Below are 57,458 nucleotides of genomic sequence, written 5' to 3' on the forward strand. Positions count from 1 at the left end.
TGCCGCTGCCGGAGTCGGCGGAGAACCCGGCCCCGGAGCCGGAGCCGGTTGCCGACCGCCAGGCCGAGATGCTCCAGGAGATCATCGGGCTGCTCGACACCTCCGGCGACGACAGCCGCGTGGTGGACGCCGATCGCGTCTCCAGGCTGCAGGGGGTCACCCTGCGAACCGCCAGGCGCACGTTGCGCGGCCTCGTGGACGCCGGCCTCGCCTGGCCGATGCCACCGGCGCGGGTGCAGAAGGCGGGCCGCCCGCCGGTGCGCTACCAGCTGCTGGACGAACGCCTCATCACCTGATCGTTCGAACCCCTCCACCATTTAGGACTGCCGCAATATAGATTTCGCACTGTACTTATGAAGCGGGTTCCGGCAGGCTGGACCCGTGACCGCATCCACACGCCTCGCGCCGACCTCGTCCGACTCGCCGACGGCCCCGGGCCCGGCCGTCACCCTCTGGGAGGGCACTGCTCCGGACACCGACCAGCCGAACTTCCCCACCTACGCCAGGGAGTTGCTCGCGCACGCGGGGATCACGCATCACGCCACCGCGGGCGGTGCCGGGCTGACGCCTGGTGGTATCGCGCTGCTCACCACGCCGGTCACGTCGGACGAGGCGGGCGTCCTGTCCGCCTGGGTCGCGGGTGGCGGTTACCTGCTCGTCACCGGTGACCTCGGGCCGGTTGCCCGACTGGCCGGGGTGGTCCCGGGCGAATTCGTGCCGACGGCCCAGGTGACCGTGCGTGACTGCGCGTTCTGGTCCCAGGTGCCTGGCAGGGCGCTGCGCGCGATCGGCGGTCGCGCGCTCGCGCCGGCCGAGGGGACCGACACCCTGGCCACCTGGGCCGACGGCGCCGCGGCGATCACCGTGCGCCACCACGGCGCCGGTGCGGTGGTGGCGTTCGGGGCGGACGTCCTCCAGTCGGTGGTGCGCATCCAGCAGGGCTACCCGGTGCACACCGACGGCACGGCGGCCGCCGACGGCACCACGCCGATCGACGACGGGATCCTGAAGGCCGAGGACGGCGCTGCCCTCGACCTGGACGCCGACCGGGCGATGCCGCCCGGGCAGCCGGACCTGGCCCCGGGCTTCCTGCATGCGTACCCGCCGCCGTCGGCCGTGCCGATGTTCGACCAGCCGCATGCCGACTGGTGGCGCTCCCTGCTGCTGCAGGCGGTGTGGTGGGCCGCGCAGGAGGGCGGCGCCGTGGTTCCCTGGCTCGGGTACTGGCCGGCCGGGATCGCTGCGATCGCGCACATGTCCCACGATTCCGACGGCAACGAGCCCGAGGACGGCCTGGCCGCGCTGGCCGCGTTCGCCGAAGCCGAGGTGGCGGTCACCTGGTGCCAGGTGTTCCCGGGCGGATACGGGCCCGAGATCTATGAGCAGATCACGGACGCCGGGCACGAGCATGCGCTGCACTACAACGCCATGGACGATGCGGACCTCGCGACCTGGGGCTGGCCGCAGATGCGGGCGCAGTACTCCTGGGCGCAGGCCGTCACCGGCCGGGAGGACATCGTCTCGAACAAGAACCACTACACCCGCTGGGAGGGCTGGGACGAGTTCTACACCTGGTGCGAGCGACTCGGAATCAAGATCGACCAGTCGCGCGGACCGAGCAAACAGGGCAATGTGGGGTTCCCGTTCGGCACCGCGCATGTCTCGTTCCCGCTCGCCGCGCCCGGCGCCGAGACCGACTTCCGCGATGTGCTCAACCTGCCGTTGCACACCCAGGACCTTGCCTGGGCCGGCCACGTCGCCACCCGGGACGTGATCCTCGACGCCGTCCAGGCCCAGCACGGCGTGGCCCACTTCCTGTTCCACGGCCCGCATCTGAACGGCAAGCCGCTCACCCGTGCCGCCTGCGTCGAGGTTGCTGCCGAGGCTCGTCGTCGTGGCATGCCGTGGTGGACGGCCGAGCAGATCAACGACTGGGAGCGGACCCGGCGCCGGGTGCGGGTCGAGATCTCACGCGGCGGGAGCGACTGGCTGATGAGCGCCACCACCGACGTCCCGGTCGAGGGTGTGGCGATCCTGCTCCCCACGGGACTGCGGGTGTCCGGCCCGAAGCATTCGGCCGTCGAGGTCACCCGGCACGGCCGTGCCTTCACCGAGCTCGCCGTCGACCTACCGGCGGGGACCAGCACGTGGACGCTCACCCGGTGAAGGGCTCCGGCCTCGAGGTCGGCGTCGACCGCACGGACATCACCCCGCTCGGCGCAGTGCCGCTGGCCGGGTTCGCCGCACGGGAGGGGCAGAAGCCCGCCGGGGAGGTCCTGGCGCCGCTGCACGTGCGCGCGATGGCGATCCGCAGTGGCGGCGAGCCGCCCGTGGTCCTGGTCACCGCCGATCTGCTCTGGTGGGGGGACGACATCGTGGCCTCCCTGCGCTCAGCCTTCAGTGCGCGGTTCGGGCTGTCCCCGGAATCGTTGGTACTGCATGCCACCCACACCCACTCCGGACCGCAGGCCTCGCGGGGAATGGCCCCCTCGCTCGGCGTCCCGGACGACGGCTATCTCGACCGGCTCGAGCAGCAGACCCTGGCCTGTATCGAGCGTGCGCTCATCACGAGCACCCCGGTCCGGGTGGAGACGGCCCGGGTCGGCGCCGGTCTGACCGTCGACCGGCGATGGGCACGGACGGCCGGCGAGATACCCGTATCGCCGATCGACAGCGACCTGACGGTGGTGCGGCTGGTGGGCGAGGACGAGGCAGCCGTTGCGCTGCTGGTGCACTTCGCGTGCCACCCGGTGCTGCACCACGGCAACGCCGTCACCCCGGACGTGGCTGGCACCCTGGCCGACGTGCTCGAGCGGGACACCTCGCCGTTCGTGATGTACCTCCAGGGTTGCTGTGGCGACGTGAACCCGGACCGATACGAGGCCGACGGCGAGTTCGTCAACGGTGGCCAGGCCGACGTGGAGGACTTCGCCCGGCACCTGGCCGAGCTGGCCCGCGGTGCCGTGGCGGATGCGGCCCCGGCCGGGCCAGGGGCCGTGTCGATCAGCCGCCGGTCGGTGGTGCTGCCGCTGCAGGACCGCGCGCCCTGGCAGCGGGTCATCGCGTGGGCCGCCGCCGACGGAGTCCGGGCGGAGTGGGCCAGGATGATGCTGGCCGATCCGGCCAGGTTCGCCCGCGACCCGCGCCTGCAACTGGTCAGGATCGGCCTCACGCGGGACCTCTCCTTGCTCGGGCTCTCCGGTGAGCCGGTGAGCCACTACGGACTGTTCACCCGCGAGCTGAGCGGCGGGCGCTGCCTGCCGATGGGCTACACCGACGGCATGACGACGTACCTGGTCACTCGCCGTCACCTGGCCGAGGGCGGGTATGAACCGTACGAGGCGCCGCTCTACTTCGGCCTGCCGGCGCCGCTGGCGCCCGCTGCCGAGCAGCTGATCCTCGACGAGATCGCGGCCCTGGTGGCGCCCACGGCGCCGGCGCGGCCCGGCCCTGAGCGCGAAGAAGTTACGAGACGGTAACGAGACGTCGACGAAGAATCGTTGACGCGGCGGGGGAGTTACCCATAACGTCAGGGCAGTTCGAGATTTACGGACAGTCCAAATCTCGCAGGACACCGATCAGAGCTGATAACCGTCGACCGAGAGTGAGCACACGATGCGCGCTGGACCCCTGACTCGCCGCCCGATCGGTACGGTGGCCGCTGCCGCCGTCGTCGCGCTGTCCCTCGCAGGTTGCTCGCTCTTCGGCGATTCCGACGGCGATACCGGCGGTGGTGACGGCGACGCGGCCACCGGGGGCAGCATCACAGTCGCAGCCACGAACTTCGCGCACATCGACCCGCAGAGCATCACATTCGGCATGTGGCTCGTGCAGATGGGCCTGCTCGAGGGTCTGGTGCTGCAGACCCCGGACGGCACCGACGTGCGGCCCGGGGTCGCGGACGAGTGGGAGGTGAGCGAGGACGGGACCACCTACACCTTCCACCTACGGGACGGCATCGTCTGGTCCAACGGTGAACCCCTCACCGCCGACGATTTCGAGTGGACCTACGAGCGGCTGCTGGACCCGGAGCGCGGCGCGAGCGGGGTGACCACCGGCGCGTCCTCCTATCAGGTGCCCCTGGGCATCCTGAACGCCGAGGACTACAACACCGGCGTGATCACTGACTTCGACCAGGTGGGCGTCGAGGCGGTGGACGAGCAGACGCTCGAGTTCACCCTCGACGCGCCCAACCCCGGCTTCCTGATGGGCCTGACCTACCCGTCGATGCTCCCGCTGAACCCGGAGGCTGTCGAGGGCGAGGCCGACTGGCAGCAGCCGGAGAACTGGGTCGGCAACGGGCCGTACAACCTGGCGGCCTGGACGGCGAACTCGAGCATGCGGTTCGAGCGGAACCCGGAGTACTGGGACGCGGAGAACGTCGCACTCGACGAGATCAACGTCCAGCTCGTGGAGCAGGGTGCGATCACCACCACCGTGCCGTACGAGAACGGCGAGGTCGACATCCAGGCGATCGGCGAGCCAGCCGAGATCTCGCGCTTCCTCGCCGACCCGGTACTGAGCGAGCAGATGCACGTGCTGGAGAACGCCGGCACGGCCTACATGATCCCGCTGCACAGCACGAACCCCGTGATGGAGGACCCGAGGGTGCGCACGGCGCTGAGCCTCGGCCTGGGGCGCCAGGAGATCGCCGGCATCAGCGAGATGACCGAGCCGGCCTCCACCCTGCTCTCGCCCATCGTGCCCGGCTGGACCGAGGAGATCGCGGCCCACGAGCAGATGTGGGGCGAGGCTGCCGTCGCCGAGGCACAGGAGCTCCTCGCGGACGCCGGGTACCCGGGCGGTGAGGGCTTCCCACCACTGACCCTGCTCGCAGGTTCGGACTTCCCCCAGCTGGACGCCATCATCGACACCTGGGGCACGAACCTCGGGATCGAGGTCACGAAGGACGTCGTCGAGGTAGGCGTCTACGTGGAACGCCGCTACGCGATGCACGACGAGAACTACGTGGGCCTCTGGTACGGCTCCTTCTCCGGGATCAGCACCTGGCCCTACCAGGTGGAACAGTTGTGGTCGCCGGACATGCTGCGCCAGGCCGGGCTCGACGCCGCCGGGTACCAGCAGTTCGTGGACGCCCAGGTTGACGAGACCCTGTCCCCGGGCGACCGCACGGCCGCACTGGAGGAGATCCTCGCCACCAGCACCACCGACGAGGCACAGGAGTTCGCCGAGCTGGTCGCGGCCACCCGGGAGACGGTCGACGAGGCGGAGCAGCAGGAGATCTTCATCGAGGCAGCCAGCGTCCGCGAGGATGCCGAGCTCATCATCCCGGTGACCTGGAGCCATGTGGTGTTCGTGGCGCAGCCCCGGGTACAAGGGCTGGAGATCCGCGCCCAGGCCGATCGCTACTACTTCAAGGACCTCTGGGTCGACGACTCGGCGCAGTGATCGTGGGCTACCTGGAGTATGTCGCCCGCCGCCTGGTGCGGATGGTCCTGTCGCTCGTCGTGGTCTCCGCGCTCGCGTTCACCCTGCTGCAGCTGGCACCGGGCAGTTTCGCGGACATTCAGCGCGCCAATTCCGGCTCCACCGGGATGGCGGGGGCTGGTGCCCAGGAGGTCGCCGGTGAGTTCGCCACCCGGTACGGGGACGAGGTCCCGGCCTGGCAGCAGTACCTCGTGTTCATGAAGGGCGCGCTGACCTGGGATCTGGGTCCCTCGTACAAGTACCCCGCGCAGTCCGTGGAGAGCATCATCGCGCAGGGCTTCCCCGTCTCCGCGGCACTCGCGCTGCTCGCCACAACGCTCGCCCTGGCGATCGCGATCCCGATCGGGGTGTTCGCGGCACTCAAGCAGCGCACCCTCTGGGACTCCGGCTCGATGTTCGTCCTCACCCTGGGGCACGCACTGCCGAACTACCTGACGGCGGTGTTCCTGGTGCTCGTGTTCGCCGGCGCCTGGCACGTGCTCCCCGCCGCCGGCTGGAACGGCCCGGAGAACCTGGTCCTACCGGTGGTGGCTCTTGCCATCGGGCCACTCGCGGTTCTGGCCCGGTACGTGCGCTCGTCGATGCTGGACACACTGGGGGAGGAGTACGTCACCGCCGCGATCGCGAAGGGCGGACGGCCGGGCGTTGTGATCCGCAAGCACGTGCTCCGCAACTCCCTCATCCCGCTGGTGACGGTCACCGGCCCGATGCTGGCCGCGCTGATGACCGGCACCGTGTTCATCGAGACGATGTTCCGGATCCCCGGCCTGGGGTTGTCCTTCACCCAGGCCGCGTCCAGCCGGGACATGCCGCTGCTGATGGGCACCACCCTCTTCTTCGCGATCATCCTCATGGCCACGAACCTGGTGGTCGACCTCCTCTATGGCCTCCTCGACCCGCGCGTCCGCGCAGAAAGTGGGCGAAAGCTACGTGGCCCTCGCATCAGCAGAAGAGACATCCCCGGCGCAGACCCGGATCAAGGCGGCAGGTCCGGGGTCCCGAGCCTGGGCTAGGTTCCGCGCGAACCGGATGGCGTTCATCAGCCTCTGGGTCGTGGCGCTCCTGGTCCTGGTCGCCATCTTCGCGCCGCTCGTCGCGCCGTACGGCACGCAGGAGACCGACTACGGCCACCAACTCGCGCCGATCGGCTCGCCCGGCCACCTCCTCGGCACCGACACCCTCGGCCGGGACATCCTCTCGCGGCTGGTCTTCGGCTTCCGGACGGCGCTGCTCGTCGCATTCGCAGCCGAGGTGATCTCGGTGCTCGTAGCGCTCGTGGTGGGCCTGCTGGCCGGCTACCGGGGTGGCCGGGCGGACGGCATCCTGATGGCGGCCACCGACATCATGTACGCGTTCCCCACGTATCTCTTCGCGGTGCTGTTGGTCACGGTCTTCGGGCGGAGCTTCTGGTCGGTGATGGCGGCGATCGCCGTGGCCGGCTGGGTCACCCAGGCCCGGCTGATCCGGGCCCAGGTGATGACGCTCAAACGACGGGACTACGTCGAAGCCGCCCGCAGCATGGATGCCCAGGGGCCCACCATCGCGATGCGCTACATCCTCCCGAACGCACTCGGTCCGCTGCTGGTCACCACCAGCTTCGCGGTGCCGGCGGCCATCACCACCGAGGCCGGCCTGTCCCTGCTCGGTCTCGGCATCTCCGACATGCCGTCCTGGGGGGCCATGATCAACGAAGGAGTCAGATACGCGAGCTCCGCGCCGCACATGATCATCTCGCCTGCCATCGCGTTCGCGGTGACGCTGCTCGCGTTCACCTGGATAGGCGACGGCATCCGGGATGCGTTCGACATCACCTCGGAGGCCCGCCGGTGAGCCGCTCCACCTCGCCCGTCACGATCGACCCGCAGGCACCGCTGCTCGAGGTGAGCGGTCTGCGCACCGGCTTCCGCCGCGCCGACGGCGGCCAGTTCGTCGCCGTCGACGACGTCACCTTCCGCCTCGAGCAGGGCCAGGCTCTGGCGATCGTCGGCGAGTCCGGCAGCGGCAAGAGCGTGACCATCAGATCCCTGCTGCGGCTGCTGCCCCGCACCGCCAGCATCCTCGGCGGCGAGGCGAGGCTGGCCGGCATCGACCTGATCGGCGCATCCGACCGGACGTTGCGCCGGGTCCGCGGCCGTGAGGTCGGGATGGTGTTCCAGAACGCGATGGAGGCGCTCAACCCGACGATCCCGGTGGGCCGTCAGCTGGCCGAGGCGCTGACCTGGCACGGACTGTGCAGCCGCGGCGAGGCACGTGCGCGGGCCATCACCACGCTCGGCGACGTGGGCATCCCGGAGCCCGAGCGGCGCGCCCGGATGTATCCGTTCCAGCTCTCCGGTGGCATGCGCCAGCGCGCCATGATCGCCATGGCCATCATCGCCGAACCCCGGCTCGTGGTCGCCGACGAGCCGACCACGGCCCTCGACGTCACCGTGCAGGCACAGGTCCTCGACCTGCTCGCCGAGATCAAGGACCGCGGCACCGGGCTGATCATGGTCACCCACGATCTGGGCGTCGCCCGGCGCTTCTGCGACGACGTGCTGGTGATGAACCAGGGCAAGGTCGTCGAGTCCGGCCGGATCGACGCGGTGCTCGACTCCCCGCGCGAGCCCTACACCCGCATGCTCCTCGAAGCCACGCTCGAGGTCGGGGACGTTGCGGCCACACCACCGGAGGCGGTGGAAGCGCCGGTGCGCGAGCCACTCCTGGTCGCCGAGCGCCTCGACAAGACGTTCCGCTCCCGGGGCGGGCAGACCCACGCCGTCCGGGACGTGAGCCTGGCCATCCGGCCCGGCCGGACCCTCGGGCTCGTCGGCGAGAGCGGCAGCGGCAAGTCGACGGTGGCCCGGCTGGTGATGGGCCTGCACGAGCCGGACTCCGGCCGGGTCCTGCTGGACGGGCAGGACGTGCACGGCGAGGAGTCCCGGCTGCAGCGCCGGCGGATGCAGATGGTGTTCCAGAACCCGTACGGGTCGTTGCTGCCGCACTACACGGCCGGGGCGAACATCACCGAGTCGCTGCGCCTCCAGGAGATCGGCACCACGGGTGAGCGCACCGAGCGGGCCGCCGAACTGCTGCGCCTGGTCGGCCTCTCCCCGGATGACGCCCGCCGCTACCCGCAGCAGTTCAGCGGTGGACAGCAGCAGCGCATCGCCATCGCCCGGGCCCTCGCCCCGGAGCCCGACGTGCTCGTCTGCGACGAGCCCACCTCGGCGCTCGACGTCTCCATCCAGGCGCAGATCCTCGATCTGCTGGGTGAGATCCAGGAACGACTCGGGGTGGCCTATTTGCTGATCTCCCATAACCTCGCGGTCGTGGAGCGGATGTCCGACGAGGTGGCAGTGATGAAGGACGGTGCCATCGTCGAGCGCGGGGAGCGGCGGGCCATCTTCGGCGACCCGCAGCACCCCTACACCCATCAGCTCCTGGACGCGATCCTGCCGGTGCGTGGCTCGAGGATGCCGCGGGCCGCGATCGCGTGAGCGTGCACCTTGGTGAGCGCAGCCGCGATGTCGGCAACGTCGCCGGGACCGTAGCGCTCGTTCCAGGCGATCACCAGCAGGCGGGTGTCGATCAGCTCCTCGGTCACGGGGCACAGGCCGGGGTGGTACTCCGGGGTCACGTCTGCCGGTGGGTCCGTGAGCGGGAACCCCGAGGTCCCGTAGGTGCGTCGTTCGGCCAGCACCGGGGTGAGGTAGAGCGGGCGCTGGATGTACCCGCCGGAGGCTGGGATGCCCTCGGCCTGGAGCGCCCTCGCGTACCAGTGCGCGTCGGCGCCGGTGCGGTGGGTGTCCAGGAACACCGGGAACTGCCAGTAACTGTTCCCGTCGGCCGGTGCCGCGCTCAGGCCGTCCAGCCCGTCGACGACGTCCGTGAGCGTCGCGGCGGTTCGACGGCGATCCTCGACGACCCCGGCGAGCCGGGTCAGCTGCACCCTGGCGATGGCGGCCTGCAGTTCGGTCATCCGGTAGTTCAGGCCGAGGAACAGGTGGGTCCGCTCGTCGGTGTCCCGCGGCCAGGCCTTGTCCGCGAACAACCTGGCCCGGCGGGCGAGTGCCTCGTCGGAGGAGATGGTCAGGCCGCCGTCGCCGGCGGTGATGTGCTTCGACTGCTGCAGGCTGAAGCAGCCGAGGTGGCCGACGGTGCCGGCGAGTGCGCCGTCGGTACCGACCCGCGTGAGGTACGCCTGTGCGCAGTCCTCGATCAGCACGATCCCGTGCGCATCGGCCAGGGCGCGCAGTTCGACCACCGGTGCGGGCTGGCCGAACAGGTGCACGGCGATGATCGCGCGGGTGCGGGACGTGATCCGGGCAGCGACCGAGGCCACGTCGAGATTGCCGGTGGCCGGATCGACGTCGGCGAACACCGGGACCGCGTTCTGGGCGAGGATCGGCAGTACGGTCCCGGCGTCGCTGAGTCCTGTGGTGATGATCTCGTCGCCCGGCTCGGGGTCCACGGCCGCCACCGCGAGGTGGATCGCCGCCGTTCCGGAAGACGAGGCGACCGCGTGTGGCACGCCGTAGTACGCCGCGAAGTCGGTCTCCAGGGCCCGGGTCACCTCACCGACCGTCGAGTTGAGCCGGCCGCTGCGCAGCACCGCGAGGACCGCCGACTCCTCCTCGACGCCGAGGGTGCGACCCTCGGCGGACTGCACGGACGGGAACGGTGCGGTGCGTACTGGCGCACCGCCGTCGTGCGCAAGAACGTCGGACATGAGGATCTCCCCTGGTGGATCGTGGATGACGCAACGCCGTCACACTATCGACCGACACCCTTTTTGTCGCTAACCTAATCCTCAATCCGGTATGCCTAAATTGGAGCACGTGATGACCGTTGCTACACCGTCCCTCGCCATCAACGGCGGCCCGGCCGAGCTGGAAGGTCTGCCCGCGCTCCCGACCTGGCCTCGGTTCGGTCCGGAGGAGGAACGAGGACTGCTCGAGGTGCTCCACTCCGGCGCCTGGGGCAGCACCCATGGCGACGTGGTCGCGACGTTCGAGCGGGAATTCGCCCGGAGTCAACAGGCCGAGCACGCGATCGCGCTCAGCAACGGCACCCTCGCGCTGGTCGCGGCGCTACGGGCGGCGGGGGTCGGCCTCGGGGACGAGGTGATCGTCCCGCCCTACACGTTCATCGCCACCGCGGCGGCGGCGTTGTTCGTCGGCGCCATCCCGGTGTTCGCCGACGTGGACGCGGACAGCCATCTGTTGGACCCGGCAGCAGTCGAAGCCGTGGTCACCGAGCGCACGAAGGCCGTCATCCCGGTGCACCTCGCCGGCAACGTCGCGGACATGACGGCGTTCGCCGAGCTCGGGCGGCGACTCGGGCTGACCATCATCGAAGATGCCGCGCAGGCGGCCGGGGCGCAGTGGGAGGGCCGCGGAGTCGGCACGATCGGCGACCTCGGCACGTTCAGCTTCCAGTCCTCCAAGAACCTGAGCGCGGGTGAGGGAGGCATCGTCACGACCAACAACAAGGAGCTCGCCGGCGCCGTGTACTCCCTCGTGAACGTGGGCCGGGTGCCCGGTGGCGGCTGGTACCAGCACGACGCCGTCGGCTACAACCTGCGGCTCACCGAGTTCCAGGGTGCGATCCTGCGAGCGCAGCTGGCCCGCCTGCCGGAGCAGCAGGAACTGCGCGAGCGCAACGCCCTGGCCCTGGCCGAGCAGCTCGCCGGCGTGGACGGGGTTGCCGTTGCGCCGACCGACGAACGGGTCACGGCGCACGGGCGCCACCTGTTCCTGTTCCGGGTGCCCGGCCTCGGCGAGCGGGGCCTGCGTGATGCGGCGGCTGCGGCCCTTGCCGCCGAGGGCATCCCGGCCGCCACCGGGTACGTCCCGCTGCACCGCAACGGTGCCCTGCTGGGCGAGTCCCGTGCCCTGGCGTCGAAGCTGGGCCAGCCGATGCCCGAGGCGGACTGCCCGAACGCGGACCTGGTCAGCAGCGACACGCTCTGGCTGACACAGTCGGTCCTGCTCGGGTCCGAGGAGCAGATCAGCGCCGTCGGGCGTGCGATCGCCAAGGTGGTCGGCCGCGCCGACGACCTGGGCTAGCTCGCCCCCGACGCCCGCTCCCGAGGCGCCACCCGGCGGGTTGCGGGCCGTGCAGCGCTCGCGTCGTTCAGCCGACGGAGAGGGCGTCCAGGGCCAGATCGGTGCCGGTGATCGAGACCTGCACCCCGCCGTCGAGCACGGCGACCTCGGTGATCTCGATGCCCTCCGGCAACTGGTCGAGCGGCACGTCCAGACCGCCGAGGTCGCCGATCAGGTTCCCGGGGATGTCCTCGGCGGACACGGTTGCGCCGGCGATGCTGAAGCTCGTGGGGGTGACGCTGATCGAGTTCCCGTTCGCAACCGGCTCCAGGCCGACCGTGATCGGGAGCCCGAGCAGGTTCGCCGTGGCGACGAGCTCGCCGTCGACCACATCGATCCCGACGCCCTCGGGCACGTCCTCGGAGGAGGCCAGCGCCGCCTGCAGCGTCTCCACGGGCAGGGTCATCCGCAGGTCCAGGTCGTCGACGGTGCGCGGCTCGCCCGTACTCACGCCGAGCAGTCGCACGTCCACGTCCTGGAACGTCATGTCCTGATAGGTGGCCGAGGCGGCGGTGAACCGCACGTCCTCGAGCCGGCCCGCCAGGACCTGCGGCAGGAACAGGAAGCCGCCGATCTCCACCTCGATGTCACCGGAGAGCTCCGGCACCGACGTGGTGATCTCCTCCTCGAGCTGCGCCTCGGTCTGCGCCACCAGGTACCGGTCGACGCCGAACGCGACGCCGAGCAGCACGACCAGCAGCACCAGGGTGCCGAGCAGGATCTTCCATCCGCGGGACATGGTGCCCACGGTAGGCGATCAACCCTGGGAGGCGCCGAGGTGTTCGTCGAGGAACGCGAGGGTGAGCGGCCACGCGGCGGCGGAGGCCCCCGCGTGGTGGAAGGCCGGGTTCGGGTTGTCGAACGCGTGACCGGCGCCCTCGTGCAGGTGGAACTCGGCACGGTCGTTGTCCGCGGTGACGGCGGCGCGGATCTTCTCGACCACGTCGAGCGGGATGTAGGCGTCCTCGGTCCCGAAGTGGTGCAGGCTCGGGTTGCCGACCGCCTGCGCCAGATCGAGCAGGTTCGGCAGCGCGGAGCCGTAGTAGGAGACGAGCGCGTCGACGGGCTCCAGGGCGGCCACGTTGAACGCGAGCCCGCCGCCGTAGCAGAAACCGATCACGCCGACGCCGCCGCTCACCTCCGGAGCCGCGCGCAACGCCGTCAGGGTCGTGCGGGCCTCGGCGAGGGCGTCCGCCCACGGCAGTTGCTGGGCGAGCGCCATGCCCTTGCCGAGCTGGTCCGGGTCATCGTCGTCCACCTCGCCGGCGTCCAGGCGCCAGTACAGCTGCGGCGCGTACACGACGTACCCGGCCCGCGCCAGGTCCGCTGCGCGGTCCCGGATGTATTCGCTGACGCCGAAGATCTCCTGCAGCAGGAGCAGGCCGGGGCCGATGCCCGACGGCGGCAGCCACCTGTGCACAGGCAGGTCACCGGAGCCCGTGGGTACGGTGCGGACCTCATGGGTCGGGTCGGTCATGACGGTCACGGTAGCGGTACCGACCCTCGGGTGGGGGAGGGACATCCCCGGCCCGGGGGATGTGCGCCGCGACGCGGCTCGCGAGCGTGTTTCGCATGACCACCCGGATTCTTCAGACGACCCACGCACCGCCGGCCGTTCGGTGGGCCGCCCGGATCGGTATCGCCTCGCTGCTGCCCTACGCGCTCATCAAGACCTACTGGGCCATGGGCGGTCGAGCCGGACTGAGGGATGGCTTCGATTTGGCCACGGAGTTCCGGCGCAACGGTGCGCCCGAGGCGATCATCTGGCTGGAGCGGCACGGCATCGACTTCACCGCCATCCTCGCTCTCGTGGGATCGGTCCTGCTGGTCGCACTGATCCGGCCCTGGGGGATGCGGCTGCCGCGATGGATGGTGCTCGGGCCGGCTTGGGCGGGCGCGGCGTTCCTCGTCCCGTACGGCACCCTGACGGCGGTCGTCGCACTCGCCGGCTCGAACGATGACCGAACCGCCGCCACCACCGGCTGGCTCACGGCAGCAGCCGTCGCCGCCTTCTGTGGGATCGGAAGCGCGCTCGCCATCTGCGCGCGGTCATATCAGCGGCGTTCGGCACCGCGACATGACTCGGGTCGGTCGTGACCGTCACGGCAGTGGTCCCCCGCGCGGGGGAGAGGTGTCCCCGCACCGGGGGGTGCGCACCGCACCGCGGTTCGCGAGCGTGGTGGCATGAACCTGCAGACCCCTCAGAGATCACGGGCACCACAGGCCCTTCGGACCACCCGGACGGCACGCCGGCTCACTGTCTTCGCCGGCTGGGCCATGGTCGCGATCGCGGTGCTCCACACCCTCGCCATCGCCGTGCACCCGTACTGGGCCGAGTGGTTCGCCGGCGGGCTCCGGGGGTCGGACCCCGACCCCCTCTCGCTGGCCACGTTCTGGGCCCTACCCGGTGGCTTCGTGCCGGTGCTGGCTCTGCTCGGGCTGCTCACCGTCCGGCTGGGACGGCGCGGCGAGCGACTGCCCGGCTACGTCGGCTGGGTGCTGCTGGCCTGGGTCGTGACCGCCATCGCCCTGATCGGTCCGAGCGGCTTCCTCTTCGGGATCGTCCCGGCGGTCGCGCTCATCGCGTCCTCCGTGCTCGGTCGCCGCGACCGCGTGCCGGACCACCACGCCCAGGTGGCGGCGCTCCGATAATCCGTTGTCCGCACCCGCCGGCGGAACCTACCGTGGCGGCCATGGGCAACTACTTCATGATGGTGCGTCGTGTCCGGGAACGGGCAACGACGATGGGGCTGGCACCGACTCCGCAAGACCTGGGCTGAACGGATCCTCGACGGCATCGCCGTCCTCGACACCGACCTCGTCCTGGACCTCGGGTCGGGGACCGGTGCGCTGACGCTGCCGATAGCGGCACGCGGGGCCCGGGTGATCGCCGTCGAACTGCATGCCGGCCGCGTGAACCGGCTCCGCGACGCCGTCGCCGGTCATGACCGGGTGACGGTGGTGGAGGGTGACATGCTGGAGGTGCCGCTGCCCCACCGTCCGTTCCGAGTGGTGGCGAACCCGCCATATGCGGCCGCCGCCGCGTTGGTGCGGCGGCTCACCGAGCGCGACTCGGCACTGCGGCGGGCGGACCTCGTGGTGCCCCGGTGGATGGCGAACCGGTACGCGGCCGCCCCGCCGCGCGGGTTCACCGCCGAGATCGGCGCCCACGTGCCGGCTCGGGCGTTCGACCCGCCACCGCGGGACGACAGCGCCGTGCTGGTGCTACGCCGGGTCAGGTCGCCGCGCCGACGCCGCGGATCGCGGCGCCGTCCCGCGCCGCGCTGACCGGTGTCAGTGTGCGCCGATCACGCAGACGTCCGCCTCCGGGACCTCGGTGCCGGCCGAACGGGCGGTGAGAATCAGCCGCACCTGGGGTTCCGCACCCGGGATCAGGGAGGCTCTGGTGATCGCTGAGCTGGTCGGGATGCGCTGCTCGGCGGTCCAGGTTCGCCCGGATCGGAGGAGGTACGTCTGCACCCCGACGGGCTGGTCCCGCGGCACCATGTAGAGGCGCGTGATCGCCGGGTTGACCTGTTCGAGTTCGAGCAGCCCCAGGTCGCGTCCCAACTCGTGGACCGACCAGTCGCCACCGGACCAGACCGCCGAGTTGATGACCTTCGTGTCCGCGTCCTGGGTGTTGAACACCAGCAACGGGCGACCCGCCACTTCGCCGACCACGTGCGTGTAGCCGATGTCCCGGCTCAGAGGCTTGGCGCGCTCGAGTTCGGAGTGCACCGCCTTGGTGGCCGCCTCCATCGTCTCCCCGTCGATCCAGGTGCCGAGATCGGTCCCGGCGGCGTTGTAGAAGTGCTCGTCGTCCGGGTGGAATGCCGCGTAGTAGAGGTTGCGGTGGTACCGGTCGTGCTCGTGGACCTCGGGCCCACCGCCGGCGAGCGTCCACACCAGGTGGAAGCGTTCCGGTGACCGCCCATGCGCTGACGTGTGCCGGACCTGACCGAGGTAGACCTCGTTCAGATTGTCAGCACGTCCGGCGGATCCGATCGCCCAGGGAGCGTCCGGAGCGCCCCGAACCCAGGTGCGCCCGTTGTCGCGGGAGACCAGGTACAGAACCGGTCGATCATCGGTGAAGGCCTCCTCATCGACGAACTGGGAGGTCTGGCGGTAGAAGAGGTAGATGTCGCCGAAGTCGGACTTGACCGGCATCGGGTAGCTCGAGAAGGCCGCAAGCGGGATCTCGGCGTCGGTCCACGGCCCATCGACGCTGTGCGGGCTGGATCTGGCAACGCGCTGGGTGGAGTTGTGCGCGCCGTGGAAGACCAGCAGCGCGCCGTCGTCGGCCTGGACCATGGCCGGATAATTGTGCGCGTCGGGGAACGGCGACGTACCCACGCGGCGTGGGGCCGACCAGAGCCCGGTGACGTGGGAGTACGCGGCCACGTACGGGTGTGACGCCGCTCCGATCCAGCTGATGAACGTCTGCTGCGACCGGGGATCGTAGACGCCGCCGGCCATCGGTCGCCGGTCGGACTTGGTCGCGGCCGACGGGGCCACCACACGCGCGTCCAGTCGCTCGTGCGGCGTGGTTGCGCGGGCGGCCGGCCGCGACGGTGCGCCGAACGCGGGCGCCGCGAACCGCCCAGGCAGGGCAGCGGCTGCCGTGGCGCCGCTGCCGATGGCGAGGAACTGTCGTCGAGAGATCGGAAATGCCATGACGTGTCCTTTCACGAAGGGAGCCCGGAGGGCCGGCCCGGCAGGCCCTCCGGCAGGCGTCACTGCTGGGCGGCGTAGGCCTCCTCGTACTCGGCGCGGATGTCGTCCCCGCCACCGGATCGCCAGGACGCGACCGTGTCGTCCCACGAGTCCACCGGTTCGCGGCCGAGCAGGATCCCGTTGCGGGCGTCGTTGAGCATCGTCGACAGCTGTCCGCCGACGCGGCCCTGGCTCTCCGAGTACAGGCCCCAGGACGCGGTCAGCGAGCTCGCCGGCACCGCGACGGCCTGGTGGTCGTACACCGCCTGGGCGACGTCGGGCATGCCGGGGAAGTACGTCTCCTTCGGTGCATCGACGAGGTACTCCACCGGGAACGCGCCGTTCGCGGTATAGGCCAGACCGTCCTGGTTCAGCACCGGCTCGGTCCCGTCCAACTCGAACGTCACCCCCTCGATGCCGTAGCTGCGGAAGAGGTGCTCCTCGGTGCCGAAGGGGGCGGCCAGCCAGTCCAGCACCTTCAGCAGCATCCTGATCCGGTCCGGGTCGGCCTGCGCGAGCGACGTGAACGAGTTGTTCGGCATCCCCTGCCACATCGGGGCCGGCTCACCGTCTGGACCGGGCGCGACCTGGAGGCCGAGTCGGTAGGCGTCACCGATGGTGTTCCGCGCGAAGAACCCGGCCACGGCCGTGTAGGTGTCCTCGATCACGGCGGCCGAGCCCTGGCTGAACCAGGCCTTGGCGTCGGCGTTCGCACCGCCCACGCCGTCCGGGTGGACCAGACCCTCTTCGACCAGCTTCCGGCCGAACTCCAGGGCATCCTTCTGCTCGGGGACCTCGAGCGCGTGGGTGAACGATCCGCTGGCGTCCACCATCCACTCGTTCTGGATGCCGAGCATGGCCTGGAGGACCACGAACGGCACCTCGGTGAGGGCCCACACATTGGCCTGGGTGTCGGTCATGTCGCGGCACAGCTGCAGGAACTCGTCGAGGCTGCCGAACGAGGGATCCACGCCGCGGGCCTCGAACAGGTCGTCCCGGGTGAAGATGATCTGGGACCCGGTGATGCCTCGCTGCACGGGCAGCCCGTAGAGCCTGCCGTTGTACACGGTGCCCCGCCAGGAGTCGGTGGGCAGGTTCGCCAGGAACGGGTAGTCGGCGATCGCATCCCCGGCGAGGAACTCGGTGAGGTCCTGGCACTTGGCCTCGAGGAACTGCGGTAGCTGGGACAGCGAATCGTCCACGTTGAAGATGTCGCCCAGGTTGTCGCCCGCCACCGCTGTCGCGAACCGCTGCGGGTAGTCGGCTCCGGGGGTGATGGACAGCTGCAGTTCGGAGCCGACCCGCTCGTTCAGTTCGGCCCAGTAGGGGTTGCGGTCGGCTGTGGGCGGGATCGGGGCGAACGTGCCCATCGATGCCGAGATCGGGCTGCCGTCGCCCGGCTTCTCGGTGGTGGCCGGCTGCGGGTCGGCCGGGTAGGCGAAGAACACGTTCGGGATGCCGCCCTCGCCCGTGATGTCGGGCTGGACGCCCTGGTACGGGATGTAGCTCGGCAACACCGAGGCGGCTGCGGACGCAGCTGCCGAAGGGTCGTCACCGCCACTCGATGAACCTGAGCAGCTTGCCAGGACCGGGGCGGCCGCGAGCGCGGCCAGTCCTCCGAGGCCGCCACGTAGGACGGTGCGACGAGAGATGGAACTGCTCATGGTGCATTCCTTTCGTTTCCGGGGGGTCGGGCCGTCGTTGCACCGGGCAGTCAGCCTTTGACTGCTCCGGTGAGGACGCCCTTGGCGAAGTGCTTCTGGAGGAACGGGTAGACGATCAGGATCGGGACGATCGTGACGACGAGGATGGCCATCTGGACCGAGGCCTGGGGCGGCACCACGTCAACCGTGGCGCCGAGGTCGGAAGCCCCGAGTTCGGCGTTGTTCACGACGTAGGTCCGTAGGACGAGCTGCAGTGGCCACTTGCTGGAGTCGTTCATGTACAGGAGCGCGTTGAAGAACGCGTTCCAGTACCCGACGGCGTAGAACAGGCCGATCACGGCGAGGACGGCCTTGGACAGCGGGAGCATGATCCGGGTGAAGATCGTCAGGTGTCCGGCACCGTCGATCCGGGCGGAGTCCGTCAGCTCGGCCGGGACCCCCATGAAGAAGGCCCGCAGCACGATCACGTTGAAGCCGCTCAGGGCAGTCGGCAGGATCAGCGCCCAGTAGCTGTCCAGGAGCCCGAACTCCTTGACCACCAGGTAGTTCGGGATCATCCCGGGAGAGAACAGCAGGGTCAGCAGGACGAGCATCAGCATCGGCTTCTGCCCGAACGAGCCGTGCCGGGAGAGGGCGTAGGCGAGCATGGTCGAGGCGACCAGGCTCACCGCGGTGCCGACCAGGGTGATCCCGATGCTGACGAGCATCGCCTGCGACACGACTCCGCCGGCGAAGATCGACCGATAGGCGTCCAGGGTGACGCTCGAGGGCAGCAGGACGAACCCGCCCGCCGCGTTGACCTGTTCGCGGCTCGCCACGCTCGTGGACAGGATGCCGACGAACGGGATGATCACGAGGGCGCAGATCACCGTCAGGGCGATGCCCTTCAGGACGCGCGCCGGCATCGGCGGGGCATCCAGGCGACGTGTTGCGCTCATGACTTGTACACCCCTGCCTCGCCGAAGATGTGGGCCACCTTGTTGGCGCCGAGCACGAGGAGCACGCCCACCAGCCCCTTGACGAGGCCGACCGCGGCCGACACGCCCCACTGGCCACCGACGATCCCGTTGTTGTAGACGTAGGTGTCCAGGACCTCGCTCGCTGCGAGCCCGACGGCCTGCTGCTGCAGGATGATCTGCTCGAAACCGACGGTCAGCGAGTCACCGAGGCGCAGGATCAGCAGCAGGATGATGAGGCCGCGGATGCCGGGCAGTGTCACGTGCCAGAGTTGTCGGGTCCGGGAGGCGCCGTCGACGCTGGCCGCTTCGTAGAGCGAGGAGTCGATCTGCGAGAGGGCGGCCAGGAACAGGATCGTCGCCCATCCGGTGTCCTTCCAGATGACCTGGGTGGTCAGCAGTCCCACGAACAGGTCGGAGTTGCCCATCAGCGAGATGGGGTCCAGGCCGTGTGCGCGCAGGGTGTTGTTGAGCAGCCCGCTGCCGCCGACCATCTGCTGGAAGACCGCGACGACGATCACCCAGGACAGGAAGTGCGGCATGTAGAGGATCGACTGCACCACCCGCTTCACGCGCTCGGAGAGGAGGCTGTTCAGGAGCAATGCCAGCGCGATCGGAGCGGGGAAGACGAACAGCACCTGCACCAGGGTCAGGACCAACGTGTTCCGCAGCGCACGCAGGAACGCCGGATCGCCGTTGAAGATGATCTCGAAGTTCTGCCAGCCCACCCAGGGACTCGACCCGAACGGCAGGAACGGGACGTAGTCCTGGAACGCGATGACGTTCCCGACCAGTGGCAGGTAGTGGAACCCGAGGACGAGGGCCAGGCCGGGCAGCGCCATCAGGATCAGGGCACGGTCGCGATGGAAGCGGTGATGCCAGCGGGTGCTGCGCCGTGGTGACCGGCTCGGGGACGGCTCAGGGCCGGCCGGGCCGTTGCGATCGCGTGCCGGCACGGGTCTTGTCACGGTGTGACTCACGCTCTCCTCCTTTGGATGCGGGTCGACGAATGGGTGGGAGGCGCCGCCGGTCAGACCGGTCCGGCGGCGCTCTCGTAGAGCCGGCGGGCGAGCGCGAGGTCCCGTGCGACGACCTCGGCGAGCGGGCCGTCCGGCGCGGTGTACTGGGCGCTCAGGCAGACCGGGCCGGCGTAGTTGCGTGCGCGCAGCTGGGTCATCACGGTCGACCAGTCGGACAAGCCGTCCGCGCCCTCCACGAACCACGAGCGCCACTGCGTGCGGGTCCGGTCGGCGGAGTCATGGCCCGGCTCCGGCGGGAGCTGGCGGTAGACCGCGTTCTTCAGGTTCACGATGTCCAGGCGCGGCGCCGCGATCTCCAGGGTGAGCGTCGGATCGTCGCCGGCGAGCGCGTCGTGTGCTGCGTCCCAGATCAGCGTGAAGTCAGCATGCGGAAGCCCGTCGAGCAGGTCCAGGACCTGCGCGGTGGAGGCCACGTACCGGCCATGGTGGGGCTGGACGCCCACCTTCACGCCGTACTGGCGGGCCCACCGGGCCGACTGCTGCAACTGGGCCCGGAACCGGGCCACGGATGCGATGTAGCCGTCCGCCTCGATCGGTGCCATCACCCGGATGGTCGGCACGCCGGAGGCCTGGCACGCCGCGAACGTCGGTTCGGTCAGGTCGGCGGCGACGCTGATCGGGACGACGCCGGAGTCCTCGAGCTGCGCCACGAACTCGGGCAGGCGCGCCTCGACCCGCTGCGGGGTGACGAAACTGTTCGGCCGCACCGGGATCTCGACCCCGGCGAATCCGATGTCCGAGACGAGGGTGCCGAGCTGCGCCCCGGAGAGGTCGGCCCACGGCTTGGCGAAGACCGACCAGGTGACCCGGTCCCGGGACAGCACGCCCGCCTGGTGATCCGCCGGGGCCACGGCTCCGTGTCCATGCTGTGTCATCGCCATCAGTCCTGCTCTCCGTAGTTCAAGGGCCGTGCCAGCGCCCGGATCCGGTCCTCGTCGACCTCGATGCCCAGCCCCGGACCGTTCGGAACCTGCGCCACGCCGTCGGTGATCTGCAGCCCGTCCACGAACAGCTCGGCGAGCAGTTCCGGACCGTTCAGTTCGGCGGGCAGCGCCAGGTCGACGAGGCTGAACAGGTGCAGGGCGGCCGCGAACCCGATTCCGCAGTCGGTCAGGCCGCTCGCGAGCACCTCGAGTCCGTGCGCCTCGGCCACCGCCACGGTGCGCTGTGCCGCGCGCAGGCCGCCCGACTTGCAGACCTTCACCACGACCAGGTCGGCGAGGTCGAGCGTCGCGCTCCGCGCCAGGTCGGCACTGCTGAAGCTGCCTTCATCGATGGCGATGGGAAGGTCGATCATCTCCCGCACCCGTCTCATCCCGCCCCAGTCCACGCTCGGGACCGGTTGCTCGAGGCAGTACAGGTGTGGCACGTCCTCGATCTGCTCGAGGAGCTGTCGCACGGCCGACGGCCGGTAGGACTGGTTCGCGTCCAGCCAGATGGGCTTGCCGTCGGCGTGGCTGGCGACGGTGCGCACCGCGGCCGCGTCCGCAGCGACATCGCCGGAGATCTTCACCTTGAACGCGTGCATCGCGCTGGACTCGAGCACCCGGTCGCGGATCACGTCGAGCGGGTCCACTCCGATCGCGGAGCAGAGCGGTAGCTCGGTGCGGGTGGCTCCGCCGAGCAGGGCATGCACGGGCAGTCCGAGCACCCGGCCGGCGAGGTCGTGCAGGGCGATGTCCACCGCAGCCCGTGCGAACGGGAAGCCGCTGGAGACCGACGGGCTCAGGAGTGCGCTTGCCCGCCGATGGAACGCCTCGACCTGGGTGGGGTCGGTGCCGATGAGCAGCGGTGCCAGGTACCGGCGGACGATCACCGCCATCGTCTCGATCGTCTCGTGGCTCCAGCTCGGGAGGGCACGCTGTTCGCCCCAGCCCACCTGTCCGTCGTCCGCCGTGATCCTGACGAACAGCACGTCGCCGTCCTGGTGGGCCGAACCGACCGATCCGCTGCCGAGCACGAACCGGTGCTTGAACGGCACCGGAACGGCGAACACCTCCACTGTGGCGATCCGGCTGCTGACGCGCGGCGTCTCGGCGCGGGGAGCCGTCTGCACGGCGCTCACGCGCTGACCGCCAGACGCTGGGGGTCGACGAACGAGGTGCCCCGGGTGCCGTCGCGCAGCCATGCGGTGACGTCCGCCATCACGAACGCGGTCAGGTCCGCGTGCCCTTGGACGGTGTCCCCGGCGACGTGCGGGGTGAGGAGTACGTTCGGGGCGGTCAACAGCTCGGCAGCGAGGGTCGGCGGTTCGACCTCGAACACGTCGAGGGCAGCGAGGATCCGGCCCTGCCGGATCGCCTCGGTGACGGCGGGGCCGTCCAGTGTGGCGGCACGAGCGGAGTTGATCAGGACGGTGCCCGGGCGGATCGCGCCGATGAGGTCGGCGCCGATGAGGCCCTCGGTCTCCGGTGTGCTCGGCACGTGGATGGAGATGACGTCGGCATCCATCACCTCCAGCAGGGACGCCTGGCGCACCCCCAGTGTGGCCGCCCGCTCCGCGGTGAGGTACGGGTCGTACACGCACAGGTCGACGGCGAACGGCCGGAGGAGCCGGATCAGCGCGCGTGCCGTGGAACTCGCGCCGACCAGCCCCACGGTGCGCCCGGTCAGTTCCGAGCCACGCAGTTGCGGCTGCTTCCACCCGCCGGCCCGGACGGCCCGATCGAGCTCGGGCAGTCGGCGCAGCAGGGTCAGGATCGCACCGAGGCAGTACTCACCGACCGAGAGGGCGATCCGCTCCCCGGCCGAGAACACCGCCGTGCCCGCCGCCATCGCGTCGGCGTCGATAAGCCGCTTCACGGACCCGGCCGCGTGTGCCACCACCTTCGGGGCGCCGGCCGCCGTCAGGAGCGCCGTGTCCAGGTGCGGCGTGCCCCAGCTGGTGAGCACCACGTCGGCTCCGCTGACGAGCTCGGCGACCTCGGCAGCGCCGAGCTCAGCGCTACCCCAGCGCACTGCGAAGCTGGTCTCCAGCCAGTCGCGGGTGGCGGGTGCGCACACGTCCTCGGCTCGGGCAGGGGTCATCACGGCAGAAAGGCTGATCACGCAGGTCTCCTTGGGGCTGAACGAGGTGGCGGCTGACTGGAGGTTAAGCGGTGATCGCGATACTCGTCCAAGGCCGTTTTCGCATCGCTTGATACCTTTTGCGCATGATGTATTCGTTGGCTCAACTCCGCGGGTTCGTCGCGGTGGCCGAGCACGGTCATTTCGGCCGCGCGGCGGAGGCTCTGCTGATGAGCCAGCCGCCACTGAGCCGGCAGATCCAGGCGCTGGAGCGTGCGGTCGGGGTGTCCCTGTTCGACCGCGGTCCGCGCGGCGTGCAACTGACCGTGGCCGGGCACGTGTTCCTGCGCGACGCCCGCCGCATCCTCTCCCTTGCCGACGGAGCACCGGAGACGGCGCGGAGGGTGGCGGCGGGCCAGGCCGGCCGGATCCAGGTCGCCTTCATCAGCGCCGCGGCACTGAGCATCCTGGAGCCGCTGCTCACCGAGATCAGTTTCGAGCTCGCGCAGCTGGAGGTCGCCCTCGTCGAACTCAGCGGGACCGAACAGCTCCAGGCGCTCGCCGACGGCCGGATCGACCTCGGCCTGGTGCGGCCGCCGGTGCCCACCGAGGAGCTCGAGGCCCAACCCGTGCATGCCGAGCCGCTGATCGTGGCGCTTCCCGACGGCCATCACCTCGCCCAGGCGGACGGGCCGATCGCCCCGGCGGACCTCATCGACGAGCCGATCCTCGAGTACGCCGAGGACGGCACCAACTACCTGCACGACCTGTGCGTCCGGCTGCTCGGCAGCGAGAACTTCGTCGCCGCGCAACGTGTCTCCCAGCTGTCCACGGCGCTCGCCCTGGTGCGGGCTCGCCGCGGTGTCGCCGTGGTGCCTCGGTCCGCGGCCGCGATGAGTTTCGAGGGCGTGATCTACCGGGACGTGGTGGGCCCGTCGCCACAGGTCTCGCTGCACGCCTGCTGGCGCCGGGACACGATGAACCCCGCACTCATCAACGTGATCGCCTACCTTCGAGCCCGGTTGCAGCCCTGACCCCGACCGGGCCGGCTGTCGGCGGTCCTTGGCATACTCGCACGCATGCTCACGCGCCGGGACCTCGCCCTGCTCCGCCTCCTCGCGCAGCGCCTCGCCGGTCCACGTCTCGCGACGCCGGCGGACGCGGTGCGTCACCTCGGCGCCGCGCAGGCGCAGGACCTTCCGGGTGCCCTCACGTCCATCGCACTGCGGGTCGACGGCGGAACTCGCCAGGCCGTCCAGGTCGCCCTGGCCTCGGGGCAGGTGGTCCGCTCCTGGCCGATGCGTGGGACGCTGCACCTGGTGCCGGCCGAGGATCTCGGCTGGATGCTGGGCATCACCGGCCCGCGCATGATCGCCGGTGCCGCGCGCCGTCGCGCCGAACTGGGCATCACCGAGACCGTTCTGGACCAGGCCCGGGAGGTAGCCCTCGGGGCGCTCGCGGATGAACCCGGGCGGCCCGCGCCGGCCGCTGTCGCCGGCGGTGAGGAGACCACACGTCCCGCCGGGCTGCGCCGGTCGGACCTGTTCGGGCTCTGGGATGCGGCGGGCCTGCTCGTACAGTCGCAGACCGCGGTGCACCTGCTCGGCCAGCTCTGTCAGGAGACCACGCTCGTCCTCGGGCCGCTGTCAGGCACCGAGCAGCTCGTGGTCGGCTACCAGGACTGGATCCCCGAACCGGTGCGTCTCGACCGCGACCAGGGCCTGGCCGAGTGGGCCCGCCGCTACCTGCGCAGCCACGGCCCGGCCACCGACCGGGACCTGGCCCGCTGGGCGTCGCTCAGCCTCACCGACGCCCGCGCCGGGATGGCCGCCGTCCGTGGCGAGTTCACTGCCGTCGACCTCGACGGCGTCGAACATCTCATGGATCCGGCGCTCCCGGACCTGCTCGCCGACCACCGCGCCGACGCGCGCCGGCTCCGGCTGCTGCCCGGGTTCGACGAGTTCGTGCTCGGCTACGCCGACCGCACGTTCACGGTGCCGAAGGAGTTCGAGGATCGGATCGTGCCCGGCGGCAACGGCATGTTCCGGTCCACCGTGGTCAAGGGCGGCCAGGTGATCGCCACCTGGAGGCGCGCCGGCACGGGCGCGAAGGCCCGGATCGACCCGGAGCCGTTCGCCTCACTCGGCCCGCGCGACCTCGCCGCCATCGAACGGCGCTACGCCGAGCTGCCCTGAGCCGCCGAGCGTGCGATTCCCCCGGTGGCCCGCGGCTCGGAACGTGGTGACCGCGCGTTCGCCAGCCATCGGCGCGGCGACGGGGTGGGATCGGTAGGTCCGCATCCCGGTCGATCGTGGGGGCATGAGAAGCCTCCTCGGTCTGGTGCGGACGCTCGCGATCATCGCGGCGGTGTGCGCTGCGGTGTCCTTGATCGCCGGCCCGATGCTCCTGATCGTCGGCAGCAACGACTTCCGGCAGGGCACCACGGACATCGATGGGGATGTGGGTTCCCTGGTGACCCTGCTCACGAACGACTATCTGGGCGGGGGCCGGTGCACCTTCGAGGGTGCCCTGACCCAGGTGGAGACGCTGTCATCGGGCAGTTACGAGATCAACGGGGTGCCGTTCTTCGCGCAGGCCACGCTAGAGGTGACCGGCTCCGGCGGCGGGTCGATCGCCTGCGAACCCGGGCTGCTCTACTACGTCTCGCCGACGCCGTCGTGGCTGGCCGGACCGGTGCGGGCACTGTCCGGGCTTGGCCTGGCCGGCCCGATCGTCACGATCGGGCTCGGCATCGCGGTCGCGTTCGTGACCGGTCTGGTCCGGTCGATGCTCGCCGAACCGAAGCGACGCCGCCCCGGGTCGCGACCGGACTCGCCGACCGGAGGCGACCCCGGTTGGTCCGCCCGACCGGATCTGCCGGAGCCGCCCGGGCTCAGGCCGAGGGAGTACCGAGCGCGGTGAGCCGCCCGGCGAGCAGGTCGACCTCGGTGGCGTTCTCGGTCAGTTCCAGCGCCCGGCGCAGCGCCGCGGCCGCCTCATCGGTCCGGCCCAGCTCGGTCAGGAACTGGGCCCGGGTCGCGTGGAACAGGTGGTAGCCGTCCAGGCCCGCACCGGCCAGGCCGTCCACCTCGGCCAGCGCGGGACCCGGCCCGGCCACCTGCGCGAGGGCGACGGCCCGGTTCAACCGCACCACCGCCGTCGGGCTCATCGAGAGCAGCCGGTCGTAGAGGGCGAGCACCTGGAACCAGTCGGTGTCGGCGTGGGTGGCGGAATCGCTGTGCACCGCGTTGATCGCGGCCTGCACCTGGTAGGGCCCCGGTGCGCCCCGGCGCAGACACGCGCGCACGAGGTCCTGGCCCTCGGCGATCAGATCGGCATCCCAGCGGCCACGATCCTGATCCGCCAACGCCACGAACTGCCCCTCGGGCCCCGTGCGGGCCGTACGCCGGGACTCGGTGAGCAGCATCAGGGCGAGCAGGCCGCGCGCCTCCGGCTCGTCCGGCATCAGCTCGACGAGCACCCGGCCGAGTCTGATCGCCTCCGCGCACAGGTCGGCGCGGATCAGATCCTCGCCCGCGGAGGCGGTGTAGCCCTCGTTGAAGATCAGGTAGACGACCGCGAGCACGGACGTCAGCCGGTCCGGCAGGTCGTGGTCCTCGGGCACCCGGTAGGGGATGTTCGCGGCCGTGATCTTGCGCTTGGCCCGCACGATCCGCTGCGCCATCGTGGCCTCGGGCACCAGGAACGCCCGCGCGATCTCCGGCGTGGTGAGTCCCCCGAGCGTGCGCAGCGTCAACGCGACCCGGGCGGCCGGCGCGATGGCGGGGTGGCAGCACGTGAAGATCATCCGCAGCTGGTCGTCCCTCACCGGACCCACCGGCTCGGGTTCGTCGCGGGCGTGCAGGAGCGCCGCCTCGGCGTACTTGTCATGGCTCTTCGCCTCCCGGCGGAGCCGGTCGATGGCCCGGTTGCGTGCGGTCACCACGATCCACGCCCCGGGGTTCGGTGGCGTCCCATCCTGGGGCCACTTCTCGACGGCGGCGATGAATGCGTCCTGCACCGCATCCTCGGCGAGCGAGAGGTCGCCGAGGATGCGGGTCAGGGTGGCCACGCACCGTCCGTGTTCGGAACGAAAAACCTGTCCGACGGCGGCGGTCGCGTCAGTGCTCATCGACGGCTCGTCGGCGGCTCACTCGGTCGGTACCGCCTGGAACGGACGGACCTCGACGGGGGAGAAGCAGGCCTTCGAGGCCTGGTCGGCGTACGCCAGGGCCGCGTCCAGGTCCGGGGCCTCGATCACCCAGAAGCCGCCGAGCTGTTCCTTGGTCTCCAGGAACGGGCCGTCGGTGACCACGGCGTCGCCCTGGGTGCTGTCGACCTTGGTGGCGGTACTGGACGGCTCGAGGCCGCCGCCGAACACCCAGGCCCCGGCCTGCTGGAGCGAGTCGTTGAAGGCACCCACCTGGGCGTAGGCCTCCTCGAGGCCCTCCGCGGGGATGTCGGCCATCTCCTGGTCGGTGCTCCAGATGGAGAGCAGGTACTGCGTCATGTCGGTTCCTCCTGTTCGGGGTGGGTCCCTCTGACCCGCCTCTCATCCCTGCTACGAACGACGGATGTCCCGATCGACACCCTCGCCCAGATTTCTTTCGGAAGTTTTCTCCGGCCCTCGAGAACCTCAGGTGACGAACGCCTCCCGGGCCGCCCCGAGGTACGCGGCGAGCCGGTCCGCCGCGGCCTCGACCGCCTTCACCTGTTCCGGGGTGAGGCCGGCGGCGAGCTTCAGTTCGATCCGTGCGACACCCCGGCCCGGCGCCCGCTTCCAGGTGCCCGCGTTGAGCCCGTCGACCAGGACCGTGGAGGCGTACGGGTCGATCCACGGGTCTGCGTCCGGCCCACGCGGATGGTCCGGCGCGACCGGAAAACCCAGCGCCGGGTAGGTGAGCGTGACCTCGTCATAGATCGGCAGCAGATGCGCTCGCGGGGCCTCCGGTGCGGTCCGGGCCGGGACCGTGGGGTCGAGCCACAGCGGGGTCCCGTCCACCTCCACCCGCTCCAACCGGTCACCGAGGATCTCGAGTCCGAGCCGCACCTCGGCCTGGGTCAGCTTCGTCCACCGCGTCAGGTCCTTGATCGATGCCGGCCCGTGCCCGGCGTAGAACCGATGCACCAGCCGGGCCACCGCCTCGTCCCGGTCGAGCGGGGTCTCCGGCGGCACGACCTCGTCCACCAGGAGGTACGTGTGCTGGGCGCCCTTCATCGGCCCGCTGACGATCACCCCGTGGAGTTCGTTCATCAGGTGCAGGTCCCCGAGCGCCAGGCCCTTGTGCGGCAGGCCGGCGGCCTCCATGTGCGGGGCGATCTCCCGGCGGGTCAACGCCGTGCGTCCCGCCAGGACCTTCCGGAACACGTCCGCACCCCGAGCCGCCACGTCCTCGTCCAGGCCGAGCCGGGCGAAGTGGCCGCGCATCGACGAGAGCACCTTCGGCGAGGTCAGCCCGAGGATCCAGCGCAGGTCCTGCGGCGCCACGAAGTGCCAGGTGGGGCGCAGGATGTGGGTACGCAGGAACTGACCCTCGTCGAACGCGGCCCGCACCCCGTCATCGGTCCCGCCCCGGGTGCGCATGCCGAGCGACCACATCGCGTTCGGGGCCTCCTGCGACTGCACGCAGGTCAGCAGCCGGACGACGTCCGCGGGCTCAGGAAGGCCGGACGAGGTCAGCCGCTGCGTGGCCATCCGACGGCGCAGCACCCACTCCCGCGTGATCCCCATTGCGGGTAACTATTCCCCATTCCGGCCGGTCGCGGGAGTCCCCCGGCCGTGATCCAGCGGTGCCGGGCCGGCATTGCGTCTCACCTGTCGGACAAACCGGGAGGCTCGCCGCCGGCCCGATCCGGACGGGCCAGGATGGTCGCCGGATCCCGAGCTGCAGTGTGCACCGGGAAACTCGGGGGAGAACCAATGACCAGCGCGGACCGAGGCCTGTGCCTCATCCGGCGGCGCGCCGTGGACCGGTCGCCAGGCCGGCGTGCTCTGTTGCTGACCGAACCCCCAGCGCGTCGCCGCGCCCCACGCCGACCGCTGTCAGCAACGGCCGGCTGTGTCCCGTCACCCATCCGAGAGGCTCTCCATCGTCATGTCCAGCACCAGCACACCCGCCGACCAGCAGGCCAAGCGCCGGCTCCGGTTCCCGTCCTTCAGCGCGCAGATCATCATCGCGCTCGTCCTTGGTGTCGGACTCGGCTGGCTCGCGCTGACCATCGGCCCCGTCGTCGACGCCGAGGGTGAGGAGGCGCCGAACTGGCTCACCGAGACGCTCAGCACGATCGGCTCTTCGTTCGTGACCCTGCTGCGGGCGATCGTGCCGCCGCTGGTGTTCACCGCGATCGTCGCCTCCATCGCGAACCTGCGGAAGGTCACGAACGCGGCGCGCCTGGCCGGGCAGACCCTGCTCTGGTTCGCCATCACCGCGCTCATCTCCGTGGCCATCGGCATCGGCCTCGGCCTGGTGCTGCGGCCGGGCGAGAACACCGCGATCGGCGCCGACGCCGCGGAGGAGCCCGGCCGCACCGGCAGCTGGCTCGACTTCCTCACCGGCCTGATCCCCGGCAACGCGCTCGGCCTCGGCGCCTCGGCCGGTGGCGACGGCTCGATCTCCATCAACTTCAACGTGCTTCAGATCGTGGTCGTCTCCCTCGTGGTCGGGCTCGCGGCGCTGCGCACCGGCAGCAAGGCCGAGCCGTTCCTGACCTTCAACGCCTCGGCGCTCTCGATCATCCAGAAGGTGCTGTGGTGGATCATCCGCCTCGCCCCGCTCGGCACCCTCGGGCTCATCGGCCGCGCCATCGCGACCTACGGCTGGGACCTGCTCGCCCCGCTCGGCACGTTCACCGTGGCGATCTACGTGGGCCTGGCGCTCGTGCTGTTCGTCCTCTACCCGATCCTGCTGCGCGCCAACGGGCTGCCGGTGCTGCGCTACTTCCGCGGCGCCTGGCCGGCGATCCAGCTCGGGTTCGTCTCCCGCTCCTCGATCGGCACCCTGCCGGTCACCGAGCGCGTCACCGAGCGCAACCTCGGCGTGCCTCGCGAGTACGCCTCGTTCGCCGTGCCGCTCGGCGCGACCACGAAGATGGACGGCTGCGCGGCGATCTACCCGGCCGTCGCGGCGATCTTCGTCGCCCAGTTCTACGGGATCGACCTCTCCGTCACGGATTATCTGCTCATCGCGTTCGTCTCCGTGGTCGGCTCGGCCGCGACGGCCGGCCTCACCGGGGCGCTGGTGATGCTCACCCTCACCCTGTCCACGCTCGGGCTGCCGCTCGCCGGCGTCGGTCTGCTCCTCGCGATCGACCCGATCCTGGACATGGGGCGTACCGCGGTGAACGTCGCGGGCCAGGTGCTCGTGCCCACGATCGTGGCCAAGCGGGAGGGCATCCTCGACCTCGACCAGTACCACCGCGCGGACGCCGAGGACCTGTTCACCGAGGACGACGACGCGGCGACCGCCGAGCCGGAGCTCGTCGGGTCCCGCTGACGAGCCGGCGGGGGGGGGGGGGGGGGGGGGGCCCCCGCCCCCCCCACCCCGCCGCCGGAGGGCCCGACGCCCGCCCCCGGCGGCGCGGCCGCGGGGGGGGCCCCCCCCCCGGGGGGGGGGGGGGGGGGGCGGGCCCCCCCCCCCCCCCCACGACCCGGCGTCAGCTTCGACCGGTCGCCATGCGACGGCGGGCGATCAGAGCAGCGGCTCCCAGCAGCACCGACGCGATGGCGGCAAGGGTGAGCCCCGCGACGTCGGGGTCGACGCCTGTCGCGGCCAGTCCTGCCCCGCCGGGACCGGCACCCGGCCCGGTGAGCCCGTCGTCCGCGGCCACGATCTCCAGTTCGGCCCAGCCCATCAGCGCGCCGTTCTCGGCCTGGACCACGATCCGATGCCGACCCACGGTCGCGTCGGCGGGGATGGTCACCCGGAAGGTGTCATCGGCGGCCACGGTCAAGGTGCCGAGCAGCACCGGGTCCGACAGCAGCCACACGTGGACGGTCGCACCTGCTGCCCCCGGGACGGTGAACGTGACCGTCTCACCGGGCTCGGCCGTCGCGGGACCTGTGACGCCGCCGCGGGTGTCGTCGGTGAGCTCGTCCACCGACGGTGCCGTCGGCCCTGTCGGGGCGGTCGGCTCGGGGTCCGTGGGACCGGGCTCGCCCGGGCCGGCCGGCGCACATGTGCCGCCCTCGGCCACCCGCAGGGAGACTCCGTCGTGGGCGGCGTCGGAGATCCACAGGGTGGTCGGCGCCGCGCTCGGATCAACGGCGCACCACGCGAACGCGAGGCCCTCGTTGGTGAACGACGTGTTCATCCCCGTCGGTGCGTGGTGGTCCACCTGCCAGGTGAGCACGCCGTCATCGAAGGCGAACACGGAACTGCGGTTCTCGCACGCCTCGTCGCACAGCCCCCAGAGTTCGTTGCCCCCGGCCCGCCAGTCCAGCCCCATCAGGACCGGCACCGACTCCGTCGCCTGTGCGGTCTGCAGCAGCGTCGTGGCGCCGTCAGCCTCGAGCACCACCAGGTGCACCGCGCCGGTCTGCTCCACGGCCACCGCGAAGATCCCACCGAAGTGCTCGTCGTAGGCGGCCGGGTCGTACGTCGCGCCGGCGGCGTCCCGCACCCCGAGCGAGGTCGCGTCGGCGTCGGAGATCCACTCGATACCCTCCAGGCCTGCGTTCGCGCCGAGGGCTCCGGTGATCGACGTGAGATTCCACTCGTGGGTGGTGCTCGTCGCGCCCTCGTCGCCCAGTTCGACCCGGAGCACCGACGGTCGGCTCGTTCCGCTCGCCGTGTTGTCGCGCTCGGTCGAGAGGAAGATCGCGCCATCGCCGGCCACGGTCAGGCCCTCCGCGTCGGGTTGACCCGCGCCGCCGGGGTAGGACGGCAGCCAGGACCGCGCGATCGTGTAGGACTCGCCGGCCGCGCCGGGGCCAGCGAGTTCGAAGATCTCGGCGTTGTCGTTGTTGACGGCGTAGACGGTGCCGTCGGCGGCGATGTCCAGGCCGGACATGTCCTCACCCCAGGTACCCGGGGCGACCGCGTCACGCACGTCGTTCTCGAACGGCCAGGGGGAGGCGACGACCTCCGGGCCGGGGATCTCCTCGCAGGCGTTGACGAGCTCGAAGGTGCCCTCGGAGGTGTCCCCGAACGGACCGGTCAGGTCCGGGCACCGCCCGATGGTGGCCGTGGCATGGTTCTCCCAGGCCAGGGACGCGACCACGGTTCCGGTCTCGTCCCGCAGGGTGACGCTGTCCTGCCCGCCGAGGCCGAAGTGCGGCTCGGTGAGGATGCCGAGGTACCCGCCGGACTCGATCTCGCCCGCCAGGACGATCGGGGCGTGCGTCGGGTCGCCGTCGACGAGGGTCCAGCCGGTCACGTCCGCCGTCTGCGCCTGGTCGGTGTTGGCCAGTTCCACCCAGTCGCCGCGCGGGTCGCCGTTCGACTCCACCTCGTTGATGACGACGGCGAGGCTGGGATCCCGGGCGACGTTCGCCGACCCGGGGGTTGCGTTGGTGTCCACGAACGTCCCGGTGCCGTCCGGTATGCGGCCCTCGGTGAACGCGTGGTCGGTCCAGGAGTAGGAGTCCACCTGGCCGAGCCCGTCGGCGACGTAGAGCCGGATCTCGTCCGCCTTGCCCAGCCCGAAGCCGGCGTCGGTGACGTTGGTCTCGACCACCAGGAACGCGCCGGGCTCGAGCTCGGTCCCGTCCGCGATCTCCAGCGCGCTCAGGTCGTCGTCGTCACGCAGGATCCAGCCGGACAGGTCGACCGTCCCGGTGCCGGTGTTGACCAGCTCCACCCAGTCCTCGCCGCCGTCGGGGTCGTCGGACATGACCTCGTTGACCGCGATGGTCTCGTCCGCGTCGTAGAACGCCGGCGCCTCGCGCTCGACGTTCGCCGCACCCGGCGTGGGCTCGGTGTCGGTGAACTCCCCGGTGCCGTCGGGCAGGCGGCCCTCGCTGAACGCATGGTCCGTCCAGGCGTAGGAGTCCACCAGCGTGATCCCGTCCGTGGCGAACAGGCGGGCCTCGTCGTTGCTGCCGAGCCCGAAGCCGTCCGGGCCCTCGTCCGGCTCGATGATCAGGAAGGCGCCCGGGGCGATGATGGTCTCGGGCAGCACCACGCCGTGGGCGTTGTCGTTGTCGCGCAGGATCCAGCCGGTCACGGTGACCGGCTCCGACCCGATGTTCGTCAGCTCGACGAAGTCGGGGGCGGAGGTGGCGCTGTTCGAGGACACCTCGTTGATCCGGATGTCGGTCTCGGCGGCCTGCGCGGGTACCGGCGCGGCGATCACGGCGCCGAGACTCAGGCCGAGGACACCGGCGGCGGCGAGGGTGAGCGGGATCGGACGGCGCACGGGGTCTCCTACGGGTCGGGGGCTGGGCCGATCGTGGCGGAAGCCGGCGAACGGGAGGTGAACGCAGGGCGACGACCTCCCGATGACGGACGGAACAGGCCGCCGGGTGGGCGCCGTAGGCTTTGCCGGTGAGCAATCGAACCGCCCGTGTGCGCGCCTCCGAACTCGTCGGCCGGGGTTGGCTGAACACCGGCGGGCGGGAGGTCTCCCTCGCCGACCTGCGCGGCAAGATCGTCATCCTCGACTTCTGGACCTTCTGCTGCATCAACTGCCTGCATGTCCTGGACGAGCTGCGCGAGCTCGAGGAGCGGCACCGGGACACCGTGGTGATCGTCGGCGTGCACTCGCCGAAATTCGTGCACGAGGCGGATCCTGATGCCCTCGTCGCCGCCGTGGAGCGGTACGGCGTGGCCCACCCGGTGCTCGACGATCCCGAGCTCGTGACCTGGTCCGCGTACACCGCGCGCGCCTGGCCGACCCTCGTCCTGATCGACCCGGAGGGCTACATCGTCGCGCAGATGGCGGGGGAGGGGCACGCCCCGAACCTGGAGATCCTCATCGGCGAACTGATCGCCGAGCACGACGCGAAGGGCACCCTGCACCGCGGCGACGGTCCGTACGTGGCGCCCGCGCCGCCGTCGGGCATGTTGCGCTTTCCCGCCAAGGTGATCGAACTGCCGGGCGGCAACCTGCTCGTCGCGGACGCCGGCCATCATAGTTTGGTCGAGCTCGAACCCGACGGCGAGACCCTTCTCCGCAGGATCGGTTCCGGTGAGCGTGGTGCGGCCGACGGCCCCGCGCACCTCGCGCGGTTCAACGAGCCGAACGGCCTGTGCCTGGTCCCCGACGAGCTGCGTTCGCGGCACGGCTTCGACGTCCTCGTCGCCGACACGGTGAACCATCTGCTGCGCGGCGTGCGGCTGGCCGACGGGCACGTCACCACGGTGGCCGGCTCGGGGCGCCCGTACCGCGTCGGTGCCCCGGACAATGCCGACGAGCCCCACGACGGTGTCTCCGGCGCCCGGCTGCCGAACCTCTCCTCGCCCTGGGACGTGGCCTGGGTGCCGCGCATCGGCGGCTTCCTCGTCGCCATGGCCGGCACACACACGCTCTGGGCGTTCGACGAGGAGCAGCAGCACGTCTGGCACGTCGGCGGCACCATGAACGAAGGGCTCGTCAACGGGGAGGTCCGGCAGGCCTGGTTCGCGCAGCCGTCCGGCCTTGCGCCCGATGACGACGGGCGGGTCTGGGTCGCGGACGCGGAGACGTCCGCCCTGCGGCTCGTGCAGTTCAGCGGCGGCTTCGACGCGGACGTGAGCACCGCCGTCGGGCAGGGCCTGTTCGAGTTCGGCCACGTCGACGGGCCGGCGTCCGACGCGCTGCTGCAGCACCCGCTCGACGTGTGCGTCCTGCCTGACTCCTCCGTCGCGATCGCCGACACCTACAACGGCGCGGTGCGCCGCTACGACCCCGCCACCGGGCAGGTCACCACGCTCGCGCGGGACCTCGCCGAGCCGTCCGGGCTGCTCGTGGTCGACGGCGGGGCGCACCTGCTCGTGGTCGAGTCCACCGCGCACCGGCTCACCCGGGTGCCGCTCGGGGACGCCGGCAAGGCGCACGACGGCGGGGCGCACCGCACGCAGCGGCCGGTCGCCGAGGTGGGGCCTCGCCTCGACCTCTCGGTGGTGTTCACCCCCGCGGCCGGCCAGAAGCTCGACGACCGGTTCGGACCGGCGACGCAGGTCAGCGTGTCCGCGACACCCACCTCGCTGCTGCGTGAAGGCGTCGGGATCTCCACGGATCTGACCCGCACGCTCACGCTCGGGCCGGGCGAGGGGGTGCTGCACGTGACCGCCCGGGCCGCGTCCTGCGACGCCGACCCGGCCGTGGAGTTCCCCGCCTGCCACCTGGCCCAGCAGGATTGGGGGATCCCGGTGCGGGTGGGCGCCGACGGGGTCGCGGAGCTGAGCCTGCCGCTGTTCGGCTGAGGCTTGTTCGGCGTGCTCAGCCTTACTCGGCCGCGCGATCTCCGGCCGGGTGCAGCCGGCCGAGCCCGCCGAACACCGCGACGTTCAGGTCGAAGGCCAGCCGGGCCTCGTCGACCAGCCGCTCGCGGTCCGCGACGGTCAGCGGCAGGGCGTCCATCGCCGCCCGGTAGCGCTCCTTGAACGGTGGGATCTTCTCGATCCGCTCGAACGTGTAGAAGGCCAGGCCGTCCTCGGTGAGCCCGTAGTGGCGCTGCATCATCCGCTTGATCACCTGGCCGCCGGAGAGATCGCCGAGGTAGCGGGTGTAGGCGTGCGCGAGGTAGGCCACGACGTCGTCACCGATCTGATCGAGTCGGTCGACATACAGCAGCGTCTCCGGCAGGACCGCGATCGGTTCCCGGTGGTCGGGGCCGATCATGCCGGTGAGGGCAGTCAGGTCCGCGGCCAGAGCGTCGCCGCGGCGAAGCTCGTCGAAGACCAGGCCCGCGCCGACGGGATTCTCGCGGATCCGGTCCCCCGCGGCCTCGAGCGCGGCATAGATCGCGGTGTGTTGCGCCGCCAGGGCGGCGAACGCTCTCACATCGAGGTGGCCGCCCATGAGGTTCTGGACGAAGCCCGTGGACTCGGCGCGTTCGTGCACGTCCCGGGTGGCCGAGCGCAGGAGCAGGCTTGCGGGTTCGTCGAGGTCGACGGCGGTCTGCGTGGGGCTGAGGGTCATGTTCGGGCAACTTTCGCGACGAAGTGTCAGGAAGATACCCTCAAGATAGGTGAGGTTAACCTAAGTTCGCAAGTCCCGGGCCGGCAAGCGCCCAGGCGTTCGTTCGCGGCGCCGACCAGGTCGGAGAACCGGCCCTGAGTCAGAGGCTAGAGCTGGGCGCCCGGTCCGGTCCGGTGCATGCTCATGCGGGTTGGAGGGCGTCCTCGGGCATCCCGACGGCGCGTAGGACGAACGACTCCGTGGCGGTGATCGCCCGCTCCCGTTCGGGTCCGGAGTCCGGGAAGGTGCGCCCGGACAGGCAGGAGTTGATCAGCGGGACGACGGCGGAGACGTCCTGGTCGGGCAGGGTGTCATCGGCGATCCCCGCCTCGAGGATCCGGCCGAGCAGCGACTCGACCTGCTTCACGTGCTCGCGCAGTCGCATCCCGGTCTCGTGCGAGACCACCGAGCGCAGGTCCGGGCCCGGTGCGAGGTGGTAGACGCGCTTGAGGTTGATCTGCTCGCGCACGTAGACCCGCAGTTGTTCCTGAGGGTCGGCCACCTCCGCGAGCGCCGCGGTCAGCTCGGCCACGAAGTGGGAGGTCTCGTGCTCGATGAACGCGATGAGCAGCGATTCCTTGTCCGGGAAGTGGTTGTAGACCGACGTTCGGCCGACGCCGGCGGCCGCCGCGATGTCCGCCAGGCTCACCGAATCGAACCCGGACTCCGCCATGAGCTGCGACAGCGCGGCGAAGAGCTTGTTGCGCACGTGCGCGCGGTGTTCAGCGAGGGTGGATCCGATGATCTTTGGCACGCCCAGCATCATGCCACTTCGTGACACCGGTGCCCAATCGGTCGTGAAAATAGTACGGCGGGCTGGCGGGTGTGCGCTCAGTCCACGCTGTCGAGCCGGGCGACCCCGTCGGTGACCTGCTGGACGGCACGCACGATCGGGACGTCCAGCTCCAGCCAGTCCACCGAGTCGACCTCGGCCAGTCCGAGCCACCGGAGTTCGTCGTGGTCCGCGAGGGGAGCCGGCTCGCCGTCGATGATCCGCGCCAGCCAGACGCGCATCCGGTGCCCGTGCAGGATCGGCCAGTCCGTGCCGTCGGGGCCGGGGATGGCGGCACCGATCGCGACCTCCACGCCGAGCTCCTCGCGCAACTCCCGACGCAGGGCCTCCAGGTCGTCCTCGCCCGGCTCGACCTTCCCGCCGGGGAACTCCCACTGGCCGGCGAGCGACTTCGGTGCGCTTCGCCGGGCCGCGAGGAGGCGGCTGGGGGCATCGAGGTCGTCGAGGATCGCGGCGGCGACCACGAGGGAGCGAGGGGCTGGCGTCATCTGCCCATCGTATCGACTGCGCTATCCACAGACCTTGTGCACAGGTGTGTGTATCGCCGACGTTTACGCAGGTGAAGCTTGTGGAGCCGGCGCGCAACGAGCAAGAAGCGCGTGGGTGACGAGCGGGTGACGAGAGGGTGACGGGCGGGTCGTTCGGAGGTTCCCACCAGCGTCCACGGCGGTCCGGCCGGACCTCGGTGGCCGGCGGTGCCCGATCGCTCGCAGAGTTGGCCCCGCAAGCCCTCTGCGACACCGACTTATCCACAATTTTCTTCCACAGCTGTGTGCACAACCGATGAATCCGCAGGTGAACCTGTGGAGCAACCTGTGGGTCAACTGGGGATAAAAGAAAGGTGGGTGAACCCCTTGCGAACGGTCGATGACCTGACTAGAAATAACCCCATCGAGTTCACCGACTCGGTCGCAGAGGAGGAGCACAAGCTCACCGGATGCGGGTTCGAGATCCAAGGCAACACGCCGGGAGTGATCCCAGGCGAGGTGTCGAGGAAGACGGGCCGGCGCTGGTGTGGCGGAGTTCAACCGAAGCGGTCGGACCGCAGGACGGGTCAACCGTTCGGCGGGGCGGTAGGCGGTACTGGAAAGGCAATGATGTCCTTGCAGGCTCGGACGACGGGGAGACCCGTTATCCACAGCGCAAGGCTCGATTGCACAACCGGCGGCGCCGACTGTGCGGATCCCGGTCAGCCCGGGCCTTAGCAAGTGAGGAATCGGGGAGACCCGAACCCGAACACCGCGGGGCCAGGATGGACCTCGATCCGTACGGAGTGCGGATCCTGGGACGCTGGGGCCGTACGACCCGCGTCGTGGCAGGAGCTTCGGCTCGGCAACGACGCAACCGTGTGACCCTAGGACGCTGGGGACCACACACCCGCATCAGCGGACTTGATGCTCGAAGCAGATCCCGACGATGAACCGGCTCGCGGACTTGGTCCACAAGTCGGGGGTGTGGATGACACCCGCATCGCACGGCCTGCATCGGGTACCTGTACTAGGGAGGCTCACTGCTCAGGCAGGAGTAGCCGGCGGACTCATCCCCAGCCGCTCACCGCCCAGGTACAAGCAAGGCCCCTCGGACGCTTACTCCGAGGGGCCTTTGCTTTGCTCTTCCATGATGCCGGGCCCGTCGCGTGACACGTGCACCGACACACCCATCAGCGGTGAGACGTTCGCCACGAAACCGTGAGGTTCCTGCCGAAAGCCGTAGGGTGGAACCGTGATCGAACTGAAGACCCCCGCCGAGATCGAGGCGATGCGACCGGCCGGCGTATTCGTGGCCGGTGTGCTCACCGCGTTGAAGGATGCGGCCCGCGTCGGTGTGAACCTGTTGGACCTGGACAAGCTGGCCCACGCGATGATCCGCGACGCCGGCGCCGAGTCCTGCTACATCGACTACCACCCCTCCTTCGGGGCCAGCCCGTTCGGCAAGGTCCTGTGCACCTCGGTCAACGACGCCGTGCTGCACGGCCTCCCGCACGACTACACGCTCCGCGACGGCGACCTGTTGTCGGTGGACTTCGCCGTCAGCGTGGACGGCTGGGTCGCCGACTCGGCGCTCAGCGTGGTGGTCGGCACGCCCAAGGACGAGGACCTGCGCCTGATCGAGACCACCGAGCTCGCCCTCGCGGCCGGAATCAAGGCGGCTACGGTCGGCAACCGGCTCGGCGACATCTCCGCGGCCATCGGTGAGGTCGCCACCAGGAACGGTTACGGCGTGAACACCGACTTCGGCGGCCACGGCGTCGGCCGCACCATGCACGGTGAGCCGCACGTGCCGAACGCGGGCCGGGCCGGCCGCGGCATGCCGTTGCGCCCGGGCCTGGTGATCGCCATCGAGCCGTGGTTCATGGCCGGTACCGACGAGATCTACACCGACCCCGACGGTTGGACCCTGCGCTCCAAGGACGGCTCCCGTGGCGCGCACAGCGAGCACACGGTCGCCATCACGGCGGACGGTCCGGTCGTTCTCACCGCCCGCGCCTGAGGGTCACGGCCCGCGCCCGGCACCTGCGCCCGGTTGCCAACGCACGCGCCCGACTGGCCGTACCGCCAACGCAGCCGGGTCACGAGCCCGGGTCGCGGCCCTCAATTCTCTTGCCTGGTCGCCGCCGCGCCGCAACGATGGCGCCAATGAGCATGCATCCCGGCCAGGCGCCCACCGACGAGCACCTGGTCCGCCGTCTGCTCGCGGCCCAGTTCCCCCGGTTGGCCGACCTGGCGATCACAGCTGTCGACCACTACGGCACCGACCACGACATCTATCGCCTCGGCCCTGACCTCGTGGTCCGGCTGCCCCGCACCGACTGGGCCGCGGGGCAGGCCGTCACGGAATCGGTGTGGTTGCCCCGCCTCGCGCCGGTGTTGCCGCTGCGGATCCCCGAGCAGGTCGGCCTCGGGACCCCGGGGGAGGGTTTCGCCTACGCGTGGTCGATCTGCACCTGGCTGCCCGGTTCGTCGAGCGCGGACACCCGCCCCGGCGATCTCGTCCAGGCCGCCCACGAACTCGGCGCCTTCGTGACCGCGCTGCGCCGGGTCGACACGGCCGGCGCCCACCCCCGGGAGCGCGGGTGGCGGGGCGGGCCGTTGTCCGAGTCCGACGACGGTTTCCGGGCCGCCGTCGCGGAGCTCGGGAGCAGGATCGACGGCCGCGCCGCGCTGGCCTCCTGGGCGGAGTCCCTCGCCGCGGACGCCTGGGCGGAGCCGGAGGTCTGGATCCACGGGGACCTGCTCCCGGGCAACCTGATCGTGGTCGACGGCCGCCTGGACGCCGTCATCGACTGGGGCGCCCTCAATGTCGGCGACCCCGCCTGCGACCTGCAACCGGCCTGGAGCGTCTTCTCCGGCGAGAGCCGGCGCGCCTACGCCGACGCCCTCGGCGCGGACGACGCATCCTCGCTGCGCGGGCGCGGCTGGGCACTCGCCCAGGCCGTCATCGCCCTGCCGTACTACTGGGAGACCAACCCGGGCATCGTGCGCCAGTCGGCCCACGCCGTCGGGCAGGTGCTCGCCGACGGCATGCGGCACTGACGCCCGACGGCGGAACTCGCCCGAGCGGCGAGGACTCGCCCGGCCGGGAACGTAAGCAAGAAGGGCCCGGTTCAGCCCGCAAGGCGCGCCGGGAACCCGCCGGTGGCGATCGGGCCCCAGGACTCGATCGTGATCCGGATCAGCGACTTCGCCTGACGGCGCATCGCCTCCCGGTACTCGTCCCAGTCCGGGTGCTCGCCGGAGATGCACCGGAAGTACTCCACCAGCGGCTCCACGGAGTCGGGCGGGTCGATGACCTCGGCGGTTCCGTTGACCTGCACCCACGCGTCCCCGAACGCGTCGGAGAGCACGCACACCGATGCCGCCGGCCGCTTGCGCAGGTTGACCGCCTTCGCCCGGTCCGGGTACGTCGAGATCACGAGCCGGCCGCCGGTGTCCAGGCCGCAGGTCGCCGGCGAGAGTTGCGGGCTGCCGTCGTCGCGGGTGGTGAGCAGGATGCCCTGGTGGCGGGTCCGGACGAAGTCCTCCAGCTCGGTGCGCGAGACGGTGGTGTTCGTGGCGATCTGGGGCACGGGTTCTCCTTGGTCGACGCTTGTTGTCGCAGCGGCCCGCATGGGCCTTCGGGTCCGATCATCCCGCACTCGTCGGTGGCCTACCGTTGTTCCGTCAACGCGGGACCGTGCACCCAGGAGATGCCCTCATGACCACACTGGAGTCCCGGCCCAACACCGCCCTGCTGGTGATCGACATGCAGAACGGCGTCGTGGCCGGGCTGCACCGGCGGGACGAGGTGGTGGCGAACATCGGCACCCTCGTGGAGAGGGCCCGCCGCAGGAGTGTGCCCATAGTGTGGATCCAGGACTCCGGTGTGGATATGCCCCACGGGAGCCAGGCGTGGGAACGCATCCCGGAACTGGTCCACGCGGAGCCGGAGGGCGTCGTCCACAAGCTCTACCAGGACTCGTTCGAGGGCACCGACCTGGACCAGGCCCTCGCTGCCGCTGCCGTCGGACATGTGGTGGTGACCGGAGCCCACACCGATGCGTGCGTCCGCGCCACGATCCACGGCGCTCTCTTCCGCGGCTATGACGTGACGCTCGTCGGGGACGCCCACACCTGCGCAGATCTGAGCACGCACGGCGCGCCGCCGCCGGAACAGGTGATCGCCCACACCAATCTCTACTGGCGGAACCAGCGGGCTCCGGGCCGGATCGCCGCCGTCGCGGACACCGAGGACGTGACGTTCGGGGGCTGACGCGTCCCTGGGTCGGCCCGGGTCAGCGGACGGCGGGGGTCAGTTGCGTCACCGGCGCGACCAGCGACTCGACCTCGGCGACCTGCTCGGCCAGGTCCGCCTTCTCGACCGGCCACAGGTCCACGCCCACCTCGAGCTTCGACCCGGACCCGGGCGTGAACACGATGCCGCGCAATGGGGAGACGTCGCGGTAGTCCCGGCCCCAGCCGAGCACCACGTAGCGGCCGTCGATGAACTGGTCGTTCGTGGGGTCGATGTTCAGCCAGCCACCGCCGGGCAGCCACACCGACGCCCACGCGTGCGAGGCGTCCACCCCGCGCAGCTTCTCCCGTCCGGGAGGCGGCATCGTCTCCAGGTAACCGGACACGTACCGCGCCGCCAGGCCCATCGACCGCACGCAGCCGATGAGCAGGTGCGCGAAGTCCTGGCAGACCCCGGCCCGCCCGGCGAGTACCTCCGGCAGCGTGGTGGACACCGACGTCGCGCCGGGCCGGTAGGTGAAGTCGGTGTGGATCCGGGTGGCGAGCTCGGCCACCACCTCCGCGACCGGGCGGCTCGGCTCGAACGACGGCAGCGCGTACTCGCGCACCTCCTCGCTCAGCTCGACCATCGGCGAGGCCAGCCGGGACTCGGCGATCGAGACCGCCGCGCCCGGTCCGCCCATAGGATCCCCGGGAGCCACCGGTCGCAGCGTCCGCACCAGTTGGGCGACCTGCTCCCACGGCACCTGGGGCAGCCGGGCCGGATCCGCTCGGCGGCGCCCGGTCGAGATGACCGAGTGGCCGGTGACACGCAGCTGCCGGTGCGGCGCGGTGACGTGGAAGTAGGTGGAGCGGTTGCCGCCCCAGTCCTTGTGCTCGGCGATCAGGTCCGCGCCGGGTTCGACCGCGAGCCCGCTCGCGTGCACCTGCTGTCCGCCGCCGCGACGCGGCAGCAGCAACGCCCGTCCGTAGGAGGAGGTGACCTCGTCCGGGTAGGTGTAGGTGGTCGTGTGGGTGAGCCGGTAGTGAAACTCGCCCTGGTGAGTGCGGCTCATGGCCGGCTCCCGGACGCGGCGGAACCTCCGCCGTCGGGCGCCCTTGTGTCCTGCCCGACGGCGTCCGGTAAGCCGACCTCGTCGGCTCGCGGTACCCAGGTGCCCGCCGCGTCGAGCCACTCGGCCGGCATCGGCCGGCTGAAGTGGGCCTTCGCGATCTCGGCGCCGAGCTCCTCCAGGCGCCAGCGCAGGGACTCCAGCGCCTCGGCGAGCCGGGGTCTGGCGCCGGTCCCGTCGGGCTGGACGGCGCTCGCCGGGTCGAGCTCGGCGAGCAGGTCGACCAGGTCCGCGAGCAGCCGGTCCCTGGCCTGGACGCGCGCCGCCGGCGCGGGCAGCGTCGCGAACCCGGCACCGATCCGGGTGACCTGGTAGGCGAGCGAGCGGGGGTTCTTCTCGTCCAGCAGCAACAGCTCGCAGAACGTGTCCAGGCGCGCGTGCGTCTGCCACCGCCGCCGGTAGGTGATCACGGACTCGTTCGCGATGAGCAGGGATTCCAGCACGAGCGAGTCGACCGCAGGCTCCCGGTGTGCGGTGACCGCTGCGAGCAGCGTGCGGACCAGGTGCTGCGCCCGCTCGACCCGGCGCCCGATGTCCATCAGGGTCCAGCCCACGTCGTGCACCATCGACTCCGCGCCGATGCCGGCCAGGGCAAGCGACCCCTCGAGGGCTCGGGTGAGCACGGGGCCGAGACCGCTGTCGGGCTCGCCGAGCTGGGAGCGGCGGGCGCGCTCGCGGTTCAGAGCCCGCTCGATCGACCCCATCGCGATCCAGGTGTCCGCGGCCAGCTGGTCGCGCACGGCGGTCGCGGACCGGGTCATCGCGTCGACGGCGTACGCCACGGTCCCGGGCCGGGTGCCGTCGATCACGAGCTCGGACAGGCTCCCGCTCGTGGCGACCTGTTCGAGCGCGGCGGTCAGCACCGTGAGCGCCTGCCCGCCAGTGCTCGCGGGGGCGAGGTGGTAGTCGTCCCAGCGGTCCGTGACCGCTCGGATCAGGCGGATCGTGGCCTCGGTCCGCTCGGCGTACCGGCCGAACCAGTACAGGTCCTCCGCGGCGCCCGCGGAGATCGAGCTCGCGTCTGCCCGCCGGGGCGCGTCCGAGGTGCCGTCCCGCAGCCAGGTGTCGGTGATCGGCTGCGGTTCGGCGGACAGGATCCAGACATCCTTCGCCACGGCCCCGAGCGGCACGTGGGCGACGGTCTGGGCGTCCTCCGGGGTCACCCGGGCCAGTGCGCCGGACATCACGTGGTAGCCGCTGGGCCGGGCCACCGCGAACGTGCGCAGCACCGTGGAGCGGGGCTCGAGGGTGCCCGCGCCCACCGACGGTGTGGTCGAGGCGTCCACCGGTTCCTGGCCGACCCACCGGTGCGGCTCGGCGGAGATCCGCACGGCCAGGTCCGCGCGCTCGCCCACGGTCAGCTCCCAGCCGTTGTACTCGGGCCCGCCGGCCTCGGTCGCCTTGAGCACGAGCCGGTCCAGGTTCGCGATCACGTGTGAGCACATGCTGCGCTCGCCGCACCAGTAGGTGACCGCCGAGCCGAGCAGGAGGTCGGTGCCGAGCAGGTCCCGGCACAGCCGGGGCAGATAGGTGAGCAGCGCCGGGTTCTCGAGGACGCCGCTGCCGAACGTGTTGACCACGGTGACCGCGCCGGAGCGCGCCGCATGCACCAGTCCCGGCACCCCGAGCCGGGAGTCGCCGCGCAGGTCCAGCGGGTCGCAGTAGTTGCCGTCGACCCGCCGGATCAGCACGTCCACCGGCTCCGGCTCATCGAGGGACCGCAGCCAGAGCCGTCCGTCGGAGACCACCAGGTCCTCGCCCTCGACCATCGGGTAGCCGAGCATGGTGGCCAGGTAGCCCTGGTCGAAGGTGGTCCGCGCGTGCGGCCCGGGCGTGAGCAGCGCGACCCGCGGCGCGTCCCCGGCCGAGGGTGGCGCCACGTCATGCAGAGCCAGCCGCATCGCGTGGTAGAACGGCCCGAGCCGGCGGATCCTGGCCTGCCGGTACAGCCCGGCCAGCACCTGCGCGATGACCCGCCGGTTCTCCATCGCGTACCCGGGCCCGTTCGGCGCCTGGGTACGGTCGGCGAGGGCCAGCCAGGAGCCGTCGGCGTTGCGGGCCAGGTCCGCAGCGTGCAGGAACAGCTGGTGTGGCCCCGGGATCGTGATGCCGTCCACGGCGCGCAGGAAGCCGGAATGGGCCAGCACGATCTCCGCCGGGATCGCACCGGAACTGAGCAGCCGGCGCTCGGAGTACAGGTCGGTCAGGATCGCGTCCAGCAGTTGTGCGCGCTGGCGCAGCGCCGCCTCGAGCCGGACCCACTCCACCTCGTCGATCAGCACCGGCAGCGGGTCGAGCAGCCAGGGCTTGTCCTGCGGGGCCGCGCCGTAGCGGACGCCGTGGTCCTCCAGGAGCGAGCGCACGTCCGCGCTGCGGCCGGCCAGCTGCTCCCAGGACCCGACCCCGGCGAGGTCCGCGAGCTGGTCCCACGCGGCCCGGGCGGCGCCGCTGGACTGCAGCATCTCGTCGTGCCCGGGACCACCGGCGCGGTAGCTGGCCAGCAGATCGGTCACGGTGCGGAGCCCTCGGTCGTGGGATGGAACTCCTGAGATCCTATGCCAACAGTAAAGAGACCGCCTCTGCTGGGCACCGTGAATTTACCTGAAATTGACGCGTTCGCCACGGGGTCGTTGCACGTCATACTTGCCCGTGTGTACCGCCTGCCCAGCCCGCTCTCCGACGCGATCGACGGCGTGGTCGCCGAGCACCCGTCGGCCAAGGTCGCCGCCGCGGCCCGGTCGCTGAGCGAGCGCTACCTGGCCGACCACGCGGCGTCCGTGCCGATCATCGACTCGCGCCTGCGCGCCGCGGCGTACGTGCTGACCAGGATGCCGGCGACCTACGCGGCCGCACGCGCCGCCGTCGAGCAGGTCCGCCGCAGCGTCCCGGACCTGCAGCCGCGCCGCGTACTCGACCTGGGCTGCGGCACCGGCGGCGTCAGCGCCGCGGTCGCGGACGCGTTCGACGGCATCGAGGAGCTGCGGCTGGTCGATTACTCCGCGGACGCCCTCGCCCTGGCGCAACGCCTGCTCGCCGGCGCCGGCCCACGGCTGCTCGCCTCCCAGCGCCGCCTCGGCGGCAAGGCCGGGCCCGACGGCGCAGCGGACGTCGAGCTCGCGGTCTGCGGCTTCGTCCTGGGGGAGCTGGACGAGGCCGCTCGCGCAGCCGTGGTCGCCGAGCTGGTGGCGGCCGCGCCGACGGTCCTCATCGTGGAGCCGGGCACGCCGGCCGGGTATCGGCGGATCCTGGGCGCGCGCGAGCAGCTGCTCGCGGCCGGCCTGACGCTCGCCGCGCCCTGCCCGCACCACGAGGAGTGCCCGCTCACCGGTGACGACTGGTGCCACGCCGTCGCCCGCCTCGAACGCACCGTCGCCCACCGGGCGGCCAAGGGCGGCAGCCGGGACTACGAGGACGAGAAGTTCGCCTACATCGCCGCCACCCGGCTGCCGGTGACCCGCCCGGCGGCCAGGGTGCTGCGGCACCCGCAGATCCGGCCCGGGCACGTCCTGCTGGAGTTGTGCCGGGCGGACGGGACGGCCGCCGGGCTGACCGTCTCGAAGAAGCAGGGTGCCGACTATCGGGCCGCCCGCCGGGTGGAGTGGGGCGAGGGCTGGGGCTGATCGCTCCCCGAACGCCCGGAAAGCACTGGCACGAGCGCCGGAAGTGGCGGATGATGGATGCCATCCGCCCCCGTGGAGGTGAGGCACATGAGTGCCAGCCGAGTTCCCGATCCGGTCCCCGATGTGCTGCCGCTGCTCGCCCGGGGAAAACACCGCAATCCGCGCCGCGGCGCCTGCTTCATGGAGCTGGCGTCCTACCTCGCCGGCGAGCCCTGGACCGACTCACCGGCCTGCACCGACGAGTCGCTCGCGCATCTGGCCCGCCTCGTCAACGACTTCACCACGGACGCCCGCCGGCCCGCGCTCGCGCCGCTGATCCCGTCGGTGATCGGGCTTCGCGACCTGGGGCCCGGGTTCGAGGACGAGGTCGCCCTGGTGGCCGCGATGCACGCGCTTCCGGTGGCCTCGATGGACCGGCAGCGAGGCCTCGCCGTCGGGATGCTGCGCACCCTCGGCCAGGTGGACGCCTACCGCACCCGCGCCACGACCGAGTTGACCCGGGCCGCCGCCAAGGTGCTGGACGACCATGCCGACGCCAAGCGTTGGGGTCTCGCGTTCGCGGCTCGGATGGGCTCCGGCCCGGTGAACCAGTCCTCCGCCCAGGTGATCGTCGAGGTCGCCGTGCGTGGCATCGCCGAGGCCTGCGTCCCGGACCCGGCCGTCCGGCTGCGCACCCTGCTTGCCGAGGTGATCGAGATGGCGCGGCAGCGGGCCGGCCTGGCCACGACCGAACCGGCTTCGCTGAACCCGCAGCAGTGGCACGCGGTGGTGAGCGCGGCCGGCTGAGGCGCAATGCCGGCGTGCCCGGCAGGTTTCGGTGGGCGGTCGCCATCCCAGAGGCCGCGTCCGACCGTTCCCATGACCAGAGGCCGCGTCCGACCGTTCCCCTGACGCCAGATGCGGGTCGCGTGGACCCTGACCCACAATTCGCGTCAGGCGAACCACGGGGGTGCGCGTTCGCCCGACGTGAAGTGCGGGTCGCCGACGTGGTGATCGACATTTCGCGTCAGCGGAGCGGCGTGCGCCGTCTCGCATGGCTCGACGCACGGTTGCTGCCGGTCGGCAGGCGATGTGTGCTCCGGGGCGATCGGTGGCGAGGAGGAGTTCGGCGCGCCCGTCAGCAATCACCCGTACCCTCGCACCCGTGGATCTCTGGGATGAACTCACGCAGCGAGTGCTGCCGTCGGCGGCCGTCGTCGCCCTGGACGTGCGGTCGCTGTACATCGTGCTCGGCGTCGCGCTCGCGGTGGTGGTGATCCGGCCGGCATGGAACGTGGCGCGGCTCGGCGTGACCCTCGTGCACGAGCTCGGGCACGCCCTGGTGGGGATCGCCGTCGGACGGCAGTTCACCGGGTTCGTGCTCCGGGCGGACATGTCCGGGCACGCCGTGACCCGCGGCCCAAGCCGCGGCTTCGGCCGGGCGGCGAGCACCTGGGCCGGCTACCCGGCACCCGCGATCATCGGGACCCTCCTGGTCTGGGCCGCCGCGCGCGGCTGGGCAGCGCCGGTGCTGACGGCGGTGCTGCTCGTGCTGATCGTCTCACTCATCCGCGTCCGCTCGCTCCTGACGGCCGTGGTGATGGTCGCCGTGATCGCGGGCACCGGCGCGCTGTGGTGGTGGCGCGCCGACGCACTGCAGCAGCAGGTCCTCATCGGTGCCGGTCTGGTGCTCGTGGTCGGGGCGTGGCGGCACGTCGGCGCGGTGCTTCGCGAACGCGGCGGATCGAGCGACCCAGCAGTCCTGGCTTCCCTGACCCGGGTGCCGAAGGCGATCTGGAACTTCACCTTCCTGCTCGTCTGCGCGGCCGCCACCTGGGTGTGCGCACTCGAGGTGCTCGCCCTGCGCGGCTAGCGCGATCGCGCACACCAGGATGGCTTCGTCCTCGCCTGCTCACCTCGCCATGACCGTAGCGGCGGAGAAACGCACGTGCGCGGCGGACAGCGGGCTTGGTGAAGGGCTCGTCAGATCGCGAAAGCTCTCGTGCGCGGCGCGTCAGCCAGGATCCTCACGCCCAGCGACAGATCGGCGGCGCACACGAGCATGAAGTCCGCATTCAGCGCCGCCGGTCTGCCGATGAGTTTCCGCGTCCAGGACGGTCCACATGGGCATGAGCCAATACCTGCTGTCCGTTCCGCACAACTCCGACGAGGAGCCGACCATGGAGACCATGGACCCGGCCGAGCTCGAGGCGGCCATGGCTGCCACCGGTGCGATCCTCGAAGAACTCACGTCGACCGGCGCCTTCGTCTTCGCTGGCGGGCTGATGCCGCCCTCGAGCGCGATCACCGTCGACAACACCGGCGAGTCACTGAGCACGGTCAACGGCCCCTTCGTCGAGGCTCCCGAGTACCTCGGGGGCTTCTGGGTCATCGACGTGGCCGACGAGCAGACCGCCGTTGGCTGGGCCGCGCGCGCATCGAAGGCGCTCGGCGGCCGGATCGAGGTCAGGGCCTTCCAGGTACCGTCAGGCAGCTGAGTTCACTTTCGAGAGAGACACTGACGTCTACCAGCGTTCGCGTGTGACCTCGTTGAACCTGGTCCCGTGGTCCTCGATCGCGGTGTGCGCTCGGCCGGCATCGCTGCCGAAGAGCCCACCCTTGAGCGGGGCCCCACTCGGGACCGAGGAGGCCGCGTACCTGCCCGGCATGGTGCGTGAGAGATCGCTGAGGTCTGACCCGACACGCACGGCGCGTCCCTGCGGGCATCCCGCGGAGACGCGCCGGTGCGGCTCAGTTGCCCCGGTTGCCGTTCGAGTACCAGAACGGCAGCAGGAAGGTCTCATCACCACCCGTCAGGACTAGGTCACCCTCTGCGGCCGCGGGCCCCCGGGTCGAGAGCGTCACATCGAATGTGGCGGTCCCGCCGGCAGGAACGTCCACCGACGCCGGGAAGGTCATCGCCGGAGAACCGCCGGTGATGTCGAAGGTGCGGGCGACCGACGAGAGATTCCGGACCGACACCGTGATCGTCTCGACCACAGGCCCGTTGCCATTGCTGATGCCGAAGCTCAGCGACATCGGGTCGAATGTCGCGGTCGCGGCGAAGGCACGCGTCAGATCGATTCGCCCACCGCCGCGCTCCATCACGGTTGCGAGCGCCCCGCCGACCTCGGCGGCCCAGACCTGACGCTCGGCGTTGTTCCCGAGCAGCGACTTGACGTCCGTAGGACTCAGACCCGGGTCGTGCGCGAGAAGCAGGGCCGCCGAGCCCGCCACGTGCGGGGTCGCCATGGACGTCCCCTGGAACATCGCCCATCCGAGGTCCCCGGTCGCCTCGTCGAACACTGAGGAGAAGATGTTCACTCCGGGTGCCATCACGTCGGGCTTGATGTTCTCGGTGAACGGCGCCGGACCACGCGAACTGAACCCCGCGAGGATGTCGGCGTTCTCGGTGAGCACCTCGACCGGCATGCTGCCGTCGATGGTCACCGTCGAGGGCAGGGCGGCTTTGACCGTCAGGCCGTCGTCCAGGCTCACCATCACGGCCGGGATCTCGCCCTCGCCGCCCATGGCGGTCGGGTCGCCACCGACGTTGTTGTAGACGACTACCCCGATCGCCCCCGCGGCCGCCGCGGAGGCGACCTTCTCGGCGAACGTACAGGTGCCGCGCTGGACCAGCACGACGGCGCCGGACACGTCACCGTCGGGACTGCTGCCGGGGCAGGCCGTGTCGGTACCAGCGCTCCAGGCGGCGAACGGCGCGTCCGTCACGGGGCTCGCGGCGAACGGGTCGAAGTCCCCCACGGCCGCACCGACGTCCCCGACCCCAGCGACGGCAACGTTCACTCCCACGTAGTGCGGGTTCGTCGTGGCACCCGCCGTGAGTGCACCGAGCGCGTTGCCCGGGGAGCCGACGGTCGATGGCCCTGGGCCTTCGTTGCCGGCCGCGACTGCGGCCACCACACCGGCAGCGGCGGCCGCGTTGATCGCCTCGGCGAGGGAGTCGTGCGGACCCTGGATGCTACCGCCGAGGCTGAGGTTGATGACCTCCATGCCGTCGTTGACGGCGTCCTCGACCGCACGCACGATGTCGTGGCTGAAGGCGCTACCGTCCTGCCCCACGAAACCTCCGCCGTAGCCCGGGAACACGTTGTAGTCGAAGAGGTTCGCGCCTGGTGCGACACCACTGATGGTGCCCTGCACGGGGCCGCCCGGGTCGACCGCGCTCAGGTCGGTCACGCAGCCGGCCACCGTACCCGCGACGTGTGTCCCGTGGTTGAACACGATGTCCTCGCCGGTGCCGGCCACTCCCGAGGCATACACCTTGTGCGAGATCTCGTCCTTGCAGGCGAAGAACGGGTGGTCCTCGCGGATGCCGGTGTCGATGATGCCCACGTCGATGCCGGCCCCGTCGGTCTCACCGTGGGTCGACTGCCACACGTCGACGGCGTTGATCACGTCGACGCTGGCGTTCATCGTCGGGCGGTAGGTCCAGCTCGAAGTGACGTCGGCGACACCGGGAGCGTTCGCCAGCGCCTGCAGGCTCGCGCCGTTCAGCCTCACGGCGAACCCGTTGAGCACCGTGTCGTACTCGGCGATCACCTCGGCCTGCGGGATCCGCTGGGCGACGAAGGTTCGGTAGTTCGCGTGCTCGTTCGCGAGGAAACGCTCGTAGGCCCGATAGGCCGGGCTGGTCGGGTCGAGCCGACCGCGCTGTGGGCGGGTACCCGGGAGTCCGGGTTCGCCACCGGCATAGGTGGCGAGTGGGGCGGACTCGAGCGTGACGATGGCATATTCGCTCGGCGCAGCACGCTCCGGCGGTGCGGCCACGGCGGCGAGTGGTGTGGCCAACGCTATCGCGGATGCCAGGACTAGGGTCTTGCGCAACATCGGCATACCTCCACAAGGACAGGCTGGGACGGCGCCGAAAGGGGGTGGGCGTCGTCGCCCGTGCGCGCGGTCGGTCGGCCGCGTCGGCGGTCACAATACGCTTGTCCGCCACCTCTGGCACGGCGAACGGAGGCAGCCGTCGTCTCCCCATCCGGAGACGGGACTCCGGGCGTAGTTGCGGCGTCGAGGCCCTACCGGTTGTCGCCCGAGGTCTGGTCGGTCCATCCGTGCCGGGCGAGCACCGCCGCCAGGTCCGGCGGGGTGTAGGCGGGACCCTTCAGGATCTTCCCGTCCTCGCGCAGGATCGGCAGGCCGTCCGCACCGAGCTTCGACAGGTTCGAACGGTGGATCTCGGCGAGCACGTGCTCGAGCGGGATGCCGCACTCGATCGCCATCCCGTAGACCACGTAGACCAGGTCGCCGAGCGCGTCGGCGGTGGCGACGGTGTCCCGGCGGCCGTCGTCCAGGGCCTCGGCGCGCGCGAACGCCGCTTCCATCTCGGCGCCGGCCGCGTCGCCGTAGACGGCCTGGACCAGTTCGGCGAGCTCTTCCGCGACCAGGGCCAGGCGCATCGGCACCCGCGGTCGCGCAACCTCCGGTGCGCCGCCGGCGAGCGGCATCGAGTAGACGCGGTGGAACTCGGCGACGAGGACCTCGGGGTCGTGCCCCGGGCGCAGCGAGTCAGGGTCCGAGCCGCCCGACGGCGGAGGTGACGTCGGGCGCCCGACCGCACCACCGCCGTCGGGCAGGCCTGGCCCAGCCGCCCGCGGGAGGGGCACCTCCCCCTCGCGGGCGTACCAGTGCCCGCCCGTGCGCAAGTGCGCGACGACGGCCCGCTCGAGCGAGGTGTGCTGCGGGAGGGAGTCCAGGTCCACCTCGCCGCGACGGTTGAAGACGAAGAACATGACCTCCGTGTCCGCGGTGTCCCGGCTCGGCGTCAGCTCCCAGCGTTGCTGGAACGAGGCCATGTTCGAACCCGGCGCGAGCACCTCGCTCAGCTGCGGATCGAGCAGCCAGCTGGCGCAATGGATCGTCGCGGCCGGGTAGTCGGGGAAATGCCGGGCGAAGAACGTGACGGCCCGTGCGAACGAGGCGTCCACGGCCGACGGCGTGAGCGGGCCGATCCGGGGGATGTGAGCGGACAGGGCGATGCCTTCGCCGCCCGGGCGTCGGCGCGGCGTGTACTGGAGCCGGCCGAGCCAGTAGTTGCCGCCGGTCCAGTGGCCGATCAGCCAGTCCTGGGTGTGCAGCCCGAACTCGCCGAACGTGAGCCGGTGCACGTGCATCTGCTGGCCGAGGTCGCCGAGGGTGCGCCACGAGATCGCGTCGGAGATGCCGCGCTCGCGGTGGAACTCCCGCACGTCGCCGGCGGTTGCCACGAAGGCGAGGAAGGCGCCGACACCGTCCCCGCCGCGGCTGGTGCCCGGCTCGCGGGGGAAGATCAGGCCGGGGATGTCCATCGTGATGTCGCCGAGGCGATCGCGGAGGGCGTTCGCGTACCCGGCGACCCGGCCGAGGGTGTCGGGCTCGTCGAGCGCCGTGGCGACGGCGGCCTCGGCCTCCGGTAGGTCCTCGGGACGCAGGCCGAGCAGGACCAGGATCTCGGGCAGGTCGGGCGCTCCGAGCCGGGCGGCGATGTCCGCGGCGGTCAGGGGAACGAGCGTGCGGGTGTACGCGGCAGGCATGGAGCAACCGTACGGCCTCGCCCGTGGGTGCCAGACTTCCGGCGAGCGTGTCATCGTGCGGCCGACAGTGCCGATGAGCCGAACAACCGCACGTTCAGCCGGCGCCGTCTCTGGCGAGCGTGTCAGTGTGCGGCGGATGGCGCCGATGGGCCGCAGAATCGCACGTTCGCCGGGCGAGCGGCCCGGGTGAGGCCTCAGGCGGTGGCGGCCGGTGGGTCCTCGGTGCCGGCCGTGCGCAGCGCCGCCCGGCGGAGCATCTCGTGGGCCTCCTCCGGGGGCAGGGTCGCCTGGCTCACGTCGTCCGAGCCATCTACCGTGGGCGCCGCGCCGGGCAGCTCGGTCTGGAACGCGGCGGCCGCGGCGTCGATCTCGGCCTGGCTGTGCTGGTTGGCCAGGGACATGATCTCGCCCCACAACTGCTTCGCTTCGGCCTCCTGCTCGGGGCCGGCCTGCTCGGACAGTTCGAGTGCCTCGAGGCGGGCGCCGATCTCGTCCATGCGCTGACGGAACTTCGCGTAATCCATTCGACCGAGCGTAGGAGCCGGACGCCTCAGGAGCGAACCGCAGCCATGGGGAGTTCAACCGGGGGGTCACCGGCGCCCGTGACGTCGATGTCCCGGAGCCCGCACGCCACCCGGCGCAGCAGGCCGCGCAGCACCTCGCGCTCGTCCGGCGCGAGGGCCTCCATCGTGCTGTCCTCGGCCGCGCGCACCCGGCGCTCGAGCTCGGCCAGAAGGGCCCGGCCGGTGGCGGTGGCCACGACCCGCCGAGCCCGGCGGTCGGTGGGGCTCTGCTCCCGCAGGACCAGGCCCGCCTCGACCAGGTCGTCGATGAGGTAGGTCATCACGGTCCGGTCGATGCCGAGGTGCGCGGCCAGGGCGACCTGGGTCGGCTGGTCCCCGTGGACCACGACGTCGAGCACCTGGTAGCCACGGGAGCCGTGCGGAACGTCCGCGACCACCTCGGCCACGGCGGCCTCATAGGCCCGCAGCAGGGTGCCGATGTGCCAGCCGAAGTCCCCCTCACGGCGGGCGCGGCACCGCTCGTGCGTCGGTTCGGGGTTGGTGGCCATGTGGGAATGATACGCCCAGATGTGCGGTTGATCCAATCATCGGATCGACATATGATCTGCCAGACAACACATATCGCCGAGGTCCCCGAGGGCTCACGGCGACCCGGACCACACGAGGTGCGCACATGCCGGACTACGGCCACGACCTGACCTTCGGAACCTTCATCACCCCCACGAACGCCGCGCCGGCGAAGGTGGTGGAACTCGCGAAGACAACCGAGGCAGCCGGGCTCGACCTGGCCACCTTCCAGGACCACCCCTACCAGGCCGGCTTCCTCGACACCTGGACGCTGCTGAGCTACGTGGCCGCGCAGACCGAGCGGATCTCGTTGTCCGCCAACGTGATCAACCTGCCGCTGCGCCCGCCCGCCGTGCTCGCGCGGGCCGCCGCCAGTCTCGATCTGCTCTCCGGAGGCCGGTTCGAGCTGGGCCTCGGCGCCGGCGCGTTCTGGGATGCCATCGCGGCCATGGGTGGCCCTCGCCGCACGGCGGGGGAGTCCATCACCGCCCTGAGCGAGGGCATCGACATCATCCGCGGCCTCTGGGACACCAGCACCCGGGAGCGCCTCGTCGTGGACGGGACGTTCTACCAGGTGGACGGCGCCAAGCGCGGCCCGGCCCCGGCGCACGACATCCAGATCTGGCTCGGCGCCTTGAAGCCGCGGATGCTCCGTCTGATCGGCCGCAAGGCCGACGGCTGGCTGCCCTCCCTGGCCTACATCAAGGAGCTGAGCGACCTGACCGCCTCCAACACGACCATCGACGAGGCCGCGATCGCCGCCGGACGCACCCCGGGTGACGTGCGCCGGCTGCTGAACATCGGCGGCGCGTTCTCCACCCAGCGCAGCGACCGGCTGCTGGCCGGCCCGCCCGAGCAATGGGCCGAGCAGCTCTCCGACCTCACCCTCGAGTACGGCTTCTCCAGCTACATCCTCTCCGGCGACGACGCGCAGGCGATGATGATCCTCGGCCAGGAGGTCGCTCCCGCCGTGCGCGAACTCGTGCGCGCCGAGCGTGGCGCCGACGAGACCGACGCGACCCCCGCCGTCGGGCTCTGACCATGGACTACGGACACCCCCTGGAGTTCGGGGCCTTCATCAACCCCGACAGCGCCGACCCGGCCGGCGTCGTCGACCTCGCCCGACGCGCCGAGGAGCTCGGCCTCGACCTCGTCACCGTGCAGGACCATCCCTACCAGCCCGCGCTGCTGGAGACCTGGACACTGCTCTCCTGGATCGCCGGCAGCACGGACCGGATCCGGATCGCCCCGAACGTGCTGAACATGGCGATCCGCCCGCCCGCCGTGCTCGCCCGCGCCGCCGCGAGCCTGGACCTGCTCTCCGGTGGGCGCCTCGAGCTCGGCCTCGGCGCCGGGCACTTCTGGGACGCGATCGCCGCGATGGGGACGCCGCGGCTCAGCCCCGGGGAGTCCGTGGACGCGCTCGCGGAGGCGATCGAGATGCTCCGCACCATCTGGGCCGGCGACGCCTCGACGCCGCTCGAGGTGCCCGGCGCCTTCCACACCCTCGACGGCGCCCAGGGCGGGCCCGCCCCCGCGCACACCGTCTCGCTGTGGATCGGCGCGCTCAAGCCACGCATGCAGCGCCTCATCGGCGCGAAGGCGGACGGCTGGTGGCCCTCGCTCGGGCGGCTCGGCCCGGGCGACCTGGCGGCCGGGAACGCCGTCGTCGACGCCGCCGCCACCGAGGCCGGGCGCGACCCGCGCGAGATCCGCCGCCTGCTCAACATCACCGGCTCGTTCGGCCCAACGGCGCAGGGCCGGTTGAGCGGACCTCCCGCCACCTGGGTGGAGCAACTGCTCCCATACGCGCTGGACGACGGCGTGGGCACCTTCGTGTACGCGGCGCCGGACCGGGCGCACCTCGAGACGTTCGCGACCGAGGTGGCGCCCGCCCTGCGCGAGGCCGTCGCCACCGTGCGGGACGTGCGCGAGACCGAGGTCGGCGCCGTGGTTCCGCTGGCGATCCGCGCCAAGCGGCGCGAGGGCATCGACTACGACACCGTCCCGGCCGCACTGGCCGCGACCGCCGTCGAGCCCGGCCACGCCGGCTTCGCGGGCGTGCGCAACACCTACCTGCGCGGCGGCTCACCCGGCCTGGTGCTACGGCCGGGCGACGCCGACGAGGTGGCGCAGGCGCTCTCCTTCGCACGGTCCCAGCCGGTGCCGCTCGCGGTCCGCAGCGCCGGGCACGGCATCAGCGGCCGCTCCACGAACGACGGCGGCATCGTCATCGACCTGTCCCGCCTGAACCGGATCGAAGTCCTCGACGCCGCGACCCGGCGGGTCCGCATCGAGCCGGGCGCCCGCTGGGGCGAGGTGGCGCAGGCGCTGCACCCCTACGGGTGGGCGCTCAGCTCCGGGGACTTCGGCGGCGTGGGCGTCGGCGGGCTGGCCACGGCCGGCGGGATCGGCTGGCTCGGCCGCGAGCACGGGCTCACCATCGACCACGTGCGCGCCGTCGAGATCGTCCTCGCGGATGGTCGGCTCGTGCGGGCCGACGCCGAGCACCACCCGGACCTGTTCTGGGCTGTGCGCGGGGCGGGCGCGAACTTCGGCATCGTCACCGCGTTCGAGTTCGAGGTCGACGAGGTGGGGGATGTCGGCTTCGCCCAACTGGCCTTCGACGCCGGGAACGTCGCCGAGTTCCTTGAGAACTGGGGCGCCCTCCAGGAGGCGGCGCCTCGGGATCTGACCAGCTTCCTGATCATCGGTCGCCCCCGCGGTGGGCAGGTGGTGGCCACCGTGATGGCGACCGTCGACTCCGACGACCCGGACACCGTGATCAGCAGGCTGCAGCCGTTCGCGACGCTCGGCCCGCTCCTGCAGCAGGCCGTGCAGATCCTGCCGTACCCGGCCATCGTGGCCGCGCCCGACGGCGGCCAGCACGGCCAGGGCGAGCCCGCCACCCGGTCCGCACTGGTGGACCACATCACGCCCGAGCTCGCGGCCGCGGCCAGCAAGCTCATCCACAGCGGCGTGAGCTACTTCTTCCAGATCCGGTCCGTCGGTGGCGCCGTGGCGGACGTGCCGCCCGATGCGACGGCGTACGCGCACCGGTCCGCGAACTTCTCCGTGATCGCGTTCGGAGCCGGCCGGACCCGCCTCGACGCGGTCTGGGACACCCAGATCCAGCCGCACGCGAACGGGCTCTACCTGAGCTTCGAGACCGACCCCCGGCCCGAGCGGATCACCGACGCGTTCCCGCCGGCCACGCTGGCCCGGTTGCGCGAGCTCAAGGGCAGGCTCGACCCGGAGAACGTGTTCCGGGACAACTTCAGCGTGGCGCCGGCGAAGCCAGGGCTGGCAACCGTGGCCGGCTGAACCTCCGACAAAGGAACGCGCATCGGCCGTCAGCGCGGCGGTCGGCAGGCGGCGGCGCCGAACCGGCCGGATCTGTGAACGTCCAGGGGCATCCGGGCAGGATAGAGAAGTCGCCCTGCGACACACAGCGCGCGTGATCACACGAAGGACTCCGGTCCGAAACGACCCCACGCCACGAAGGTGATCAGGGCGAGGTATGCCATGTTCACCAGCGCGTGCGTGACGGCGTGGCGGCGCAGTTCCACGATCGCCGCCC

50 protein-coding genes (2 of these 50 running past the window's edge) are annotated in these 57,458 nt (G+C 71.2%); 25 read left to right on the forward strand and 25 right to left on the reverse strand.

The window, feature by feature from the left end:
* From KCQ71_RS21535 to KCQ71_RS21565, 7 genes are all read left to right on the forward strand, one after another.
* Positions 1-296, forward strand: the 3' end of a protein-coding gene (locus KCQ71_RS21535) for a hypothetical protein (RefSeq protein ID WP_223410009.1). It extends 1,033 nt beyond the left edge of the window; only the last 296 of its 1,329 coding nucleotides appear in the window; the start codon falls outside the window, past its left edge; its stop codon occupies positions 294-296.
* A gap of 85 nt (positions 297-381) precedes the next feature.
* Positions 382-2,166, forward strand: coding sequence for a polysaccharide deacetylase family protein (locus KCQ71_RS21540; RefSeq protein ID WP_223410012.1), 1,785 nt, complete (start codon positions 382-384; stop codon positions 2,164-2,166).
* Complete coding sequence (locus KCQ71_RS21545; protein WP_223410014.1) at positions 2,148-3,479, forward strand: hypothetical protein; 1,332 nt, start codon at positions 2,148-2,150, stop codon at positions 3,477-3,479. The genes KCQ71_RS21540 and KCQ71_RS21545 overlap by 19 nt, the downstream gene beginning before the upstream one ends.
* A 136-nt stretch (positions 3,480-3,615) precedes the next feature.
* A complete protein-coding gene (locus KCQ71_RS21550; protein ID WP_223410017.1) occupies positions 3,616-5,409 on the forward strand; it encodes a peptide ABC transporter substrate-binding protein in 1,794 nt (597 codons plus the stop codon).
* Positions 5,406-6,461 carry an ABC transporter permease gene (locus tag KCQ71_RS21555; RefSeq protein ID WP_223410020.1) on the forward strand — a complete coding sequence of 352 codons (1,056 nt, stop codon included), beginning with the start codon at positions 5,406-5,408 and terminating at the stop codon, positions 6,459-6,461. Before KCQ71_RS21550 ends, KCQ71_RS21555 begins: the two co-directional genes overlap by 4 nt.
* Positions 6,462-6,477: 16 nt before the next feature.
* Positions 6,478-7,278 (forward strand): ABC transporter permease, encoded by an 801-nt coding sequence (locus KCQ71_RS21560; RefSeq protein WP_249423354.1) that lies wholly within the window; start codon positions 6,478-6,480, stop codon positions 7,276-7,278.
* Positions 7,275-8,927, forward strand: coding sequence for a dipeptide ABC transporter ATP-binding protein (locus KCQ71_RS21565; RefSeq protein ID WP_223410026.1), 1,653 nt, complete (start codon positions 7,275-7,277; stop codon positions 8,925-8,927). Before KCQ71_RS21560 ends, KCQ71_RS21565 begins: the two co-directional genes overlap by 4 nt.
* On the opposite strand, the gene KCQ71_RS21570 is transcribed toward KCQ71_RS21565, so the two are convergent.
* On the reverse strand, positions 8,864-10,159 hold the full coding sequence (locus KCQ71_RS21570) for a DegT/DnrJ/EryC1/StrS family aminotransferase (RefSeq protein WP_223410029.1): 1,296 nt from the start codon (positions 10,157-10,159) through the stop codon (positions 8,864-8,866). The two genes, KCQ71_RS21565 and KCQ71_RS21570, sit on opposite strands and share 64 nt — an antisense overlap.
* Before the next feature lie 112 nt (positions 10,160-10,271).
* Between KCQ71_RS21570 and KCQ71_RS21575 the strand changes: the two genes are divergently transcribed.
* Positions 10,272-11,498, forward strand: coding sequence for a DegT/DnrJ/EryC1/StrS family aminotransferase (locus KCQ71_RS21575; RefSeq protein ID WP_223410031.1), 1,227 nt, complete (start codon positions 10,272-10,274; stop codon positions 11,496-11,498).
* 67 nt (positions 11,499-11,565) lie between these two features.
* On the opposite strand, the gene KCQ71_RS21580 is transcribed toward KCQ71_RS21575, so the two are convergent.
* Together KCQ71_RS21580 and KCQ71_RS21585 are read right to left on the reverse strand one after the other, a co-directional pair.
* Entirely contained in the window at positions 11,566-12,276 is a 711-nt protein-coding gene (locus KCQ71_RS21580; RefSeq protein ID WP_223410034.1) for an LmeA family phospholipid-binding protein, read from the reverse strand.
* An 18-nt stretch (positions 12,277-12,294) separates the two neighbouring features.
* Positions 12,295-13,014 carry a dienelactone hydrolase family protein gene (locus tag KCQ71_RS21585; RefSeq protein ID WP_223410037.1) on the reverse strand — a complete coding sequence of 240 codons (720 nt, stop codon included), beginning with the start codon at positions 13,012-13,014 and terminating at the stop codon, positions 12,295-12,297.
* 95 nt (positions 13,015-13,109) lie between these two features.
* Here KCQ71_RS21585 and KCQ71_RS21590 point away from each other — a divergent pair, with 95 nt between their 5' ends.
* From KCQ71_RS21590 to KCQ71_RS21600, 3 genes are all read left to right on the forward strand, one after another.
* Complete coding sequence (locus tag KCQ71_RS21590) at positions 13,110-13,634, forward strand: DUF3995 domain-containing protein (RefSeq protein WP_223410040.1); 525 nt, start codon at positions 13,110-13,112, stop codon at positions 13,632-13,634.
* 87 nt (positions 13,635-13,721) lie between these two features.
* Positions 13,722-14,189 (forward strand): DUF6463 family protein, encoded by a 468-nt coding sequence (locus KCQ71_RS21595; protein ID WP_223410044.1) that lies wholly within the window; start codon positions 13,722-13,724, stop codon positions 14,187-14,189.
* Positions 14,190-14,258: 69 nt separating this feature from the next.
* The gene (locus tag KCQ71_RS21600) at positions 14,259-14,825 is read left to right on the forward strand and encodes a 23S rRNA (adenine(2058)-N(6))-methyltransferase Erm(C) (protein WP_223410046.1); all 567 of its coding nucleotides are present in this window, start codon (positions 14,259-14,261) and stop codon (positions 14,823-14,825) included.
* Positions 14,826-14,831: 6 nt separating this feature from the next.
* Here KCQ71_RS21600 and KCQ71_RS21605 read toward each other — a convergent pair whose 3' ends face one another.
* Genes KCQ71_RS21605 through KCQ71_RS21635 form a run of 7 tightly spaced genes read right to left on the reverse strand, consistent with a single transcriptional unit; the run spans position 14,832 to position 22,958 of the window.
* A complete protein-coding gene (locus KCQ71_RS21605) occupies positions 14,832-16,211 on the reverse strand; it encodes a BNR-4 repeat-containing protein (RefSeq protein WP_223410049.1) in 1,380 nt (459 codons plus the stop codon).
* Between the two features lie 59 nt (positions 16,212-16,270).
* Entirely contained in the window at positions 16,271-17,914 is a 1,644-nt protein-coding gene (locus tag KCQ71_RS21610; protein WP_223410052.1) for an extracellular solute-binding protein, read from the reverse strand.
* A 50-nt stretch (positions 17,915-17,964) separates the two neighbouring features.
* On the reverse strand, positions 17,965-18,852 hold the full coding sequence (locus tag KCQ71_RS21615) for a carbohydrate ABC transporter permease (RefSeq protein WP_223410054.1): 888 nt from the start codon (positions 18,850-18,852) through the stop codon (positions 17,965-17,967).
* Positions 18,849-19,850, reverse strand: a complete 1,002-nt coding sequence (locus KCQ71_RS21620; protein ID WP_223410057.1) for an ABC transporter permease — start codon at positions 19,848-19,850, stop codon at positions 18,849-18,851. Before KCQ71_RS21620 ends, KCQ71_RS21615 begins: the two co-directional genes overlap by 4 nt.
* 50 nt (positions 19,851-19,900) lie before the next feature.
* Positions 19,901-20,785 (reverse strand): sugar phosphate isomerase/epimerase family protein, encoded by an 885-nt coding sequence (locus KCQ71_RS21625; RefSeq protein WP_223410060.1) that lies wholly within the window; start codon positions 20,783-20,785, stop codon positions 19,901-19,903.
* Positions 20,786-20,790: 5 nt separating this feature from the next.
* Positions 20,791-21,975, reverse strand: a complete 1,185-nt coding sequence (locus KCQ71_RS21630) for a mandelate racemase/muconate lactonizing enzyme family protein (protein WP_223410063.1) — start codon at positions 21,973-21,975, stop codon at positions 20,791-20,793.
* Entirely contained in the window at positions 21,972-22,958 is a 987-nt protein-coding gene (locus KCQ71_RS21635) for a hydroxyacid dehydrogenase (protein ID WP_223410065.1), read from the reverse strand. Before KCQ71_RS21635 ends, KCQ71_RS21630 begins: the two co-directional genes overlap by 4 nt.
* A 104-nt stretch (positions 22,959-23,062) precedes the next feature.
* On the opposite strand from KCQ71_RS21635, the gene KCQ71_RS21640 reads away from it, so the two are divergent.
* The 3 genes from KCQ71_RS21640 to KCQ71_RS21650 all read left to right on the forward strand — a co-directional run bounded on the left by KCQ71_RS21640 (position 23,063) and on the right by KCQ71_RS21650 (position 25,838).
* Positions 23,063-23,950, forward strand: a complete 888-nt coding sequence (locus KCQ71_RS21640; RefSeq protein ID WP_223410083.1) for a LysR family transcriptional regulator — start codon at positions 23,063-23,065, stop codon at positions 23,948-23,950.
* A gap of 45 nt (positions 23,951-23,995) precedes the next feature.
* A complete protein-coding gene (locus KCQ71_RS21645; protein ID WP_223410086.1) occupies positions 23,996-25,111 on the forward strand; it encodes a winged helix DNA-binding domain-containing protein in 1,116 nt (371 codons plus the stop codon).
* A gap of 124 nt (positions 25,112-25,235) precedes the next feature.
* The gene (locus KCQ71_RS21650; protein ID WP_223410089.1) at positions 25,236-25,838 is read left to right on the forward strand and encodes a hypothetical protein; all 603 of its coding nucleotides are present in this window, start codon (positions 25,236-25,238) and stop codon (positions 25,836-25,838) included.
* Here KCQ71_RS21650 and KCQ71_RS21655 read toward each other — a convergent pair.
* The 3 genes from KCQ71_RS21655 to KCQ71_RS21665 form a co-directional block, all read right to left on the reverse strand.
* Positions 25,810-27,048: an RNA polymerase sigma factor gene (locus KCQ71_RS21655; protein ID WP_223410091.1), complete on the reverse strand. Its 1,239-nt coding sequence runs from the start codon at positions 27,046-27,048 to the stop codon at positions 25,810-25,812. The two genes, KCQ71_RS21650 and KCQ71_RS21655, sit on opposite strands and share 29 nt — an antisense overlap.
* A gap of 18 nt (positions 27,049-27,066) precedes the next feature.
* Positions 27,067-27,426, reverse strand: coding sequence for a YciI family protein (locus KCQ71_RS21660; protein ID WP_223410107.1), 360 nt, complete (start codon positions 27,424-27,426; stop codon positions 27,067-27,069).
* Between the two features lie 126 nt (positions 27,427-27,552).
* Positions 27,553-28,647 (reverse strand): winged helix DNA-binding domain-containing protein, encoded by a 1,095-nt coding sequence (locus KCQ71_RS21665; protein ID WP_223410109.1) that lies wholly within the window; start codon positions 28,645-28,647, stop codon positions 27,553-27,555.
* A 364-nt stretch (positions 28,648-29,011) separates the two neighbouring features.
* On the opposite strand from KCQ71_RS21665, the gene KCQ71_RS21670 reads away from it, so the two are divergent.
* On the forward strand, positions 29,012-30,409 hold the full coding sequence (locus KCQ71_RS21670) for a dicarboxylate/amino acid:cation symporter (protein WP_223410112.1): 1,398 nt from the start codon (positions 29,012-29,014) through the stop codon (positions 30,407-30,409).
* A 160-nt stretch (positions 30,410-30,569) separates the two neighbouring features.
* Here KCQ71_RS21670 and KCQ71_RS21675 read toward each other — a convergent pair whose 3' ends face one another.
* The gene (locus KCQ71_RS21675) at positions 30,570-33,272 is read right to left on the reverse strand and encodes a lamin tail domain-containing protein (RefSeq protein WP_223410122.1); all 2,703 of its coding nucleotides are present in this window, start codon (positions 33,270-33,272) and stop codon (positions 30,570-30,572) included.
* 122 nt (positions 33,273-33,394) lie between these two features.
* On the opposite strand from KCQ71_RS21675, the gene KCQ71_RS21680 reads away from it, so the two are divergent.
* Entirely contained in the window at positions 33,395-35,260 is a 1,866-nt protein-coding gene (locus tag KCQ71_RS21680) for an NHL domain-containing thioredoxin family protein (protein WP_249423356.1), read from the forward strand.
* A 22-nt stretch (positions 35,261-35,282) separates the two neighbouring features.
* On the opposite strand, the gene KCQ71_RS21685 is transcribed toward KCQ71_RS21680, so the two are convergent.
* The 3 genes from KCQ71_RS21685 to KCQ71_RS21695 form a co-directional block, all read right to left on the reverse strand.
* Positions 35,283-35,978 carry a biliverdin-producing heme oxygenase gene (locus tag KCQ71_RS21685; protein WP_223410126.1) on the reverse strand — a complete coding sequence of 232 codons (696 nt, stop codon included), beginning with the start codon at positions 35,976-35,978 and terminating at the stop codon, positions 35,283-35,285.
* 181 nt (positions 35,979-36,159) lie between these two features.
* Complete coding sequence (locus KCQ71_RS21690; RefSeq protein ID WP_223410129.1) at positions 36,160-36,771, reverse strand: TetR/AcrR family transcriptional regulator; 612 nt, start codon at positions 36,769-36,771, stop codon at positions 36,160-36,162.
* A 77-nt stretch (positions 36,772-36,848) separates the two neighbouring features.
* Positions 36,849-37,298 (reverse strand): (deoxy)nucleoside triphosphate pyrophosphohydrolase, encoded by a 450-nt coding sequence (locus KCQ71_RS21695; RefSeq protein WP_223410132.1) that lies wholly within the window; start codon positions 37,296-37,298, stop codon positions 36,849-36,851.
* 1,234 nt (positions 37,299-38,532) lie between these two features.
* On the opposite strand from KCQ71_RS21695, the gene map reads away from it, so the two are divergent.
* Positions 38,533-39,300, forward strand: coding sequence for a type I methionyl aminopeptidase (map, locus tag KCQ71_RS21700; RefSeq protein ID WP_223410146.1), 768 nt, complete (start codon positions 38,533-38,535; stop codon positions 39,298-39,300).
* Between the two features lie 146 nt (positions 39,301-39,446).
* On the forward strand, positions 39,447-40,343 hold the full coding sequence (locus KCQ71_RS21705; protein ID WP_223410148.1) for an aminoglycoside phosphotransferase family protein: 897 nt from the start codon (positions 39,447-39,449) through the stop codon (positions 40,341-40,343).
* Positions 40,344-40,414: 71 nt separating this feature from the next.
* On the opposite strand, the gene KCQ71_RS21710 is transcribed toward KCQ71_RS21705, so the two are convergent.
* Entirely contained in the window at positions 40,415-40,876 is a 462-nt protein-coding gene (locus KCQ71_RS21710) for a PPOX class F420-dependent oxidoreductase (protein ID WP_223410150.1), read from the reverse strand.
* A 128-nt stretch (positions 40,877-41,004) separates the two neighbouring features.
* On the opposite strand from KCQ71_RS21710, the gene KCQ71_RS21715 reads away from it, so the two are divergent.
* Positions 41,005-41,559 (forward strand): isochorismatase family protein, encoded by a 555-nt coding sequence (locus KCQ71_RS21715; protein ID WP_223410152.1) that lies wholly within the window; start codon positions 41,005-41,007, stop codon positions 41,557-41,559.
* 22 nt (positions 41,560-41,581) lie between these two features.
* Here KCQ71_RS21715 and KCQ71_RS21720 read toward each other — a convergent pair whose 3' ends face one another.
* Together KCQ71_RS21720 and KCQ71_RS21725 are read right to left on the reverse strand one after the other, a co-directional pair.
* Positions 41,582-42,595 (reverse strand): transglutaminase family protein, encoded by a 1,014-nt coding sequence (locus tag KCQ71_RS21720; protein WP_223410154.1) that lies wholly within the window; start codon positions 42,593-42,595, stop codon positions 41,582-41,584.
* Entirely contained in the window at positions 42,592-45,165 is a 2,574-nt protein-coding gene (locus tag KCQ71_RS21725) for a circularly permuted type 2 ATP-grasp protein (protein WP_223410157.1), read from the reverse strand. Before KCQ71_RS21725 ends, KCQ71_RS21720 begins: the two co-directional genes overlap by 4 nt.
* A gap of 138 nt (positions 45,166-45,303) precedes the next feature.
* On the opposite strand from KCQ71_RS21725, the gene KCQ71_RS21730 reads away from it, so the two are divergent.
* From KCQ71_RS21730 to KCQ71_RS21745, 4 genes are all read left to right on the forward strand, one after another.
* Entirely contained in the window at positions 45,304-46,272 is a 969-nt protein-coding gene (locus KCQ71_RS21730; RefSeq protein WP_223410160.1) for a small ribosomal subunit Rsm22 family protein, read from the forward strand.
* Between the two features lie 87 nt (positions 46,273-46,359).
* A complete protein-coding gene (locus KCQ71_RS21735) occupies positions 46,360-47,058 on the forward strand; it encodes a hypothetical protein (protein ID WP_223410163.1) in 699 nt (232 codons plus the stop codon).
* Positions 47,059-47,416: 358 nt separating this feature from the next.
* The gene (locus KCQ71_RS21740; protein WP_223410166.1) at positions 47,417-48,124 is read left to right on the forward strand and encodes a M50 family metallopeptidase; all 708 of its coding nucleotides are present in this window, start codon (positions 47,417-47,419) and stop codon (positions 48,122-48,124) included.
* Between the two features lie 250 nt (positions 48,125-48,374).
* Positions 48,375-48,749 (forward strand): YciI family protein, encoded by a 375-nt coding sequence (locus KCQ71_RS21745; RefSeq protein WP_223410168.1) that lies wholly within the window; start codon positions 48,375-48,377, stop codon positions 48,747-48,749.
* A 253-nt stretch (positions 48,750-49,002) separates the two neighbouring features.
* On the opposite strand, the gene KCQ71_RS21750 is transcribed toward KCQ71_RS21745, so the two are convergent.
* The 4 genes from KCQ71_RS21750 to KCQ71_RS21765 all read right to left on the reverse strand — a co-directional run bounded on the left by KCQ71_RS21750 (position 49,003) and on the right by KCQ71_RS21765 (position 53,859).
* Positions 49,003-51,102 (reverse strand): S8 family serine peptidase, encoded by a 2,100-nt coding sequence (locus KCQ71_RS21750; protein ID WP_223410171.1) that lies wholly within the window; start codon positions 51,100-51,102, stop codon positions 49,003-49,005.
* A gap of 191 nt (positions 51,103-51,293) precedes the next feature.
* Complete coding sequence (locus tag KCQ71_RS21755; RefSeq protein WP_223410174.1) at positions 51,294-52,787, reverse strand: acyltransferase domain-containing protein; 1,494 nt, start codon at positions 52,785-52,787, stop codon at positions 51,294-51,296.
* 194 nt (positions 52,788-52,981) lie between these two features.
* On the reverse strand, positions 52,982-53,311 hold the full coding sequence (locus KCQ71_RS21760) for a hypothetical protein (protein WP_223410178.1): 330 nt from the start codon (positions 53,309-53,311) through the stop codon (positions 52,982-52,984).
* 26 nt (positions 53,312-53,337) lie between these two features.
* Positions 53,338-53,859 carry a MarR family winged helix-turn-helix transcriptional regulator gene (locus KCQ71_RS21765; protein ID WP_223410181.1) on the reverse strand — a complete coding sequence of 174 codons (522 nt, stop codon included), beginning with the start codon at positions 53,857-53,859 and terminating at the stop codon, positions 53,338-53,340.
* Between the two features lie 125 nt (positions 53,860-53,984).
* On the opposite strand from KCQ71_RS21765, the gene KCQ71_RS21770 reads away from it, so the two are divergent.
* Both KCQ71_RS21770 and KCQ71_RS21775 read left to right on the forward strand, forming a co-directional pair.
* The gene (locus KCQ71_RS21770) at positions 53,985-54,917 is read left to right on the forward strand and encodes an LLM class flavin-dependent oxidoreductase (protein ID WP_223410185.1); all 933 of its coding nucleotides are present in this window, start codon (positions 53,985-53,987) and stop codon (positions 54,915-54,917) included.
* 2 nt (positions 54,918-54,919) lie between these two features.
* Entirely contained in the window at positions 54,920-57,202 is a 2,283-nt protein-coding gene (locus KCQ71_RS21775; RefSeq protein ID WP_223410188.1) for an LLM class flavin-dependent oxidoreductase, read from the forward strand.
* A gap of 137 nt (positions 57,203-57,339) precedes the next feature.
* Here the strand turns inward: KCQ71_RS21775 and KCQ71_RS21780 are convergent, their stop codons facing one another.
* Positions 57,340-57,458 carry the end of a DoxX family protein gene (locus KCQ71_RS21780; protein WP_223410191.1) on the reverse strand. 262 nt of this gene lie beyond the right edge of the window, so 119 of the gene's 381 nt are visible here — the last part of the coding sequence; the start codon falls outside the window, past its right edge; it ends in the stop codon at positions 57,340-57,342.

It is taken from the genome of Occultella gossypii, from assembly GCF_019947135.1.
Lineage (GTDB): Bacteria > Actinomycetota > Actinomycetes > Actinomycetales > Beutenbergiaceae > Occultella > Occultella gossypii.

Bases quoted from the DNA above. Each gene is read 5' to 3' on its own strand.
- KCQ71_RS21750 (WP_223410171.1), bottom strand. From the start codon at position 51,102: ATGTTGCGCAAGACCCTAGTCCTGGCATCCGCGATAGCGTTGGCCACA.
- KCQ71_RS21760 (WP_223410178.1), bottom strand. From the start codon at position 53,311: ATGGATTACGCGAAGTTCCGTCAGCGCATGGACGAGATCGGCGCCCGC.
- KCQ71_RS21745 (WP_223410168.1), top strand. From the start codon at position 48,375: ATGGGCATGAGCCAATACCTGCTGTCCGTTCCGCACAACTCCGACGAG.
- KCQ71_RS21605 (WP_223410049.1), bottom strand. From the start codon at position 16,211: ATGGCATTTCCGATCTCTCGACGACAGTTCCTCGCCATCGGCAGCGGC.
- KCQ71_RS21695 (WP_223410132.1), bottom strand. From the start codon at position 37,298: ATGACGCCAGCCCCTCGCTCCCTCGTGGTCGCCGCCGCGATCCTCGAC.
- KCQ71_RS21550 (WP_223410017.1), top strand. From the start codon at position 3,616: ATGCGCGCTGGACCCCTGACTCGCCGCCCGATCGGTACGGTGGCCGCT.
- KCQ71_RS21660 (WP_223410107.1), bottom strand. From the start codon at position 27,426: ATGACGCAGTACCTGCTCTCCATCTGGAGCACCGACCAGGAGATGGCC.
- KCQ71_RS21580 (WP_223410034.1), bottom strand. From the start codon at position 12,276: ATGTCCCGCGGATGGAAGATCCTGCTCGGCACCCTGGTGCTGCTGGTC.
- KCQ71_RS21775 (WP_223410188.1), top strand. From the start codon at position 54,920: ATGGACTACGGACACCCCCTGGAGTTCGGGGCCTTCATCAACCCCGAC.
- KCQ71_RS21610 (WP_223410052.1), bottom strand. From the start codon at position 17,914: ATGAGCAGTTCCATCTCTCGTCGCACCGTCCTACGTGGCGGCCTCGGA.
- KCQ71_RS21655 (WP_223410091.1), bottom strand. From the start codon at position 27,048: ATGAGCACTGACGCGACCGCCGCCGTCGGACAGGTTTTTCGTTCCGAA.
- KCQ71_RS21585 (WP_223410037.1), bottom strand. From the start codon at position 13,014: ATGACCGACCCGACCCATGAGGTCCGCACCGTACCCACGGGCTCCGGT.
- KCQ71_RS21670 (WP_223410112.1), top strand. From the start codon at position 29,012: ATGTCCAGCACCAGCACACCCGCCGACCAGCAGGCCAAGCGCCGGCTC.
- KCQ71_RS21650 (WP_223410089.1), top strand. From the start codon at position 25,236: ATGAGAAGCCTCCTCGGTCTGGTGCGGACGCTCGCGATCATCGCGGCG.
- KCQ71_RS21685 (WP_223410126.1), bottom strand. From the start codon at position 35,978: ATGACCCTCAGCCCCACGCAGACCGCCGTCGACCTCGACGAACCCGCA.
- KCQ71_RS21560 (WP_249423354.1), top strand. From the start codon at position 6,478: ATGGCGTTCATCAGCCTCTGGGTCGTGGCGCTCCTGGTCCTGGTCGCC.
- KCQ71_RS21720 (WP_223410154.1), bottom strand. From the start codon at position 42,595: ATGAGCCGCACTCACCAGGGCGAGTTTCACTACCGGCTCACCCACACG.
- KCQ71_RS21625 (WP_223410060.1), bottom strand. From the start codon at position 20,785: ATGACACAGCATGGACACGGAGCCGTGGCCCCGGCGGATCACCAGGCG.
- KCQ71_RS21575 (WP_223410031.1), top strand. From the start codon at position 10,272: ATGACCGTTGCTACACCGTCCCTCGCCATCAACGGCGGCCCGGCCGAG.
- KCQ71_RS21765 (WP_223410181.1), bottom strand. From the start codon at position 53,859: ATGGCCACCAACCCCGAACCGACGCACGAGCGGTGCCGCGCCCGCCGT.
- KCQ71_RS21645 (WP_223410086.1), top strand. From the start codon at position 23,996: ATGCTCACGCGCCGGGACCTCGCCCTGCTCCGCCTCCTCGCGCAGCGC.
- KCQ71_RS21770 (WP_223410185.1), top strand. From the start codon at position 53,985: ATGCCGGACTACGGCCACGACCTGACCTTCGGAACCTTCATCACCCCC.
- KCQ71_RS21595 (WP_223410044.1), top strand. From the start codon at position 13,722: ATGAACCTGCAGACCCCTCAGAGATCACGGGCACCACAGGCCCTTCGG.
- KCQ71_RS21590 (WP_223410040.1), top strand. From the start codon at position 13,110: ATGACCACCCGGATTCTTCAGACGACCCACGCACCGCCGGCCGTTCGG.
- KCQ71_RS21755 (WP_223410174.1), bottom strand. From the start codon at position 52,787: ATGCCTGCCGCGTACACCCGCACGCTCGTTCCCCTGACCGCCGCGGAC.
- KCQ71_RS21665 (WP_223410109.1), bottom strand. From the start codon at position 28,647: ATGGGGATCACGCGGGAGTGGGTGCTGCGCCGTCGGATGGCCACGCAG.
- KCQ71_RS21715 (WP_223410152.1), top strand. From the start codon at position 41,005: ATGACCACACTGGAGTCCCGGCCCAACACCGCCCTGCTGGTGATCGAC.
- KCQ71_RS21705 (WP_223410148.1), top strand. From the start codon at position 39,447: ATGAGCATGCATCCCGGCCAGGCGCCCACCGACGAGCACCTGGTCCGC.
- KCQ71_RS21735 (WP_223410163.1), top strand. From the start codon at position 46,360: ATGAGTGCCAGCCGAGTTCCCGATCCGGTCCCCGATGTGCTGCCGCTG.
- KCQ71_RS21615 (WP_223410054.1), bottom strand. From the start codon at position 18,852: ATGAGCGCAACACGTCGCCTGGATGCCCCGCCGATGCCGGCGCGCGTC.
- KCQ71_RS21640 (WP_223410083.1), top strand. From the start codon at position 23,063: ATGATGTATTCGTTGGCTCAACTCCGCGGGTTCGTCGCGGTGGCCGAG.
- KCQ71_RS21570 (WP_223410029.1), bottom strand. From the start codon at position 10,159: ATGTCCGACGTTCTTGCGCACGACGGCGGTGCGCCAGTACGCACCGCA.